The 55,514-nt window shown below is 68.8% G+C and carries 58 protein-coding genes (2 of these 58 running past the window's edge); 35 read left to right on the top strand and 23 right to left on the bottom strand.

From position 1 onward, the window contains the following. The 4 genes in view from JOD27_RS32305 to JOD27_RS32290 are tightly spaced (at most 53 nt apart) and all read right to left on the bottom strand, a layout consistent with a single transcriptional unit that may run on beyond the window. Positions 1-1,255, bottom strand: the 5' portion of a protein-coding gene (locus JOD27_RS32305; protein ID WP_204766083.1) for a hypothetical protein. 83 nt of this gene lie to the left of the window's left edge; the window shows 1,255 of its 1,338 coding nt (coding positions 1-1,255); the start codon lies at positions 1,253-1,255; the stop codon falls past the left edge of the window. Between the two features lie 3 nt (positions 1,256-1,258). Continuing rightward, a complete protein-coding gene (locus JOD27_RS32300; protein ID WP_204766082.1) occupies positions 1,259-1,672 on the bottom strand; it encodes a GNAT family N-acetyltransferase in 414 nt (137 codons plus the stop codon). Between the two features lie 53 nt (positions 1,673-1,725). Then, positions 1,726-2,589 (bottom strand): 3-hydroxybutyryl-CoA dehydrogenase, encoded by an 864-nt coding sequence (locus tag JOD27_RS32295; RefSeq protein ID WP_204766081.1) that lies wholly within the window; start codon positions 2,587-2,589, stop codon positions 1,726-1,728. A 37-nt stretch (positions 2,590-2,626) separates the two neighbouring features. Beyond that, on the bottom strand, positions 2,627-3,214 hold the full coding sequence (locus JOD27_RS32290; RefSeq protein ID WP_204766080.1) for a TetR family transcriptional regulator: 588 nt from the start codon (positions 3,212-3,214) through the stop codon (positions 2,627-2,629). Between the two features lie 97 nt (positions 3,215-3,311). Here JOD27_RS32290 and JOD27_RS32285 point away from each other — a divergent pair, with 97 nt between their 5' ends. Then, positions 3,312-4,070, top strand: a complete 759-nt coding sequence (locus JOD27_RS32285) for a dienelactone hydrolase family protein (RefSeq protein ID WP_204766079.1) — start codon at positions 3,312-3,314, stop codon at positions 4,068-4,070. A gap of 44 nt (positions 4,071-4,114) precedes the next feature. On the opposite strand, the gene JOD27_RS32280 is transcribed toward JOD27_RS32285, so the two are convergent. Beyond that, positions 4,115-5,653: an amino acid permease gene (locus JOD27_RS32280; protein WP_204766078.1), complete on the bottom strand. Its 1,539-nt coding sequence runs from the start codon at positions 5,651-5,653 to the stop codon at positions 4,115-4,117. Positions 5,654-5,777: 124 nt separating this feature from the next. Here JOD27_RS32280 and JOD27_RS32275 point away from each other — a divergent pair, with 124 nt between their 5' ends. The 6 genes from JOD27_RS32275 (at position 5,778) to JOD27_RS32250 (ending at position 12,485) form a co-directional block, all read left to right on the top strand. Continuing rightward, the gene (locus tag JOD27_RS32275) at positions 5,778-7,118 is read left to right on the top strand and encodes a glutamine synthetase family protein (protein WP_204766077.1); all 1,341 of its coding nucleotides are present in this window, start codon (positions 5,778-5,780) and stop codon (positions 7,116-7,118) included. After that, positions 7,105-7,797, top strand: coding sequence for a gamma-glutamyl-gamma-aminobutyrate hydrolase family protein (locus JOD27_RS32270; RefSeq protein ID WP_204766076.1), 693 nt, complete (start codon positions 7,105-7,107; stop codon positions 7,795-7,797). Before JOD27_RS32275 ends, JOD27_RS32270 begins: the two co-directional genes overlap by 14 nt. Beyond that, on the top strand, positions 7,794-9,146 hold the full coding sequence (locus tag JOD27_RS32265) for an aldehyde dehydrogenase family protein (protein WP_204766075.1): 1,353 nt from the start codon (positions 7,794-7,796) through the stop codon (positions 9,144-9,146). Before JOD27_RS32270 ends, JOD27_RS32265 begins: the two co-directional genes overlap by 4 nt. 35 nt (positions 9,147-9,181) lie before the next feature. Continuing rightward, positions 9,182-9,949 (top strand): 3-oxoacyl-ACP reductase, encoded by a 768-nt coding sequence (locus JOD27_RS32260; protein WP_204766074.1) that lies wholly within the window; start codon positions 9,182-9,184, stop codon positions 9,947-9,949. A 2-nt stretch (positions 9,950-9,951) separates the two neighbouring features. Beyond that, complete coding sequence (locus JOD27_RS32255) at positions 9,952-10,650, top strand: FadR/GntR family transcriptional regulator (protein WP_372441765.1); 699 nt, start codon at positions 9,952-9,954, stop codon at positions 10,648-10,650. A 185-nt stretch (positions 10,651-10,835) separates the two neighbouring features. Then, positions 10,836-12,485 (top strand): AMP-binding protein, encoded by a 1,650-nt coding sequence (locus tag JOD27_RS32250; RefSeq protein ID WP_204766073.1) that lies wholly within the window; start codon positions 10,836-10,838, stop codon positions 12,483-12,485. Between the two features lie 134 nt (positions 12,486-12,619). On the opposite strand, the gene JOD27_RS32245 is transcribed toward JOD27_RS32250, so the two are convergent. Together JOD27_RS32245 and JOD27_RS32240 are read right to left on the bottom strand one after the other, a co-directional pair. Then, entirely contained in the window at positions 12,620-13,090 is a 471-nt protein-coding gene (locus JOD27_RS32245) for a hypothetical protein (protein WP_204766164.1), read from the bottom strand. Next, positions 13,087-13,401, bottom strand: a complete 315-nt coding sequence (locus JOD27_RS32240) for a hypothetical protein (RefSeq protein ID WP_204766072.1) — start codon at positions 13,399-13,401, stop codon at positions 13,087-13,089. Before JOD27_RS32240 ends, JOD27_RS32245 begins: the two co-directional genes overlap by 4 nt. A gap of 158 nt (positions 13,402-13,559) precedes the next feature. Here JOD27_RS32240 and JOD27_RS32235 point away from each other — a divergent pair, with 158 nt between their 5' ends. The 9 genes from JOD27_RS32235 (at position 13,560) to JOD27_RS32195 (ending at position 22,182) form a co-directional block, all read left to right on the top strand. Beyond that, a complete protein-coding gene (locus JOD27_RS32235; protein WP_204766071.1) occupies positions 13,560-14,051 on the top strand; it encodes a GNAT family N-acetyltransferase in 492 nt (163 codons plus the stop codon). 92 nt (positions 14,052-14,143) lie between these two features. Beyond that, entirely contained in the window at positions 14,144-16,165 is a 2,022-nt protein-coding gene (gene thrS / locus JOD27_RS32230) for a threonine--tRNA ligase (RefSeq protein WP_204766158.1), read from the top strand. Further along, positions 16,162-16,710, top strand: coding sequence for an HIT family protein (locus tag JOD27_RS32225; RefSeq protein ID WP_204766070.1), 549 nt, complete (start codon positions 16,162-16,164; stop codon positions 16,708-16,710). Before thrS ends, JOD27_RS32225 begins: the two co-directional genes overlap by 4 nt. Before the next feature lie 305 nt (positions 16,711-17,015). Beyond that, positions 17,016-17,855, top strand: a complete 840-nt coding sequence (locus JOD27_RS32220; protein WP_204766069.1) for a helix-turn-helix domain-containing protein — start codon at positions 17,016-17,018, stop codon at positions 17,853-17,855. 174 nt (positions 17,856-18,029) lie between these two features. After that, the gene (pgsA, locus tag JOD27_RS32215; protein WP_204766068.1) at positions 18,030-18,632 is read left to right on the top strand and encodes a phosphatidylinositol phosphate synthase; all 603 of its coding nucleotides are present in this window, start codon (positions 18,030-18,032) and stop codon (positions 18,630-18,632) included. Beyond that, positions 18,629-19,531: a phosphatidylinositol mannoside acyltransferase gene (locus JOD27_RS32210; RefSeq protein WP_204766067.1), complete on the top strand. Its 903-nt coding sequence runs from the start codon at positions 18,629-18,631 to the stop codon at positions 19,529-19,531. The genes pgsA and JOD27_RS32210 overlap by 4 nt, the downstream gene beginning before the upstream one ends. Beyond that, complete coding sequence (locus tag JOD27_RS32205) at positions 19,528-20,640, top strand: glycosyltransferase family 4 protein (RefSeq protein WP_204766066.1); 1,113 nt, start codon at positions 19,528-19,530, stop codon at positions 20,638-20,640. Before JOD27_RS32210 ends, JOD27_RS32205 begins: the two co-directional genes overlap by 4 nt. A 43-nt stretch (positions 20,641-20,683) precedes the next feature. Continuing rightward, complete coding sequence (locus JOD27_RS32200; RefSeq protein ID WP_204766065.1) at positions 20,684-21,634, top strand: NUDIX hydrolase; 951 nt, start codon at positions 20,684-20,686, stop codon at positions 21,632-21,634. A 125-nt stretch (positions 21,635-21,759) separates the two neighbouring features. Beyond that, positions 21,760-22,182: a hypothetical protein gene (locus JOD27_RS32195; RefSeq protein ID WP_204766064.1), complete on the top strand. Its 423-nt coding sequence runs from the start codon at positions 21,760-21,762 to the stop codon at positions 22,180-22,182. A 52-nt stretch (positions 22,183-22,234) separates the two neighbouring features. Here the strand turns inward: JOD27_RS32195 and JOD27_RS32190 are convergent, their stop codons facing one another. The 4 genes from JOD27_RS32190 to JOD27_RS32175 are packed head-to-tail and all read right to left on the bottom strand — an operon-like array spanning position 22,235 to position 26,968. Beyond that, positions 22,235-23,227: a TIGR03842 family LLM class F420-dependent oxidoreductase gene (locus JOD27_RS32190; RefSeq protein ID WP_204766063.1), complete on the bottom strand. Its 993-nt coding sequence runs from the start codon at positions 23,225-23,227 to the stop codon at positions 22,235-22,237. Between the two features lie 11 nt (positions 23,228-23,238). Beyond that, the gene (gene hydA, locus JOD27_RS32185; RefSeq protein ID WP_204766062.1) at positions 23,239-24,624 is read right to left on the bottom strand and encodes a dihydropyrimidinase; all 1,386 of its coding nucleotides are present in this window, start codon (positions 24,622-24,624) and stop codon (positions 23,239-23,241) included. Next, a complete protein-coding gene (locus JOD27_RS32180) occupies positions 24,621-25,463 on the bottom strand; it encodes a nitrilase-related carbon-nitrogen hydrolase (protein WP_204766061.1) in 843 nt (280 codons plus the stop codon). Before JOD27_RS32180 ends, hydA begins: the two co-directional genes overlap by 4 nt. Next, positions 25,460-26,968: an NCS1 family nucleobase:cation symporter-1 gene (locus JOD27_RS32175; protein ID WP_204766060.1), complete on the bottom strand. Its 1,509-nt coding sequence runs from the start codon at positions 26,966-26,968 to the stop codon at positions 25,460-25,462. The genes JOD27_RS32180 and JOD27_RS32175 overlap by 4 nt, the downstream gene beginning before the upstream one ends. Positions 26,969-27,112: 144 nt before the next feature. Here JOD27_RS32175 and JOD27_RS32170 point away from each other — a divergent pair, with 144 nt between their 5' ends. Further along, the gene (locus JOD27_RS32170; RefSeq protein WP_204766059.1) at positions 27,113-27,814 is read left to right on the top strand and encodes an alpha/beta hydrolase; all 702 of its coding nucleotides are present in this window, start codon (positions 27,113-27,115) and stop codon (positions 27,812-27,814) included. On the opposite strand, the gene JOD27_RS32165 is transcribed toward JOD27_RS32170, so the two are convergent. The 4 genes from JOD27_RS32165 to JOD27_RS32150 are packed head-to-tail and all read right to left on the bottom strand — an operon-like array spanning position 27,760 to position 30,069. After that, on the bottom strand, positions 27,760-28,152 hold the full coding sequence (locus JOD27_RS32165) for a hypothetical protein (protein ID WP_204766058.1): 393 nt from the start codon (positions 28,150-28,152) through the stop codon (positions 27,760-27,762). The two genes, JOD27_RS32170 and JOD27_RS32165, sit on opposite strands and share 55 nt — an antisense overlap. Then, complete coding sequence (locus tag JOD27_RS32160; RefSeq protein ID WP_204766057.1) at positions 28,149-28,646, bottom strand: RDD family protein; 498 nt, start codon at positions 28,644-28,646, stop codon at positions 28,149-28,151. The genes JOD27_RS32165 and JOD27_RS32160 overlap by 4 nt, the downstream gene beginning before the upstream one ends. A 51-nt stretch (positions 28,647-28,697) precedes the next feature. Further along, positions 28,698-29,303 carry a class I SAM-dependent methyltransferase gene (locus JOD27_RS32155; RefSeq protein ID WP_204766056.1) on the bottom strand — a complete coding sequence of 202 codons (606 nt, stop codon included), beginning with the start codon at positions 29,301-29,303 and terminating at the stop codon, positions 28,698-28,700. Positions 29,304-29,361: 58 nt separating this feature from the next. Next, positions 29,362-30,069, bottom strand: coding sequence for a MerR family transcriptional regulator (locus tag JOD27_RS32150; protein ID WP_204766055.1), 708 nt, complete (start codon positions 30,067-30,069; stop codon positions 29,362-29,364). A 127-nt stretch (positions 30,070-30,196) separates the two neighbouring features. Between JOD27_RS32150 and JOD27_RS32145 the strand changes: the two genes are divergently transcribed. After that, entirely contained in the window at positions 30,197-30,637 is a 441-nt protein-coding gene (locus tag JOD27_RS32145) for a hypothetical protein (protein ID WP_204766054.1), read from the top strand. A gap of 50 nt (positions 30,638-30,687) precedes the next feature. Here JOD27_RS32145 and JOD27_RS32140 read toward each other — a convergent pair whose 3' ends face one another. Next, a complete protein-coding gene (locus JOD27_RS32140) occupies positions 30,688-32,280 on the bottom strand; it encodes a PucR family transcriptional regulator (protein ID WP_204766053.1) in 1,593 nt (530 codons plus the stop codon). A gap of 107 nt (positions 32,281-32,387) precedes the next feature. Between JOD27_RS32140 and JOD27_RS32135 the strand changes: the two genes are divergently transcribed. The 4 genes from JOD27_RS32135 (at position 32,388) to JOD27_RS32120 (ending at position 35,657) form a co-directional block, all read left to right on the top strand. After that, entirely contained in the window at positions 32,388-33,671 is a 1,284-nt protein-coding gene (locus JOD27_RS32135; protein ID WP_204766052.1) for an aspartate aminotransferase family protein, read from the top strand. A 14-nt stretch (positions 33,672-33,685) separates the two neighbouring features. Then, a complete protein-coding gene (locus JOD27_RS32130; RefSeq protein ID WP_239569832.1) occupies positions 33,686-35,167 on the top strand; it encodes a CoA-acylating methylmalonate-semialdehyde dehydrogenase in 1,482 nt (493 codons plus the stop codon). A gap of 92 nt (positions 35,168-35,259) precedes the next feature. Then, on the top strand, positions 35,260-35,490 hold the full coding sequence (locus JOD27_RS32125; protein WP_204766050.1) for a hypothetical protein: 231 nt from the start codon (positions 35,260-35,262) through the stop codon (positions 35,488-35,490). Beyond that, complete coding sequence (locus JOD27_RS32120) at positions 35,487-35,657, top strand: hypothetical protein (RefSeq protein WP_204766049.1); 171 nt, start codon at positions 35,487-35,489, stop codon at positions 35,655-35,657. The genes JOD27_RS32125 and JOD27_RS32120 overlap by 4 nt, the downstream gene beginning before the upstream one ends. A 39-nt stretch (positions 35,658-35,696) precedes the next feature. Here JOD27_RS32120 and JOD27_RS32115 read toward each other — a convergent pair whose 3' ends face one another. After that, the gene (locus tag JOD27_RS32115) at positions 35,697-37,754 is read right to left on the bottom strand and encodes an elongation factor G-like protein EF-G2 (RefSeq protein WP_204766048.1); all 2,058 of its coding nucleotides are present in this window, start codon (positions 37,752-37,754) and stop codon (positions 35,697-35,699) included. Between the two features lie 243 nt (positions 37,755-37,997). Between JOD27_RS32115 and pdxS the strand changes: the two genes are divergently transcribed. After that, a complete protein-coding gene (gene pdxS / locus JOD27_RS32110) occupies positions 37,998-38,891 on the top strand; it encodes a pyridoxal 5'-phosphate synthase lyase subunit PdxS (RefSeq protein WP_204766047.1) in 894 nt (297 codons plus the stop codon). Positions 38,892-39,013: 122 nt separating this feature from the next. Here the strand turns inward: pdxS and helR are convergent, their stop codons facing one another. Beyond that, positions 39,014-41,182: an RNA polymerase recycling motor ATPase HelR gene (gene helR, locus JOD27_RS32105; RefSeq protein WP_372441764.1), complete on the bottom strand. Its 2,169-nt coding sequence runs from the start codon at positions 41,180-41,182 to the stop codon at positions 39,014-39,016. A gap of 218 nt (positions 41,183-41,400) precedes the next feature. Between helR and JOD27_RS32100 the strand changes: the two genes are divergently transcribed. Further along, positions 41,401-42,234 (top strand): hypothetical protein, encoded by an 834-nt coding sequence (locus tag JOD27_RS32100; RefSeq protein WP_204766045.1) that lies wholly within the window; start codon positions 41,401-41,403, stop codon positions 42,232-42,234. Here the strand turns inward: JOD27_RS32100 and JOD27_RS32095 are convergent. After that, complete coding sequence (locus JOD27_RS32095) at positions 42,231-42,785, bottom strand: helix-turn-helix domain-containing protein (protein WP_233439615.1); 555 nt, start codon at positions 42,783-42,785, stop codon at positions 42,231-42,233. The genes JOD27_RS32100 and JOD27_RS32095 overlap by 4 nt on opposite strands. 57 nt (positions 42,786-42,842) lie before the next feature. Here JOD27_RS32095 and JOD27_RS32090 point away from each other — a divergent pair, with 57 nt between their 5' ends. Genes JOD27_RS32090 through JOD27_RS32080 form a run of 3 tightly spaced genes read left to right on the top strand, consistent with a single transcriptional unit; the run spans position 42,843 to position 46,272 of the window. Beyond that, positions 42,843-43,538, top strand: a complete 696-nt coding sequence (locus JOD27_RS32090) for an AzlC family ABC transporter permease (protein ID WP_204766044.1) — start codon at positions 42,843-42,845, stop codon at positions 43,536-43,538. Beyond that, positions 43,517-43,825 carry an AzlD domain-containing protein gene (locus JOD27_RS32085; protein WP_204766043.1) on the top strand — a complete coding sequence of 103 codons (309 nt, stop codon included), beginning with the start codon at positions 43,517-43,519 and terminating at the stop codon, positions 43,823-43,825. The genes JOD27_RS32090 and JOD27_RS32085 overlap by 22 nt, the downstream gene beginning before the upstream one ends. A gap of 47 nt (positions 43,826-43,872) precedes the next feature. Then, positions 43,873-46,272, top strand: coding sequence for a LuxR family transcriptional regulator (locus tag JOD27_RS32080; protein ID WP_204766042.1), 2,400 nt, complete (start codon positions 43,873-43,875; stop codon positions 46,270-46,272). Here JOD27_RS32080 and JOD27_RS32075 read toward each other — a convergent pair. Beyond that, complete coding sequence (locus JOD27_RS32075; protein ID WP_204766041.1) at positions 46,269-47,753, bottom strand: non-reducing end alpha-L-arabinofuranosidase family hydrolase; 1,485 nt, start codon at positions 47,751-47,753, stop codon at positions 46,269-46,271. The genes JOD27_RS32080 and JOD27_RS32075 overlap by 4 nt on opposite strands. 290 nt (positions 47,754-48,043) lie before the next feature. After that, the gene (locus JOD27_RS32070) at positions 48,044-48,484 is read right to left on the bottom strand and encodes an Lrp/AsnC family transcriptional regulator (protein WP_189259809.1); all 441 of its coding nucleotides are present in this window, start codon (positions 48,482-48,484) and stop codon (positions 48,044-48,046) included. A 74-nt stretch (positions 48,485-48,558) separates the two neighbouring features. Here JOD27_RS32070 and JOD27_RS32065 point away from each other — a divergent pair, with 74 nt between their 5' ends. The 3 genes from JOD27_RS32065 (at position 48,559) to JOD27_RS32055 (ending at position 51,708) form a co-directional block, all read left to right on the top strand. After that, positions 48,559-49,746, top strand: coding sequence for a trans-sulfuration enzyme family protein (locus JOD27_RS32065; RefSeq protein ID WP_204766040.1), 1,188 nt, complete (start codon positions 48,559-48,561; stop codon positions 49,744-49,746). Between the two features lie 138 nt (positions 49,747-49,884). Further along, positions 49,885-51,228 carry an amino acid permease gene (locus JOD27_RS32060; protein WP_204766156.1) on the top strand — a complete coding sequence of 448 codons (1,344 nt, stop codon included), beginning with the start codon at positions 49,885-49,887 and terminating at the stop codon, positions 51,226-51,228. Positions 51,229-51,411: 183 nt separating this feature from the next. After that, positions 51,412-51,708 (top strand): hypothetical protein, encoded by a 297-nt coding sequence (locus tag JOD27_RS32055; RefSeq protein WP_204766039.1) that lies wholly within the window; start codon positions 51,412-51,414, stop codon positions 51,706-51,708. Positions 51,709-51,764: 56 nt separating this feature from the next. Here JOD27_RS32055 and JOD27_RS32050 read toward each other — a convergent pair whose 3' ends face one another. Beyond that, complete coding sequence (locus tag JOD27_RS32050; RefSeq protein ID WP_307830455.1) at positions 51,765-52,742, bottom strand: Rieske 2Fe-2S domain-containing protein; 978 nt, start codon at positions 52,740-52,742, stop codon at positions 51,765-51,767. Positions 52,743-52,872: 130 nt separating this feature from the next. Between JOD27_RS32050 and JOD27_RS32045 the strand changes: the two genes are divergently transcribed. Genes JOD27_RS32045 through JOD27_RS32035 form a run of 3 tightly spaced genes read left to right on the top strand, consistent with a single transcriptional unit; the run spans position 52,873 to position 54,535 of the window. Further along, positions 52,873-53,139 carry a pyridoxamine 5'-phosphate oxidase family protein gene (locus tag JOD27_RS32045; RefSeq protein WP_239569830.1) on the top strand — a complete coding sequence of 89 codons (267 nt, stop codon included), beginning with the start codon at positions 52,873-52,875 and terminating at the stop codon, positions 53,137-53,139. Between the two features lie 23 nt (positions 53,140-53,162). Then, positions 53,163-53,789 carry a pyridoxal 5'-phosphate synthase glutaminase subunit PdxT gene (gene pdxT / locus JOD27_RS32040; RefSeq protein WP_204766038.1) on the top strand — a complete coding sequence of 209 codons (627 nt, stop codon included), beginning with the start codon at positions 53,163-53,165 and terminating at the stop codon, positions 53,787-53,789. After that, complete coding sequence (locus JOD27_RS32035) at positions 53,786-54,535, top strand: YebC/PmpR family DNA-binding transcriptional regulator (RefSeq protein WP_204766037.1); 750 nt, start codon at positions 53,786-53,788, stop codon at positions 54,533-54,535. The genes pdxT and JOD27_RS32035 overlap by 4 nt, the downstream gene beginning before the upstream one ends. Before the next feature lie 102 nt (positions 54,536-54,637). On the opposite strand, the gene JOD27_RS47265 is transcribed toward JOD27_RS32035, so the two are convergent. After that, positions 54,638-54,736: a DUF397 domain-containing protein gene (locus JOD27_RS47265; protein WP_372441768.1), complete on the bottom strand. Its 99-nt coding sequence runs from the start codon at positions 54,734-54,736 to the stop codon at positions 54,638-54,640. Between the two features lie 87 nt (positions 54,737-54,823). Here JOD27_RS47265 and JOD27_RS32025 point away from each other — a divergent pair, with 87 nt between their 5' ends. Both JOD27_RS32025 and JOD27_RS32020 read left to right on the top strand, forming a co-directional pair. Then, on the top strand, positions 54,824-55,324 hold the full coding sequence (locus JOD27_RS32025; RefSeq protein ID WP_307830454.1) for a DUF4262 domain-containing protein: 501 nt from the start codon (positions 54,824-54,826) through the stop codon (positions 55,322-55,324). Continuing rightward, positions 55,321-55,514 carry the start of a GNAT family N-acetyltransferase gene (locus JOD27_RS32020; protein WP_204766035.1) on the top strand. 307 nt of this gene lie beyond the right edge of the window, so the window shows 194 of its 501 coding nt (coding positions 1-194); its start codon is at positions 55,321-55,323; its stop codon lies off the right edge, out of view. The genes JOD27_RS32025 and JOD27_RS32020 overlap by 4 nt, the downstream gene beginning before the upstream one ends.

Raw genomic sequence — 55,514 nt, 5'->3', positions numbered from 1 at the left:
TCGCCACGACCACCAGCTGACCTGCCGACGTGGTCGTCGCGACCTGGCACTTCTGCACGGCATCGGTCTTCACCAGCGGCGCGGCGGCGTTCAGCGCGTAGCCGATCTGCTCCACCGTGGAGCAGCGGACCGCGCCCGACCCGAGCACCACGGCCGCCGACACCGCCAGGGTGCCGAGCAGCCACAGCAACGCGGTCGCGGGCCGGTAGCCGTAGCCGACGGTGGCGCCGGTGATCCGGTGCCACACCCGGCCCCAGCGGGTCAGTCGGCCTCGGCGCAGCAGGTCGCGGTGCTGGGCGACGCGGATGCGCCGGACGTCGCGTTCGTGGCCGGCCGCCTGGTGCGCGGCGGCGAGCTGGGCGTACGGCTGGGTCGCGTACTGCGGCGTCTTGTTCGCGAGCAGGTCGAGCCACTCGTCGAGGCCCGAGTCACGCGGTAAGCCCGCGTAGGTGAGCCCGTCCAGCTCCACTCGGCCGTCGGCGAAATCGGCGGACAGGAACAACTCCATGCCCACCCTCACCTGTTTGACGTCCAACGCCGCCCTGGGGGCGGCCACCTTGCCGTTGCGCAGGACCAACTGACCACCGATGCGCGATCCCCGGATGCGCACGGCGATGTAACGCTCCGAGGTGGCGTGGAACCCGCCTTCGAGCAGGATGTTTCCGTCGACCTGCAGGTCCATGCCCTGCAGGGCACCGTCGTCGGCGGCCAGCTCGGCACCGGTGCAGTCGAGGTTGCCCCCGATGCGGGCGCCGACGAGCTCGACCGTCGCGGACGTGCGGACGTCGTTGAGGTACAGGTCGCTGCCGGTGCGCAGCTTGCCGGCGTGCAGCGCACACCCGGTCTGGCTGAGCAGGTTCGCGCCACTCAGGTTCACGTGGCCGCCCACGGACGCTTCGGCCAGGTCGAGGGCGTAGTTCTCCTCGCCTCCGTCGAGCCTGGCTCCGACCAGGTAGAGGTAGTGGTCGAGCCGCAGCCACGGCGCGATCACCGCGGGCGCGACGAGACCGGACAGGTCGAGAGCGGAGAGGTGTGCGCGGTCGAGCAACACCGGTGCGTCCGCCGTGCAGTCCAGCAACACCAACGGCCGTTTGGCCACCACGTCGCGCAGGTCGAGCTGGCCTTCGATGCGCGCGTTGCGCACACGCAGGCCGCGCGGGTCGAGATCGTCGGCGTTCACCAGCAGGTCCCGGATCACCGCCGCCGAGATCCCGGCGCCCTCGAAGTCGACCAGCTCGCCCTTGGTCAGGTCCACCCGCTAGATCCTCTTCCGCATGGCGTCGTCCCCGACGACGTTCAGTCCCAGCGCCGTCTTGCCCTCGCGGGCGATGAGTGCCTCGACAGCCGCGAGGATGGCGGATCCGTAGCCGCGACGCCGGTGTGCGGGAAGGGCGTTGATGTCGTACCGCCAGGCGGAGCCCGACGCCTGACCCGGATCCGGGCCTACCCGGACGGTGCCCACTGCCTCGGCGGACTCCTCCTCGGCGGTCAGCAGATGATGACCGGCCGTGTCGAGGCCGTCAGGCAGAAACCTCGAGGCGCCGCTCCGATCGCGTTCCCACGCGACTTCTTCCGGCATCACCCTGCTGAGCACGCGCACCGACTCGGCCTCGCGGTGCTCGGCCGCGGACCGGTACCCGGCCGCCGTCATCCTCCGCAGCTGCATTGCCATGCCCCCAGCAACCTGAAGCGCGTCCGCACCGGGCGGGCGCGCTTCAGGTCAGTTCACTTGGCGTAGTTGTGGAAACCGCGGCCCGACTTCTTGCCGAGCAGGCCCGCGTCCACCATGCGCAGCAGCAACGGCGGCGGCGAGTACAGCGGCTCCTTGAACTCGTCGTACATCGACTCGGCGATGGCCTTCGTGGTGTCGAGGCCGATCAGGTCGGTGAGGCGCAGCGGGCCCATCGGGTGGGCGCAGCCGAGCACCATGCCGTTGTCGATGTCGTCGGCGGAGGCGAAACCGGACTCCAGCATGCGGATCGCGGAGAGCAGGTACGGGATCAGCAGCGCGTTGACCACGAAGCCCGCGCGGTCCTGCGAGCGGATGACCTCCTTGCCCAGCACACCGCGCACGAACGCCTCGGCGCGGACCTGGGTGGTGGCGCCGGTCAGCAGGGACGGCACGATCTCGACGAGCTTCAGCACGGGCACCGGGTTGAAGAAGTGCACGCCGATGACCTGCTCGGGGCGGCCGGTGGCCATGCCCAGCTTCATGATCGGGATGGACGACGTGTTGGACGCGAAGATGGCGTCCTCGTCCTTCACGACCTTGTCGAGCGTGGCGAAGACCTCGGTCTTGATCTGCTCGTTCTCGGCGACGGCCTCGACCACGAACTGCCGGTCGGCGAACTCGCCGATGTCGGTCGTGAACCGGATGCGGCCCAGAGCGGCATCCCGGTCGGCTTCACTGAGTTTGCCCGCCTTCACGCCCCTGGCGAGCGACGAGGCGATCCGCCCCTGCGCTGCCTCGGCCGCGCTCGCGTTGACCTCGGCGACGATGACGTCGAGGCCGGCACGGGCGCTCACCTCGGCGATTCCGGAGCCCATGAGCCCGGAACCGACGACTCCCACACGTTGAATGTCACTCACAACGGTCGATCCTGCCACGACCGGCTCGATCGCGGCCTCAGCGCGGTGCGAGGGCGGCGAAGGCCTCGTCGAGGAGCTCGATGAGGTCGAGGCCGCCGTCGGAGTCGACCCAGTGGTCGACACCGACGCTGAAGCAGTCCAGCGCGGCCGACGCGCGGACCCAGTGGGCGACGGACGGGGTGCCGGTGCCCGCGCGTTCGGCGAGCGCTTGGGCGAGGGCAGGACGCCAGGCGTGCATCTTCTCCAGCTGGCGGGCGCGCAGGGCCGGGGTGCCGCGGACCAGCCGGGCGACGGCGAGGGCCTCGTCCGGGGCGTCGGCGTAGGACGCGATGGCGTGGTCCATGGCGTGGCGCAGCGCGGTCCAGTCGTCCTCGTCGGCGGGGCGGGCGCGCAGGGCGGCGGCGACGCGTTCGCTCTTGCTCTCGAACGCGCTGAGGACGGCGTCCTCCTTGGTGCCGAAGTAGCGCAGGAAGGTGCTGCGTGAGACACCGGCCGCCTCGGCGACGTCGTCGATCGTCACCTTGTCGAAGCCCTTGCGGCGGAACAGGTCGAAGGCCACCAGAGCCAGCTCGGCCCGCACGGCGGCGCGGGCGATGTCCCTCGTGTTCGTTCGTCCTGGTGACACCCGCCGATCATAAACCTTGTTTGCACAAGTGCTACTCGATGGCTAACGTGACACTCGGTATCAGTTTGAGTCCCCAGTCCCTGATCAGAGGCTTTCGATGACCACTGCTGTGCACGGATCGTCCCTCGACATCCCCATGCCGGACGGAACCGCCGACGCCTACCTGACCCATCCCGCCGACTCGGGTCCGCACCCCGGCGTGCTGCTCTACATGGACGCGTTCGGCCTGCGGCCGCACCTGCGGTCCATGGCCGACCGGCTCGCGGCGGCCGGGTACGTGGTCCTGGTGCCCAACGTCCTCTACCGCGCGGGCCGCGCGCCGTTGGTCGAACTGCCCGACTTCATCGATCCGTTCGCGCGTCCGGGGATGTTCGAGGCCATCCGCCCGGCCATGCAGGCGCTGACGCCCGAGCTGGCCATGCGCGACGCCGCCGTCTACCTGGACTGGCTGGCCGCCTCGCCGCTCACCACCGACGGTCCCGCCGGCCTCACCGGGTACTGCATGGGGGCCGGACTCGCGCTGCGGACCGCCGGCACCTACCCGGACCGGGTCGCCGCGGCGGCCGGGTTCCACGGCGCGTACCTCGCGACCGACGCGCCGGACAGCCCGCACCTGCTCGCCGACCGCATCACGGCGGAGCTCTACTTCGGGCACGCGGACAACGACCCGACCAACTCGGCCGAGCAGATCGACAGGCTGGACAAGGCTCTCACCGCGGCGGGAGTGCCGCACCGGAGCGAGACGTACGAGGGTGCCATGCACGGCTTCACCCAGGCCGACACGTCGATGTACGGCGAGGAGGCCTCGGAACGCCACTGGGTGGCGCTGCTGGATCTGTTCGCCCGCAAGCTCTGAGCGCTGTGCCGGGCGCTCCACGACAGAGCGCCCGGCACGAGTCGTCAGATCGAGTCCAGCTCCCGTTCGATCGCCGCCAGTTCCTCCGCCGATCCCTGGACCTTGGGTCCCTTGAACCACTTCCGTGCGGAGACGAGCCACCAGACGCCCGCGAACCCGAGCACCACCAGCACCGCGATCGGCGTGTAGTTGAACGTCTTCGCCGTCACGGGGCTCGCCTGCGGCAGCATGAACAACACCGTGATGAAGACGACCCAGGCCACCGCCACGACGCCGATGGGCTTGCTCCACTTGCCGAGGTGCCACGGTCCGCGTTCGAACCGCTCGCCCTGCAGCAGCCGCAGCAGCGTGGGCAGCACGTAGGCGATGTAGAGGCCGATCACCGCGATCGACGTGACCGCCGCGTACGCCGTCGCGTTCCACAGGTAGGGCAGGCCGAGCACGAACGCGCCGCCCGCGGCCAGCCAGATCGCGTTCGTGGGCGTGCGGGTGCGCTTGTTGATCTTGTGCCAGAACGCCGACGCCGGCAGGGCGCCGTCGCGGGAGAAGGCGTAGATCATGCGCGAGTTCGCGGTGACCGACGACATGCCGCAGAACAGCTGGGCGCCGATCGCGATCAGCAGCAGGAGCTTGCCGCCGGTCGCGCCGAGGGCGTCGATGAAGATCTGGGCCGGTGGCACGCCGGTCGTGCTGGCGAGCGCGCCGTCGTAGTCGCGGATGGCGAACGTGATGCCCACCAGGAGCACCCAGCCCGCGATCAGTGACACGACGATCGACATCACGATGCCGCGCGGGCCGCTGCGGGCCGCGTCGTGCGTCTCCTCGGTCATGTGCGCCGAGGCGTCGTAGCCGGTGAAGGTGTACTGCGCCAGCAACAGGCCGAGCAGGCCGACGTAGAACGCCGACGACCAGCCGGTGTTGTTGACGAAGTGCGTGAAGACGAACGACGCGGACTGGTGCTCGGACGGCAGGAACACCAACGCGCCCACGATCACCAGAACGCCGACGATGTGCCACCAGACGCTGACGTCGTTGAGCAGTGCGACCAGCTTGACGCCGAACGTGTTCAGCAGGCCATGCAGCACCAGCACGATGCCGAAGATCAGGATGGTGTGCTCCGGCGTGGCCGCGTAGCCGAACTGCAGGTCGAGGAACGCGTTGATGAAGAACGCCGCACCGAAGTCGATGCCCGCCGTGACGGCGACCTGGCCGAGGAAGTTGAACCAGCCGGTGAACCACGACCAGGCGGCGCCGTTGCTCGGTGCGAGCTTCGCCGCCCAGTAGTACAACCCGCCCGCGGTCGGGAAGCTGGAGCAGACCTCCGCCATCGCGAGGCCGACGATCAGGGTCATCAGGCCGACGAACGGCCAGCCCCACACGATGAGCGCGGGACCACCGGTGTTCATGCCGAACCCGTAGAGGGTCAGGCATCCGGACAGGATCGAGATGATCGTGAAGGACACGGCGAAGTTGGAGAACCCGGACATGGTCCGGGACAGCTCCTGGGCGTAGCCGAGCTCGTGCAGCCGCTGCTCGTCGGCTGAGCGCCCTGCGGTGGGTGGACTGTCTGCTTCGTGACTCATCGGGGTCCTCCTCATTGGACTCCGTCCAGTCCTTTAGACGGTGGTTGAGGGTGGCGCCTGTCCCTCGTTGGTGTCAAGATGGTGCCGCCAATGGCTCGCAGACATACCTTTGGAGGAACGCGGGATGCTGACCGTCGAGGAGTTGCGCGAGGCCGTGGACACCGGTGAGATCGACACCGTCCTCGTCGCGATCGTGGACATGCAGGGACGGTTGCAGGGCAAGCGGTGCGCGGCGCGGTACTTCCTCGACGAGGTGCTCGGGCACGCCGCGGAGGGCTGCAACTACCTGCTCGCGGTCGACGTCGAGATGAACCCGGTCAGCGGCTACGAGATGTCGTCGTGGGACCGCGGCTACGGCGACTTCGTGATGAAGCCCGACCTCTCCACGCTGCGCCGCGTCCCGTGGCACGAGGGCACCGCGCTCGTCATGTGCGACGTCGTCTGGGAGAACGGCGACCCGGTCGTCGCGTCACCCCGTCAGGTCCTGCGCAAGCAGCTCGACCGGCTGGCCGCGCTCGGGCTGGACGCGTACGTCGGCACCGAGCTCGAGTTCATCGTCTTCGACGACACCTACGAGCAGGCGTTCAACGCCGGCTACCGCAACCTGACGCCGTCGAACCAGTACAACGTCGACTACTCGTTGCTCGGCACCGCGCGCGTGGAGCCGTTGCTGCGGGCGATCCGCAACGGCATGGCGGGCGCGGGCATGACGGTCGAGTCGGCCAAGGGGGAGTGCAACCCCGGTCAGCACGAGATCGCGTTCCGCTACACCACCGCCCTCAAGACCTGCGACAACCACGCGATCTACAAGACCGGGTCGAAGGAGATCGCGGCGCAGCAGGGCAAGTCGCTCACGTTCATGGCCAAGTACAACGAACGTGAGGGCAACTCCTGCCACATCCACCTGTCGGTGCGCTCCACCGACGGCGAGCCGGTGTTCGCCGAGGGCCGCGGCATGTCGAAGATGATGAAGCACTTCCTCGCAGGGCAGCTGGCCGCGCTGCGGGAGTTCACCTACTTCTTCGCGCCGAACATCAACTCCTACAAGCGTTTCGTGAAGGGCTCGTTCGCGCCGACCGCGGTGGCGTGGGGTCGCGACAACCGCACGTGCGCGCTGCGGGTCGTCGGCCACGGGCAGTCGCTGCGGTTCGAGAACCGGGTACCCGGTGGCGACGTCAACCCGTACCTGGCGGTCGCGGCGCTGATCGCGGCCGGTCTGCACGGGGTCGAGAAGGAGCTGGAGCTGGAGGACGAGTTCGTCGGCAACGCCTACGCGTCGGACCGGCCGACCGTGCCGACGACGTTGCGGGAGGCGGCGGACCTGCTGGCGGCCAGCGAGATCGCGCGGGAGGCGTTCGGCAAGGACGTCGTCGACCACTACCTGAACGCGGCGAAGGTCGAGCTCGACGCGTTCGAGGCGGCGATCACGGACTGGGAGAAGGTGCGCGGGTTTGAGCGCCTCTAAGCCACTCATCGGCATCAGCACGTACCTGGAGCGCACGCGTTTCGGGCTCTGGGACGTGGAAGCCGCGGTGCTCCACCGCGGTTACCTCGACTGCGTGGTGAAGGCCGGCGGCAACCCCGTCATGCTGCCGCCGGTCGGTACGTGGACGGCCGAGACCATCGGGTTCCTCGACGGCCTGGTGATCGCGGGAGGCGCGGACATCAACCCCGCCGCCTACGGTGCCGACCCGCACCCGATGACCGGTGAACCGCGCCGCGACCGGGACGACGCGGAGTTCGCTCTGGTGGAAGCCGCGCTGAAGCTCGACCTGCCGGTGCTCGGCGTGTGCCGCGGCATGCAGGTGCTCAACGTGGCGCTCGGCGGCACGCTGCACCAGCACATCGAGGGCCACAACGAGGCGCCCGGCGTCTTCGGGCACACCGACATCACGGTCACGCCCGGCACGCAGCTGCACGCGATCCTGGGCGACCACACCAACGTGCAGTGCCACCACCATCAGTCGCTGGACCGGATCGCCGACGGGCTGCGGGTCACCGCGCTGGCGCCCGACGGCACCGTCGAGGCGGTCGAGATGGAAGGCGCGCGGTTCGTCGTCGGCGTGCAGTCGCACCCCGAACAGGACATCGAAGACCTGAGGCTGTTCGAGGCTCTCGTGGACGTTTCAAGGAGAAGAGCGTGACCTTCGACGTCATCAACCCGGCCACGGAGAAGGTCGTGCGATCGGTACCGCACACCTCTCTGGAGGAGACGGACGCCGCGATCGTCAAGGCGCACAAGGCGTTCGAGACCTGGCGAACCGTCGCACCCGGTGACCGCGCCCGGCTGCTGCGCCGGTTCGCGGAGCTCGTCGACGCGCACAACGAGGAGCTGGCGCGGCTGGAGGTCGAGAACTCCGGGCACACCATCGGCAACGCGCGGTGGGAGGCCGGCAACGTCCGCGACGTGCTGCAGTACTACGCGGGTGCGCCGGAACGGTTGTTCGGCAAGCAGATCCCGGTCCCCGGCGGCCTGGACGTCACGTTCCACGAACCGCTCGGCGTCGTCGGCGTGATCGTGCCGTGGAACTTCCCGATGCCGATCGCGGGCTGGGGCTTCGCACCCGCGCTCGCGGCGGGCAACACCGTCGTGCTGAAGCCGGCCGAGCTGACCCCGCTGACCGCGATCCGGCTCGGCGAGCTTGCGCGTGAGGCGGGCATTCCCGCGGACGTCTTCCAGGTGCTGCCGGGCAAGGGCAGCGTCGTCGGCAACCGGTTCGTCACGCATCCGTTGGTGCGCAAGGTCGTCTTCACCGGTTCCACCGGCGTCGGCAAGCAGATCATGGCGGGCTGCGCGGACCAGGTGAAGCGGGTGACGCTGGAGCTCGGCGGCAAGTCCGCCAACATCGTCTTCGCGGACTCCGACCTGGAGAAGGCGGCCGCGACCGCGCCGTACGGGGTGTTCGACAACGCCGGGCAGGACTGCTGCGCTCGCTCGCGGATCCTCGTGCAGGCGAGCGTCTACGACCGGTTCATGGAGCTGCTGGAGCCCGCGGTCAAGGGCGTGAAGGTCGGCGAGCCCGGCGACGAGGCGACCGAGATGGGGCCGCTCATCTCCGCGTCGCACCTCGGCAAGGTTTCGTCTTACGTACCAGACGACGCCCCCGTCGCGTTCCGCGGTTCGGCGCCGGACGGACCGGGGTTCTGGTTCCCGCCGACCGTCCTCACACCTCCCGCGGACCACCCGACGGTCTACGAGGAGATCTTCGGACCGGTCGTCGTCGTGCTGCCGTTCACCGACGAGGCCGACGCGATCAGGATCGCGAACGACTCCGAGTACGGGCTGTCCGGTTCGATCTGGACCCAGGACGTCGGCAGGGCGATCCGGGTGTCGCGTGCGGTCGAGGCCGGGAATCTGTCTGTGAACTCACATTCTTCTGTCCGCTACTGGACACCGTTCGGTGGTGTGAAACAGTCCGGGCTCGGTCGTGAGCTCGGTCCGGACGCCCTGGACGCCTTCACTGAGGTCAAGAACGTCTTCATCGCAACCTGAGCAACCTGAGCAACGAAGCCCAAGGAGAACAAGAGATGGTGCAGCGACTCGAAGGCCGCGTGGCCGTCGTGACCGGTGGCGGCAGCGGCATCGGACTCGCGACCGTGCGCAGGTTTGCGAGCGAGGGTGCGAAGGTCGTCGTGGCCGATGTCGATCCGAACGCGGGCAAGGCGGCCGCGGACGAGGTGGGCGGATTGTTCGTCCAGGTCGACGTGACCGACGAGGAGCAGGTCAAAGCTCTCTTCCAGACCACTGTGGACACTTACGGCAAGCTGGACATCGCGTTCAACAACGCCGGTATCTCGCCGCCCGACGACGACTCGATCCTGACGACGGGCATCGAGGCATGGGAACGCGTCCAGAAGGTGAACCTGACGTCGGTCTATTTGTGTTGCAAGTACGCCATCCCGCACATGCAGACCAACGGCAAGGGTTCCATCATCAACACCGCGTCGTTCGTGGCGACGATGGGCGCGGCGACGTCGCAGATCTCCTACACGGCGTCGAAGGGCGGCGTGCTCGCGATGTCGCGTGAGCTCGGTGTGCAGTTCGCGCGCGAAGGCATCCGGGTGAATGCGCTTTCCCCCGGGCCGGTCAACACTCTGCTGCTGCGGGAGCTGTTCGCGAAGGACCCGGAGCGGGCCGCACGGCGTCTCGTCCACGTCCCGCTCGGCCGGTTCGCGGAACCCGAGGAAATCGCCGCCGCTGTCGCGTTTCTGGCGTCGGACGACTCCTCGTTCATGACGGCGTCGAACTTCCTCGTGGACGGCGGCATCGCCGGCGCGTACGTGACACCGCTCTAGCCATGATGGAGCACGCGCAGGAGGCGTTGTTCCGCCCGGTGCGGGCGGGCAACGCCTTCGAGGAGACCGTCGAACGGCTCATGCAGGCCATCCGGCTCGGCGTCGTCGCGCCGGGTGAGCGGCTGCCGTCCGAACGGGAACTGGCCACCCGGCTCGGAGTGAGCCGGGTGACCGTGCGTGAGGCCATCAGGTCGTTGCAGGAAAACAACTACGTCGAGTCCCGCAGGGGCCGTTACGGTGGCACGTTCGTCAACGACGTGATCCCGAAGTCCGCGCCCGGCAAGGAGTTCGGCGACATCCAGGACGCGCTGACGTTGCGGAAAGTCCTGGAAACAGGCGCTGCGGAAACCGCAGCGGGCCGTTCACTGGGGTCGGCCGAACGCCGCGGACTGCGCGTTCGGCTGGAGGAGGCCTCGACCGCGACGCTCGCCGAGTACCGGCGCAAGGACTCGCGGCTGCACCTCGCGATCGCCGAGGCGACGGGGTCGGCGTCACTCACCGCTGCCGTCGCGGAGTCCAGGATGCGCGTGAACGAGCTGCTGGACACGATTCCGCTGCTCGAACCGAACCTCGCGCACTCCAACGCGCAGCACGAGCGCATCATCACCTCCATTTTGGACGGAGACCCGCTCGCGGCACGTCAGGCGATGGCGGAACACCTCGACGGCACGGCGTCGTTGCTCCGCGGCTTTTTGGTCTGACCGGTCAGACTCCCGCATCGGGAGCAGTGGAGGACGATGCGGGCGGGAACCGGGTAACGTGAAAACGTTTACAGGTTCGATTGCCCCGTTGTCATGCCAATTCCGCATGGAACAAGGCTTGGCGTAGGGCTTGCGGACAGTTACCGTCCGAATACCTCGGGGACTTGCAGCGCGAGGAGCTGTTGATGCCAGGGTTGCGCAAGGTGTTTCGCGACGCCATGGGCCGGGTGCACTCACTCCGTGTCTTGTCCGAAGCGGGCATGGTGAGTCTCACGAACGTCAAGATGTCCGTGCAGGCGTTGAAGGAAGTGAAGGTCTGGGGGCCGAACGTCACCGCACTGCGCCGTTCGGTGCGGCTGAACCCGGACGGAGTCGCGGTCGTCGACGAACGCGGTTCGGTCACCTACCGGCAGCTCGACCGGCGGTCCACCGCGATCGCGCAGGGCCTGCGCGCGCTGGGGGTGCAGCACACCCACATCGTCGCGCTGATGTGCCGCAATCACCGCGGAATGGTCGAGTCGTTGCTGGCGTGCGCGAAGCTCGGCGTGCGCGTGCTGCTGGTGAACACGGGCTTCGGCGCTCCCGTCGTCCTCGACCTCCTGCAACGCGAACGCGCGTCGCTCGTGATCCACGACGAGGAGTTCACCCCGCTGTTCCACCAGCTGCCGCCGTCGATCCCGCGCTGGCTCGCGTGGTCGCGTGACGGGCTCGACCGTCGCACGCCGACACTCGACCAGCTGGTCGCCAAGGCACCGCGCGGGGAACTGGAACCGCCGCGCGAGCCCGGTGTCGTCATCCAGCTGACGTCCGGAACCACGGGCGTGCCGAAGGGAACGGCCCGCGAGATCAAGTCGGTGCTGACGGCGTCGGACTTCCTCGACCGCATTCCCATGCGGTCCGGTGAATCGACGTTCATCGCCGCGCCGATCTTCCACTCGGTCGGCTACTCGCACCTGACGCTCGCCATGTCGCTCGGCTCGCGCGCGGTGCTGCAGCGCCGGTTCGACCCGCGCAAGACGCTCTGGTCGCTGCAGGGCCAGCGCTGCACGACGATCGTGCTGGTGCCGACGATGCTGCAGCGCATCATGGAGCTCGACCGGTCGGTGATCGACTCGTACGACCTCTCGCACCTGCGGGTGGTGTTCTGCTCGGGCTCGACGCTGTCGACGGACCTCGTGCACCGCACGCAGGCCGTGCTGGGACCGAAGCTCTACAACCTCTACGGCTCAACGGAGGTCGCGGTCGCCACCGTCGCCACCCCGGAAGATCTCGCGGTCGCGCCGTCGAGCGTCGGCAGGCCACCGCACAACTGCATCGTGCGGATCTACGACAAGGACGGCAACCGGATCACCCGCTCGTTCGTGACGGGCCGGATCTTCGTGCGCGGTTCGCTGACCGTCGACCTCTACACGGACGGTTCGGCGAAGGAGAGCATCGAAGGTCTCGTCGCGACCGGCGACCTCGGCCACTTCGACCCGAGTGGACGGCTCTACTTCGACGGCCGCGAGGACGACATGATCGTGTCCGGCGGCGAGAACGTGTACCCGGTCGAGGTGGAGAACCTTCTGATGACGCACTACCGGGTGCGTGACGCGGCGGTCCTCGGCGTGCCGGATCCCGAGTACGGGCAACGGTTGCGCGCGTTCGTGGTGCCGGTGGCGGGGGCGCGGATCGACGTGACGGAGCTGCGCGAGTTCGTGCGGACCAGGTTGGCGCGGCACAAGGTTCCGCGTGAGGTCGTGGTCGTGCCGCAGCTGCCGCGCAACGCGACCGGGAAGGTGCTGCGGCGCCAGCTGCTGGCGATTCGCCTGGGGCCGCAACAGGCTTCGCAGTGAGGCCTTGGGCGGAACGCACGCCGAGGCAGAACGAGGGGGACTGATCCGGCCTCGGCGCGCGTCACTGGTTTGGGGAGCGCACGACCCGCGTCGTCGGGGACTCGGGCAGAACGCGGGTCGTGCGCTCGGTCGGATCACCGCTCGAAGCGGTCGCCGCGGTCGCTGAACGGGCCGCGCTGTTCGAAGCGGTCGCCGCGATGATCACCGCGGTCCGGCCCGCGGTCGTGGACGCGGACGTGGCCGGGTCCTCGGTGGTCGAAGCGGTTGGCCGCGATCGCGCCCACGATGCCGCCGCCGAGGATCAGTCCCAGGAGGCCTGCGGCGACCAGCTGGGTGGCTCGGTGGCCGGCGAAACGCCGGACCCTGCCGGGAGGTGCCGGGGCCGCGGGTGGAGGGACCTGCGCGGCTGCCTGGGGTGCGGCTGGGGCTTGGGGTCCGGCGGCTGCGGGCTGCTCGGCGGCTGGCTGCGGCCCAGGCGTCGCCGACGCGTCGGCGGGCAGCGGGGTCGTTGCCTGCTCAGGTGCAGGCCGGGCTGCCTGCGGTTCGTTTTGGGCCCCATCCCGGGGCGGCTCCTGCGGTGGAGGCGCCTGTCCCTGCTCGCTCATGTCCTCAACGATGCGCCGTTCGGCTGAGGTGAGCCTGACAGCCACCTGTTCGTTTCCTGAAGCCCGCCGGCGTCGCGCGCGGAGTTCAGGATCGGGCGGGAGGCGGCGAAGACGTGTCGCTGGTCCGCGTAGGTCGCGCCGAAGAGGTCGGCGTCGAGCACGCCCGACCACACGAAGTGCAACGTCGTGCGCGTGCCGTCACGAGCGTCGCGACGGGCGTAGTGGTCGCGCAGGTCGGCGTACAGCAGGCGCAGTTCGTCCCGGTTGGACTCGGTGAGGCGAACCGGGCATTCGACCACCAGGTCTGGCATGGGGTGCTCCTAACGGCGGCGGGCCGGGCACACAGACTGCTCGCCCCGCCTGCCGGGGCGCATCCGAAAAACCACTCAGAACGGGCTGCGTATGAACCGCGGGCGGGAAACCGCCTGGTCGTGTTAACCGCTTGCGCCCACCCGGTTCGATAGAAGCCATGGAACTCGTACCGCTCCGCCAGGAGTTCGCTCCGCAGATGCACGCAGGCGGGCCGAACGACGCCGAGGTCAGGAAGCTGACCGGCACGCACGCCACGTTCACGCTGGAGGACTACGAGGCGTACATCGAGCGGACGCTGAACGACCCGAACCGCTACACCCGGGCCGTCACCGAGGACGGGAAGTTCCTCGGGGAGGTCGTGCTCACGATCAACCCGCACAACCGGTCGGCCGGCATGCGGATCTTCCTGCAGGACGGCTTCGGGAAGGGCTACGGCACCGCCGCGATCAAGCACGTCCTGGACCACGCGTTCGGCGAACGCGATCTCCACCGGGTGGACCTGGAGGTGTACGAGTTCAACGAAAGGGCGATCCACGTCTACAAGAAGCTCGGCTTCCGCGAGGAGGGCCGTCTGCGCGACGCCCTGCTCTGGGAAGGCGAGTTCTACGACGCGATCGTCATGTCCATCTTGAGCACCGATAGCATCTGACCTGAAAACCCATTCTTCGAGCCCAGAACCTTCGAACAAGGAGTGCCATCGTGTCCGAGTCGCGCCCAGCAGTCGCCCAGAACCCGCCTCGCGTGGTGGTTCCGGCTGGGACGACGGCGGGCACGGCCGTGCGTGAGGCAGGGCTCCCCGGCAAGGGCTCCGACGCGATCGTCGTCGTGAAGGACGCCGAGGGCCACCTGCGCGACCTGTCGTGGGTCCCGCAGGTCGACGTCGAGGTCGAGGCCGTCGCCGCGGACACCGAGGACGGCCGCAGCGTCATCCGCCACTCCGCCGCGCACGTGCTGGCGCAGGCGGTGCAGCAGCAGTTCCCCGAGGCCAAGCTCGGCATCGGCCCGCCCGTGAAGGACGGCTTCTACTACGACTTCCAGGTCGACAAGCCGTTCACCCCGGAAGACCTGCAGGCGCTCGAGAAGCGCATGAAGCAGATCATCAAGGGGTCGCAGCGGTTCTCCCGCCGCGTGGTCGAGTCGGTCGACGCCGCCAAGCAGGAGCTGGCCAAGGAGCCGTTCAAGCTGGAGCTCGTCGACATCAAAGCGAAGGATGATGGTGACGGCGTCGACTCCTCGGAAATCATGGAGGTCGGCGGCGGCGAGCTGACGATCTACGACAACCTCGACCCGCGCACCGGCGAGCAGGTGTGGGGCGACCTGTGCCGCGGCCCGCACGTGCCGACCACCAAGCACATCCCGGCGTTCAAGCTGACCCGCGTGGCCGCCGCCTACTGGCGCGGCAACGAGAACAACCCGCAGCTGCAGCGCATCTACGGCACCGCGTGGGAGTCCCAGGAGGCGCAGGACGCGTACCTGGAGCGCCTCGCCGAGGCCGAGCGGCGTGACCACCGCAAGCTGGGTGTCGAGCTCGACCTGTTCTCGTTCCCGGACGAGATCGGCTCCGGTCTCGCGGTGTTCCACCCCAAGGGCGGCATCATCCGCAAGGCCATGGAGGACTACTCCCGGCAGCGGCACACCGAGGCGGGCTACGAGTTCGTCTACTCGCCGCACATCACCAAGGGCAACCTGTTCGAGGTCTCCGGTCACCTCGACTGGTACCGCGACGGCATGTACCCGGCGATGCACCTCGACGCCGAGCTCAACGAGGACGGCACGGTCCGCAAGCCAGGCCAGGACTACTACCTCAAGCCGATGAACTGCCCGTTCCACGACCTGATCTTCAAGTCGAGGGGACGTTCGTACCGCGAGCTGCCGCTGCGCATGTTCGAGTTCGGCTCGGTGTACCGCTACGAGAAGTCCGGCGTGGTGCACGGCCTCACCCGAGTGCGCGGCATGACGCAGGACGACGCGCACATCTTCTGCACCCGCGACCAGATCCGCGACGAGCTGAAGTCGCTGCTGACGTTCGTGCTGGACCTGCTGCGCGACTACGGCCTGGACGACTTCTACCTGGAGCTCTCGACCAAGAACCCGGAGAAGTACGTGGGTGCGGACGAGATCTGGGACGAGGCGACCGAGACGCTCGCGTCGGTGGCCGCCGAGTCCGGGCTGGAGCTCGTGCCGGATCCGGGTGGCGCCGCGTTCTACGGCCCGAAGATCTCCGTGCAGTGCCGTGACGCGCTGGGCCGCACCTGGCAGATGTCGACCATCCAGCTCGACTTCAACCTGCCGGAGCGGTTCGAGCTCGAGTACACCGGCCCGGACGGTTCCCGTCAGCGCCCTGTCATGATCCACCGCGCGCTGTTCGGGTCGGTGGAGCGGTTCTTCGGCGTGCTGACCGAGCACTACGCGGGCGCGTTCCCGGCGTGGCTCGCGCCGGTGCAGGTCATGGGCATCCCGGTGACCTCGGAGAACGCCGACCACCTGTTCGCGGTGAAGGACGTGCTCAAGCGCAAGGGCATCCGGGTCGAGGTCGACGCGTCCGACGACCGCATGCAGAAGAAGATCCGCAACCACACCATGCAGAAGGTGCCGTTCATGCTCCTGGCTGGCGCCAAGGACGTGGAGGCCAATGCGGTGTCGTTCCGGTTCCGCGACGGAACGCAGATCAACGGCGTTCCGGTGGAACGGGCCGTCGAGCAGATCGTCGAGTGGGTGCAGCGCCGGGAGAACGCCTCGCCCACGGCGGAACTTCTCTCGTGACGCCTGAGTTTTCCGAACAGGACGGTGTCGGGGTCCACGACGCATTGCAGCGTTTGTGGACCCCGCACCGCTTGTCTTATGTGAAGGGTGAGGGCAAGGCTCTCGGCGACCAGCCGGAAGGCTGCCCGTTCTGCCGCGTTGTCGAGTTGGACGACTCGGCGGGCCTGATCATCGCGCGCGGCGCGGAAGTCTTCGCTGTTTTGAACCTCTACCCGTACAACCCCGGTCATCTGATGGTGTTGCCGTATCGGCACGTACCGGACTACACGGATCTGACGCTGTCGGAGACCGCGGAGTTCGCCGCGTTCACGCAGAAGGCGATGCGGGTCGTACGGCACGTGGCGGCACCGCACGGGTTCAACATCGGCATGAACCAGGGCGACGTGGCAGGGGCCGGAATCGCCGCTCACCTGCATCAGCACGTCGTGCCGCGGTGGGGCGGCGACGCGAACTTCATGCCGGTCATCGGGCACACCAAGGTGTTGCCGCAGTTGCTGGGCGAAACCCGCCAGCTGCTGGCGGAGGGCTGGAAGGCCGTCGACTGAGAACGTCCCCGCTAAACGTCGCGTTTAGCGGGGTTCTCGCGTGCTTGAAACCAGGACCAATTCCTGGACAAAAGAGTGACAAAAACCACCCACGTTGTCCGCACCGGACAATCGGCATGGTTTCCAGGTCGCACGGAATAGCATCGTTGCAACTTTCGGGTGTTTCTTCTCGACCGATCGAGACGTAATGCCAGCACAAAGCGATTCCAGGTAGGTGAGATCACCCACCTGGAGGTGTCAAGGGTGAGTCAAGTCCCCGCCGATGGCCGATCGTCTGATCGTGCACAGATGGTTACGGTGCGAACATGACCGCACCTGAGCGTTCGCGATTAGCGAGAGAACGGCTTTCGCGTGAACTACGCCGGTTGCGCACCGAGGCGAAGATGACCGGCACGGCCACCGCCCGTGCCACCGGGATGAGCCAGTCAAAGCTGTCGAAGATCGAGAACGGCATGCTGCTCCCGTCCGTCACGGACGTGGAGCGTCTCGTCGCCGAACTGGCCGCGTCGAGGGAGACGCGCATCGAACTGGTCGAACTCGCCAGGTCGCTGCACGCGGAGGCGGAAACCCGCCGCGTCGTGCTGCACCGAGGGGCGCACCGCCACCAGCAGACGATCAGCCGCGTGGAGGCCCGCGCTGCGACATCGAGGTTCTTCCAGGTCAACCTGGTCCCCTCGCTGCTGCAGTCCGAGTCCTACCTGCGGATCGTGCTGGGGACGATGCCGCAGTCCGAACAGGAGGCCGCCGTCGCGGCGCTGCGGATCCGGCGCTCGCGCATGGACGACCTCGCGAAGCAGTTCGTGTTCGTGCTGACCGAAAGCGCGCTGCGCTGGCGGATGGGCTCGGCGGAGCTGATGGCGGAACAGGTCGAGCACCTGGCCGCGATCCAGCGCCGCCCGAACGTCCGTCTCGGCGTGGTGCCGTGGTCGGCCGACGCGAACATGGTCGCCCTGCACGGTTTCCACATCTACGACGAGCGCGTTGTCACGGTCAGCGTGCTGACCGGCAACGCCACCATCACCGATCCGCTGGACGTGCGGGAGTACCTCGCGTTGTTCGGCCGGCTGGAGCGGCTGGCGGTGCGGGGGGAGGAGCTTCAGGCGTTGCTGAAACGGATCGCCGAGGACCACCGCAGACTCGGCTAGAGGGGGGCAGGCGGTGTCTGGGGACACTCGTCCGCGATAGTCGCGGCCGAGGAGGCCTCCGAACCGCTCACCCGTGACTCTCCTCGAACGGCGTCTACCAGACACCGCCGTCGTGGGTGCCCGCCTCACCCGCGAGCAGCGCGTTTCGGCAGTCCAGCTAGGCTGCGACACGCCATGCTGAACATCTTCGCTCGCGCGTCCGTCTCGCGCGTCACCGATCCGATCGGGGCGTGGCTGCTGGCGCGTGGCCTCACTCCCAACGTCGTCACCGTGGTCGGCACGGCCGGCGCCGTCGCGAGCGCGCTGTGGTTCATCCCCCGCGGGCAGCTGTTCCTCGGCTGTGCGCTGGTGACGTTCTTCGTGCTGCTCGACCTGATCGACGGCGCGATGGCGCGTGCCCAGGGGCCCACGAAGTTCGGTGCGGTGCTCGACGCGACCTGCGACCGCATCGCGGACGGGGCCCTGTTCGCCGCCCTCACCTGGTACGCGTTCGCCGGCGGCAACCGGTGGACGGCCGCGGCGGGGTTCATCTGCCTGGTGGCCTCGCAGGTCATCTCGTACGTGAAGGCGCGTGCCGAGGCGTCGGGGCTCAGCGCCGACGGCGGGCTCGCCGAGCGGGCCGAGCGGTTCATCGTCGCCCTCGTCGGCGCCGGTGTGCAGGGGCTCGGTGTGCCGCACCTCATGGATGTCTCGTTGTGGCTGCTCGCGGTCATGACGGTGGCGACGGTGATCCAGCGCGTCCTGGCCGTGGCCAAGTCGGCGCGGGAGGCCGCGTGAACCTCGCGACGCTCGGATACACCGCCGGGTGGCGGCTCATCCGCCTGTTGCCGCAGTCGTGGGCCCGCGCGGTGTTCCGGCTCGGCGCCGACTTCGCGGCGAAGCGCGGCGGTGAGAGTGTCGACCAGCTGCGCAGGAACCTGCGCAGGGTCGTGCCGCAGGCGGGCGAGGACGAGCTGGACGAGCTCGTGCGGGACTCGTTGCGGTCGTACGCGCGGTACTGGTGCGAGGCGTTCCGGCTGCCGTCGATGGACCTCCGCGCCGTCTACGAGAAGTGCGACTCGCAGGTGTCGGGCATGGAGAACCTCGACGCGGCGCTGAAGGAAGGCTCCGGCGCGGTCGTCGCTCTGCCGCACAGCGGTAACTGGGATATCGCGGGCGTCTGGCTCGTCGGCCACTCCGGCACGTTCACGACGGTCGCGGAGCGGTTGAAGCCCGAGTCGCTGTACCGGAAGTTCGTGGAGTTCCGCGAGACTCTGGGGTTCGAGGTGCTTCCGCTCAACGGCGGCGACCGTCCACCTGCGACGGTGCTCGCCGAGCGCCTGCGGGCCAACAAGGTCGTGTGCCTGCTCGCCGACCGCGACCTGACCTCGTCCGGCGTTGCCGTGACGTTCTTCGGCGAGCAGACGCTGATGCCGGCGGGCCCGGCGCATCTGGCCATGACCACGGGGGCCGCGCTCCTGCCGGTCGGCTGCTGGTTCACCGAGGACGGCTGGCACTTCCGCATCCATCCGCCGATCAAGGTCAGCACCGTCCAGGCCGCCACGCAGGCGATCGCGGACGTGTTCGCCGCCGACATCGCCGCCCACCCCGCCGACTGGCACATGCTGCAGAAGCTCTGGCTCGCCGACCTGCCGGAGAGCCGCCGCGCCGCCCTCGCCAGGAGGCTCTCGCGGTGAAGGTGGGGATCGTCTGCCCGTACTCCTTCGACGTGCCAGGGGGAGTGCAGGCCCATGTCGTCGACCTCGCACGCGCCCTGATCTCGCTCGGGCACACCGTGAACGTGCTCGCGCCCGCCGACGACGACCAGTCGCTGCCGGAGTTCGTGACGTCGGCCGGCCGCGCGGTCGGTATCCCGTACAACGGTTCGGTCGCCCGCCTGTCCTTCGGTCCCGTCTCGTACGCGCGGGTCCGCCGCTGGATCGACGAGCACTCCTTCGACGTCCTGCACCTGCACGAGCCCACCGCGCCCTCGTTGTCGATGCTGGCGCTGATGGTCGCCGACGGCCCGATCGTCGCCACCTTCCACACCTCGACGCCGCGCTCCAAGATGCTCTCGGCGTTCCAGGGAGTGCTGCAGCCGTTCCTGGAGAAGGTCACCGCCCGCATCGCCGTCTCCGCGCTGGCCCGCCGGGTGCAGGTCGAGCACCTCGGCGGCGACGCGGTGGAGATCCCCAACGGCGTCGACGTCGAGTTCTTCGCTTCTGCGTCCACTTTGGACGGCTATCCGCGCTCCGGCGGCACCATCGGTTTCGTGGGCCGCTACGACGAGCCGCGCAAGGGGATGCCGATCCTGTGGGAGGCCTTCGGTCTCATCGCCGAGGAGTTCCCCGACCTGCGGCTGCTGGTCGTGGGCCGCGGGGAGTCGTCGTTCGACGGGCCGTTCAGCGATCGCGTCGACCTGCTCGGACAGGTCGACGACGTGGAGAAGGCCAGGATGCTGCGTTCGGTGGACGTCTACGTCGCCCCGAACACCGGCGGCGAGTCCTTCGGCATCATCCTGACCGAGGCCATGTCCGCCGGCACCGCGGTGGTGGCTTCGGATCTGGACGCCTTCCGCCGCGTGCTGGACGACGGCAAGGCCGGTGTCCTCTTCCCGGTCGGCGACGCACACGGCCTGGCCGACGCACTGCGGTCCGTGCTGCGGGATTCCGCTCTGCGCGCCGAGTACGTCGACGCGGCGTCGCAACGCGTGCAGGCCTTCGACTGGTCCGTGGTCGCGAGCCAGGTGCTGCGCGTCTACGAGACTGCCATCGCCGCCGACCCGCGCCGGGTGAGCGAGGCATGACCGCTGTGCGCCGCACCGCTGACCCGCGCGAGGTGAGCCGGTCGTGACGACAGCGCTCGTCGTCGTCCTCGTCGCGTTGCTGCTGGCCGCCTGGATCCTGGCGATCGCCAACCGCCTCGACCGCCTGCACGTCCGCACCGACGCCGCCTGGGCCGCCCTGGACGCCGCCCTGGCCCGCCGCGCCGTCGTGACGCGCGCCCTGCTCGACCCGGCGCTGTCGGCTGCCGCGTCCCGCGCCGAGTCGGCCTCCCGCGCCGAACGCGAGCTCGCCGAGAACGAACTCTCCGGCCTCCTGGCGGCCGTGGACAGGTCTTCGCTGGCCCCGGCACTGGCTTTCGAACTGGCCGACGCCGAGGAACGCGTCGTGCTGGCCCGCCGCGTCCACAACGACGCCGTCCGCGACACCCTCCTGCAACGCCGCCGCCGCATCGTCCGCTGGCTGCGCCTGTCCGGCACCGCACCGCAGCCGTCGTACTTCGAGATCGCCGAGCCCGCCTCGCCCTCCGACGCCGTGATGCTCACGCCCCGCCCGTCCGCACGGGTGGTGCTCACGGACTCCGCGGGCCGCGTGCTGCTGTTCCAGGGCTTCGACCCGGCACGCCCACAGGAGCTCTTCTGGTTCACCGTCGGCGGCGGCGTCGAGGCCGGTGAGGAGCTGCGCGACGCGGCCGTCCGCGAGGCCTTCGAGGAGACCGGCGTGAAGCTCGCGCCGGACGCGCTGGTCGGCCCGATCTGGCGCCGCCGCGCCGTGTTCAGCTTCGACGGCGAGACGTTCGACGCGGAGGAGTGGTTCTTCTACGCGCGCCTCGACGGTGATCTCGCGATCGACACCTCGGGGTTCGACGACGTCGAGGAGACCACCATCTCGGCGCACCGGTGGTGGACCGCGGAGGAGCTGGAGTCCACTGAGGACACCGTGTACCCGGTGCAGCTGGCCGAGCTCATGGCCACGCTCACGTCGGACTGGGACGGTCAGACCCGCACCGTCCGTTGACTCGTCCGTCGAGTGTGGACGACGAAGTTGATCACGATTCGGTCCTGCGTGTTGGATCTTCGTCAACCGCCGTGCATGATCCCTCCGCGTCACCCGAATGGGTGGCACTCGGAAGGAGTAACGGGGTGCGTTTGTTCACCAAGGCGCTGGCCATGCTGGCGACCGTCGTCGCGGTTGTCGGTATCGGCACCTCGCCCGCGCTGGCGGCTACCGACTACAGCGTGTACGAGACCAACGACGTCGGCACGAAGCACGCGCACGCCTGGGGCGCGATCAGCTGGACCGGTGCGCGCAGCTTCAACATCGGCACGGCGTATCTGCGCGACCTGGCCTGCGACAACCAGCCGGTGTACTGGTACATCGACGTCGACAACCGCTGGACCGGGACCGAGCGCTTCTGGCACGGCGGCTGCAACACGCAGACGTCCTGGTCGGACGTCCACGCCAGCGACCAGTACAACATCCGGCGGATCGTGATCTGGGTCTGCCGCGACACGTTCATCCCGGAGTGCGACTACAAGGCGTACTCCAACCCGAACGTGTCCTGATGAGGTCGTGAGTGGTTTCCGGTGCCAGGGCGACGGAAACCACTCACGGCGTCTAGACAGCGGGGATGATCGCGGAGCCGTAGGCGTCGCGCGTCTTCTCCTTCTCGTCGTGCATCAGGTACAGCGCGAAGTTGTCGACGCCGATCTCCTTCAGCTCCTGCAGGCGCTCGACGTGCGCGGACTCGGGACCGACCAGGCAGAAGCGGTCCACGATCGCGTCCGGCACGAAGTCGGTCGAGCGGTTGCCCGCCTTGCCGTGGTGGGAGTAGTCGTAGCCCTCCCGGTCCTTGATGTAGTCGGTCAACGCCTTGGGCACGACGCCCGAGTCGCCGTACCGCGACACGAGGTCCGCCACGTGGTTGCCGACCATGCCGCCGAACCAGCGCAACTGATCCCGCTGATGGGGGAGATCAGTTCCGACGTAGGCCGGTGCGGCCACGCACATCGTGATGGACGACGGGTCCCGGCCGGCGGCGGTGGCAGCGTCCCGGACAGAGCCGATGGTCCAGCGGGCGATGTCCGGGTCCGCGGTCTGCAGGATGAAGCCGTCGGCCTGTTCGCCGACCATCTTCAGCGCCTTGGGACCGTAGGCGGCCATCCAGATCTCGAGCTTTCCGTTGCGCACCCACGGGATTCGCACCGGTGTGCCGTGGTGCTCCACCTCGCGGCCCTCGGCCAGTTCCTTGATCACGTGCATCGCGGTGCCCAGCGTCGCGAGCGACGCGGGTTTCTGGCCGATCACGCGGCGGGCCGAGTCGCCCCTGCCGATGCCGCAGACCGTGCGGTTGCCGAACATGTCGTTCAGCGTGGCGAAGAGCGACGCCGTCACCGACCAGTCCCTTGTGGACGGATTGGTGACCATGGGGCCGATGATCAGGTCCCTGGTGGCGGCGAGGACCTGGGAGTAGATGACGAACGGTTCCTGCCACAGCACGCAGGAGTCGAACGTCCAGCCGTAGCGGAAGCCGCAGTCCTCGGCGGCGCGGAGGCCTTCCACCACGTCCCGCGCTGGCGGGTCGGTCTGCAGCACAATGCCGAAGTCCACGATGTTCCTTCCTAGACCAGGTACTGGTTGAGGTCGCGGGACACGAAGCGGCCGTGGCCCGTCGAGCCGTGGTAGGCGCCGTCGGCGATCACCTTGCGGCCGCGGGAGAACACCGTGTCGACCTTGCCCGTCACCTCGAAGCCCTCGTAGGCCGAGTAGTCCACGGCCATGTGGTGGGTCTCCGCGGAGATGGTCTGCGTCGCCGCCGGGTCGTAGATCACGACGTCGGCGTCGGCGCCCGGTGCGATCACGCCCTTGCGCGGGTACATGCCGAACATGCGGGCCGGGGTGGTCGAGGCGATCTCCACCCAGCGCTCGCGGGTGATCTCGCCCTTCACGACGCCCTGGTGCAGCAGGTCGACGCGGTGCTCGACGCCGGGCATGCCGTTGGGGATCTTGGAGAAGTCGCCGAGGCCCAGCTGCTTCTGGTCCTTGAAGCAGAACGGGCAGTGGTCGGTGCTCACGACGGACAGGTCGTTCGTCCTGAGCCCGCGCCACAACGACGACTGGTGCTCCTTGGGCCGCAACGGAGGCGACGCCACGTACTTCGCGCCCTCGAAGCCCGGCTTGGCCAGGTCCTCCAGCGACAAGTACAGGTACTGCGGGCACGTCTCGGCGAACACGTTCTGGCCCGTGTCGCGTGCGGCCGTCACCGCGTCAAGTGCTTGCGCGGCGGACAAATGCACTATGTACAACGGAGAACCGGTGACGCGAGCCAGCTGGATCGCGCGGGACGTGGCCTCGCCCTCCAGCTCCGGCGGGCGGGTCAGGCCGTGCTGGACCGGGTCACCCAGACCGTTGGCCAGCGCCTGCGCGACGAGCTGGTCGATCGCGATGCCGTTCTCGGCGTGCATCATGATCGTGGCGCCGGTCTCGCGGGCCTTCTGCATGGCGCGCAGGATCTCGCCGTCGGTGGCGTAGAAGACGCCGGGATAGGCCATGAACATCTTGAAGCTGTTCACGCCGGCCGCGATGCAGGACTCCATCTCCTTCAGCGACTCGTCGGTGACGTCGGAGATGATCATGTGGAAGCCGTAGTCGATGGCGCAGTTGCCGTCGGCCTTGGTGTGCCACTTGTCCAGAGTGGACAGCAGTGAGCTGCCCTTGGGCTGCACCGCGAAGTCGACGATCGTGGTGGTGCCGCCCCACGCCGCCGCGGTCGTGCCCGTCTCGAACGTGTCGGCGGACTGGGTACCGCCGAACGGCATCTCCATGTGCGTGTGCACGTCGATGCCGCCGGGGATGACGTACTTCCCCGCCGCGTCGACGACTTCGTCGGCCTGGACTTCGAACCCCGGCGTGACGAGCGCGGCGATGTGCTCGCCGTCGATCAGCACGTCGGCGGCGTGCGAACCGGTCGCGTTGATGACTAGGCCGTTGCGGATGAGAGTGCTCACGGCGTCACCAGGCCCTCGTAGGTGTCGGGGCGACGGTCGCGGTAGAACGCCCACGTGTCGCGGACCTGGGTCAGCAGGTCCAGGTCGAGGTCGCGCACCACGAGCTCTTCCTCGGTGTCGGATGCGGCCTCGCCGACGAGCTGGCCGCGCGGCGACACGAAGTACGTCTGACCGTAGAACTCGTTGTCTCCCAGTGGTTCCACGCCCACGCGGTTGATCGCGCCGACGAAGTACTCGTTCGCGACGGCCGCGGCGGGCTGCTCGAGCCGCCACAGGTACTCCGACAACGAACGCGACGTCGCCGACGGGTTGAACACGATCTTCGCCCCGGCGAGGCCGAGCGCGCGCCAGCCCTCGGGGAAGTGGCGCTCGTAGCAGATGTAGACGCCGATGCGGCCGACCGCCGTGTCGAACACCGGGTAACCGAGGTTGCCCGGCTTGAAGTAGAACTTCTCCCAGAAGCCCTTGACCTGCGGGATGTGGTTCTTGCGGTACTTGCCGAGGTACGTGCCGTCCGCGTCGATGACCGCGGCGGTGTTGTAGTAGACGCCCGGCTGTTCCACCTCGTACATCGGCACGATCAGCACGATGTTGTTCTGCGCGGCGACTTCCTTCATCAGCTCCGTCGTGGGGCCGTCAGGGATCCCCTCGGTGTAGGAGTAGAAGTCGGCGTCCTGAACCTGGCAGAAGTACGGTCCGTAGAAGAGCTCCTGGAGACACAACACCTGCGCGCCCTGGGAAGCGGCGCTGCGGATGTGCTCGACCGCGTTCGCGATCATCGACTCCTTGTCGCCCGTCCACTTCTGCTGGACGAGCGCCGCCCGGATGATGTTGCTCACCTGGTCGTCTCCTTTGCCGTGTTGTCCTTGAGAGCAAGGAAAACCAGGAAGCCGGCGACGAAACCGACCACCCAGTTGTAGTCGTAGAGCGGCTTGAGGAACGGGATCAGCCCGTCCGCCGGGAACGGCCCGCCGTAGGCGCCGCCGACCGCGAGCAGCCCGCCCACGAACGTCGCCAGCACGGCACGCCAGTTCCAGCCGCCGTTGAACCAGTACGCACCCCGTCCGTCGAGGTAGAGGTCCCCGAGCACGAGCCGGGTCTTGCTGATCACCCAGTACCCGGCGACGAACACACCGGCCACGCTCGCGAGCAGGCCGCCGTAGAACCCGAGCCACGCGAAGATGTAGATGCCTGGGTCGGAGATCAGCCGCCACGGCTGGATCAGGATGCCGACGACACCGGTGATCAGGCCGCCCAGCGCGAACGTGATGCGCTTCGGGAACGCGTTCGAGAAGTCGTAGGACGGGCTCACGACGTTCGCCGCGAGGTTCGCCGAGATCGTCGCGAGCACCAGCGACATCAACGCGATGAGCACCAGCAGCGTGCTGTCGAACCGGGACGCGAGATCCGCCGGGTCCCAGATCGCCTCGCCGTACAGCGCCTGCGCGCCGGACGTCGTCAGGATCGCCACGATCGCGATGAACGACATCGTGGTCGGCAGGCCGAGGACCTGCCCGGTGACCTGCTTGCGTTGCGACCCGCCGAACCTCGTGAAGTCCGGCATGTTGAGCGACAGCGTCGACCAGAACGCGATCATGCCCATCAGCGAGGGGAAGAAGACCTTCCAGAAGTCAGGTCCCCACCCGAGCTTGCTGCCGGTGTGCAGGATCGGCCCGAACCCGCCTGCCTTGACCAGCACGTAGCCCAGCAGGATCAGGAACCCGACGCTGACGAGCGGCGCCGTCCAGTTCTCGAACCGCCGGATCGCGTCCATGCCGCGCCAGATGATCAGCATCTGCACGACCCAGAAACCGAAGAAGCACAACCACAACGTCCACGGCTGACCGCCTACTTCGGACGCTTTGACCCACCCGTCACCGGCGAGCCTGCCGATGATCACGTGCAGCGCCTTGCCACCCACCCACGTCTGGATGCCGAACCAGGCGCACGCGATGAAGGCGCGCAGCAGGGCGACGAGGTTGGCCCCGCGCACGCCGTAGAACGCGCGGGCGAACACGGGGAACGGGATGCCGTACTTCGTGCCGGCGTGGCTGTTGAGCAGCATGGGGATCAGCACGATCAGGTTGCCCAGCGTGATCGTGACGAACGCCTGCACCCAGTCCATGCCCAGCGCGATCAGTGATGCGGCGAGCGTGTAACTGGGGATGTTGTGCGCCATGCCCATCCACAGCGCGAAGAAGTTGTATGTCGTCCAGGTCCGCTGCTCGATCGGCACCGGGGCGAGCTCGGGGTTGAAGAACCTGCTGTCCTCGATGGGACCTGTGTCGCTCAGCTCGACGCGGCCATCAGGTGTGACCTGGGGCGGTGAGGACTCGACTGCCATCGTTCAACCCCCTGTTACGCTGCTGAAACAAGGCCAACGCGGTCGGTTTCCATCCCGGAATCCTGGGTGCGCTGCCGCAGGTCTGGCAGTGTCAGAGTGTCCACGCTTGTCATGTTCGGCGCACATTGTGTTCCACTGATCAGCATGGGGATCTCTCGGCGAACTGTGTTGCTGGGCGGCGCGGGCCTGGTCGGGGCAGTGGGGACGTACGGCGCGCTGACTCCGCGCGGCCGCCGCCTGCTCGGGTGGACGGGCCCGGACGGCGAGGTGCCGGACGTGCCACCCGTCCCCGTTCAGCCGACGCCCTGGGGCGCGTGGATGGGGTCCGACGGCCCGACAGTGCTCGTGCTGCACGGCCGCGGCGGCAGCGTGTCGTGGTGGCAGGACCTCGGCCTGCCGCGGTACCTCAACGGCGCGAAGTTCCGGTGCGCGGTGGTCGACGGCGGTGAGGACTACTGGGTGAACCTCACTCCGCCGGTGCCGTTCGACGCTGCTCTGGGCGTGTCGATGGGCGGGTTCGGCGTGCTGGACATCGCGTCGCAACGCTCGTTGAAGGCGGTGGCGGCGATCAGTCCGGCGCTGTTCCCGACGTGGGCAGACGCGGAGCGGATCGACGGCTTCGCGTCCCGGCAGGTCTGGGAGGCACACGAGCCGTTACGGCATCTGGCGACCATCAAGTCACCGGTCGGCGTCTGGTGCGGGCAGGAGGATCCGTTCCACGACCCGGCCCAGGAGCTGGCTCGGGCGGTGGGGGCTCAGGGGTCGTTCGACCACGGCGCGCACGACGGCGGCTACTGGCGACGCGTGCTGCCGGAGACGTTGCGGTTCATCGGGTCCCTGCTGTGAGCGCGCGGTCGAACACGGCCCGGTGCAGCTGGGGTGAACGCGCCAGGAAGCGCGTCCAGAACCGCGGTCGTGTCGCGCATCTCCCGCAACAGCCGGGCCGCTGCCGAGACCTGGGCGTCCGACCACGGGCGAAACCGCGCGGGAACGTGTCCTGGAACGTACGAGAGCACGTCCATCCCGTCGACCCGACCCAGAAGCCGGGGTGCTCCCGCGAAGCCTCTGCTCTCCAGCAGGGTCAGCACGGAGGCCGCGAAATCGGACCCAGGCCGGTGCACGGTGTCCCCGCGCCGGACGATGCCCGGCGTCAGGCGTCCACCGGTGAGCGGAACGCCGGTCACCGCTGGGGTGTCCGGATGACGGCGGTGCCCGCCTTCCGGTCGTGCCACGTCCGCGTCCCCCGCAGATCGAGGGCCTCCACCGCCGTCAGCACGAGCAGCACCACCCCGCCCACCAGTAGAAGCGAGGCGAGCCACCCCACAGACCCCGTGCCGACGTGTTCGCCGACGACGACCCACGGCTGTTGCCAGCCGAGGCCCGCCATCAGCGCCGGCTCCCGCCAGCCCAGACCGGCCAGCACGAGCACCACGCCCGTGCCCGGCAGGGCGGTCGTGATGAGCGTGCGGGCCAGCACCCGTCTGAGGCTGAGGCCGGACGCGGGGCCCACCACCCTCAGGCCTGTCAGGGCCTTGCCGAGGGTGTTCCAGCGCAGCAGCAGAGCGTCGTACACGGCTGCGCTGAGCACCACCAGCACGGGTTCGTGGACCAACGGCCACGCCACGACCAGCACCAGCAGCCAGTCGAGCAGACGGGCGATCAGCCGACGAACGAGCATGATTCACGCTATTCGGCAGAAGTCCGTCATAAGTGGTCAGTTCATGGCCAGTTAACGTCCGAACTCGGCCAGCCAGCGGGACTCGTCGCGGAACACTCGGCGGGCGGACAGACCGTCGGTCTCGAACGCCAGGATCTCGGACGGCGTCAGCGGCCACGGCGGGCCGTCCGGCTCGGGGCCCTCGTCGCGTGCGACGGCCAGCACGAGCAGTGTCGAGCCGACCAGGGACGCCACCTTCTCGATGGCTTCCGCGTGCAGGGACACCGGGAGGGCCTGCACCGTCATGTTCTCGACGACCAGGTCGAACGCGCGGTGCCACTCGGCGGGAGGGTTCAGCAGATCGGCGACGACGTACTCCACCTTCGACTCCGGGTGGCGCTTGCGGACGGCGGCGACCGCGGTGGGGGAGATGTCGAACGCCGTCACGTCGTAGCCGAGGGAGGCGAGGAACTCCGAGTCGCGGCCGTAGCCACAGCCCACGACGAGCGCACTGCGGCCCAGTCCGTCCGGGGCGTCGCGGGCCCACTCGACGAGGTGCTGCTGCGGATGGGGAACGTCCCAGGGGACGGAGGCCGTGCCGGCTTCGGCCTCCGCGTAGAGATCTTCGAACCATCCGGTCGGGTTGGCGGCCTGCAGGCGGCGGTCATCAGAGGGCATGCCCCACTTCTACCGAGCCTGAGCCGGCCTCACCCGCGGATTTGCCGATTCGGCAACGTCACCGAGCTGCGCGCGCCTGGTTCACGTAGTCGACCAGACCGTCGTCGGACGGCCACCCGATCTGCGTGCTGATCGCGGACTTGTTCTCCTCCCACGACCGCTGCGCCGCCGCCTGGATCGCAGGGTCGCCGCCGGTGAACTTCGCGCCGAGCTCGTCCCACTGCCGTGACAGCTCGACGACGCGTGGGTCCGTGGCGGGCGTGCCGTCGGCCATGTGCTGACGCAGTTGCTTGACCAGCTCCAGCCACGACGTCTTCAGCCCTTCGACGGCCTCCTGGCCCAGTGCGGCCGCGCGGGACCGCAGGTCGTCCAGCTGGTCGGCGGTGAAGTAGCTCTCGTACACGGACATCATCTCCAAAGTGGACAGAAGGGATTCGGTGGTGTGCCCATCGAGCAGGGCGGCGAGCCGGGACCGCAGTGCCTCCACCTGCTGGGCCTGCTTGGTCAGCGCGGCGAGCTGGGCCTCGAAGATCGGGCGCAGCGAGTCCGAACGGGACAGTGCCGTGCGGACCTCGTCGAGCGACAGGCCTAGCTGGCGCAGCGATCTCACCTGATAGAGGCGGCGAACGTCCTCCGGGGTGTACCGACGGTGACCGGATGTCGTGCGCTCCGACGCGACGACCAGTCCGATCTCGTCGTAGTGGTAGAGCGTGCGGACGGTCAGTCCGCTCGCTTTGGCCAGGTCACCGATGCTCCAGCGGGTCACAAGACGACCGTAGGACCTCCCGTTGCGGGAGGTTCAAGTCCTCACCACCCGATCGAGCGGATAAATCGGCGAACCGAATCAGCCGATGAAATCGAAGATCGGTCCCCAAACCAGATTGAGGAATACTGTGTCTCGTTCCGGACTGCTCCGCGCCGCCGCCCTGCTCGCCGCCGGTGCCGCCCCGCTGCTCGTCGGCTCGGCCAACGCCGTCGAGGCGCCGCAGCTGGGCGGTGGCGTTCCCGAGGTCGGCGCGGACAAGGTGCTCGACGCCACGCAGCACGCCAACCCGCTCGACTCGGCGGGCGCGCTCAAGCTCGGCCACGTGCAGGCGCCGGTCGCCGGTGACGTGCAGGCTCCCAGGGAGGCCCCGGCCGTGCAGCAGCGCTCCGTGCCCGCCCCCCTCGCGTCCGACCGCGGTGGCGTCCCGGCGCTGCCGAAGACCGGAGACCTGGCCGACACCGCGCACGTCGGCGACCTCAAGGCCCCGAGGCTGTCGAACCTGCCGGCCAACGGCGTCGTGCCGAACCCGAACGTCATCTCCGGCACGCTGCCGGCGGTCAAAGGCTGAGTTGCTGTCGATGAAGGGAACCTTCCTCCAGTGTAGGAAGGTTCCCTTCGTCACGGGCCCATTTCGTGGACCAGGAGGGCCACGTAGAGGGAGAGCACGGATTCCGGGTCCTCCAGGGAGACGCCGAGGACCTGCTCGATCCGGGCCAGCTGCTGGTAGTAGGCGGTGCGGGAGAGGTGTGCGGCCGTGGCGGCCGCCGACTTGTTGCCGCCGTTCTCGCACAGGCACCGCAGCAGCTCGACCAGCCGTGAGCCCTGGGCGGAGTCGCGCGCCAGCAGCGGTCCGAGCTCGCGGTCCGCGAACGCCCGCATCCGTTCGTCCTCGCGCAGCAGGTGCAGCAGCCCGCGCAGCCGCACGTCGTCCAACCGGTGGTAGAGCTGGGTTCCCGGTGCCCGCAACGCCGCACCGGCCACGTGCGCGGCCTCGCCCAGCGACCGGCGAACGTCCGTTGTGGACGACACGGTCGTGCCCACGGCGATCACGACGGTCGACGCCGCTGTCCGGTGGATCTCGCGCGCGACCTTGCGCAGAACCCCTTCCACCCCAACGGTCACCGGCACCGACAGCAGTGCCCGCACCGACGTGTCGTCCACGACGCCGACCAGCGCCGCGACCGTGACCCGGCGCCCGGCCAGCGCCGTCGCCTCGGCGAGGTCGCGCAGAACCTCTTGCGTGGCCAGCGTTTGCCCCTGCAGCACGGACACCGGCCGGATCGCCATCCCGATCAGCTGACGGCGTTCCAGTGGCACGCCCAGCGCCGCCGCGCGAGCTCCCAGGTCGGGCGACTGCGGCGACTGCCCCAGCAGCTGGGCGAGCAGGGTCCGGTGCGTCTGCCGTTCCAGCGACTCCCGGTCACGCGCGACGAGCCGGTGCACGGCCAGCGCGGACGCGGCCCGCTCGGCGACCACCACGTGGCGGTGCGGCGGCGGCTCCGGCGACACGAGCACGAGCCGGCCCCAGTCCGCGCCGCGCGCCCCGACGATCGTGATCAACCAGCCGGACCCGGCGTGGTAGGCGGTCCGCTCGGTCACCGTGACCGCCCGCGAGCGCGCCGCCCAGTCGTCGAGCAACGTCACCGGGTCGTGGCCCGCCGCGTCGTAGGCCAGCACGTCGTGGCCCAGCGTCTCCAGCACGACGGGCAGCCCGGACGTCCGCGCCACCTCGCGCAGCACCTCGGCGGGCTCGGCCCCGGCCACCGTCAGCGCCGTGAACGTCTCGTGCACCTGCTCGGCGGCCCGCAGCTCGGCCAGCTGGGCGTCCACGATCAGGCCGACGACCGCCTCCGTGACGGCGACGTACTTCGTCTCCTCGGACAGTGTGACCAGCGGTAACCCGTGCCGTTCCGCCTCGGTGACCAGCGCGGCCGGCACGTCGTCGCGCCACCGCCGCCCCAGCTCGACGATCAACCCGGCGCAGCCGACGGCGGCCAGTTCCTCGACGTACCGGGCAAGCCCGGAGTCGGGCAGCATCACGCCGGTCGTGAGCACCAGCTCGCCACCGCGCAGCAACGGCGCGATGTCTGCGATCTCCGCCACATGCACCCAGCGGACCCGTCGCGACAGCCCGGCCGACCCGGCCACCAGACGTGGCTTTCCCTGCCTGATCACTGGCAGAGCGACGACATCGGCGACGGTCGGGTACATGGACACAACGTAATGCCAACCAGCCGATCCGGGTACACGTTGTGCATGGCGGCGACTCGGGCACCACAGCAGACTCCGAGGACAGGAGTTAACCCCTGGAGGACGTGATGGCCCACAAGGAGCTGCTGGCACGACACCGCGCGGTGATGCCCAAGTGGCTGGCCCTCTACTACGACGAGCCCATCGAGATCGCGAGCGCCAGCGGGCGCCGGGTGACCGACCGCGAGGGCACGACCTACCTGGACTTCTTCGCGGGCATCCTGACCAACGCCATCGGCTACGACGTGGCGGAGATCAGCGACGCGATCCGCTCCCAGCTCGACACCGGCGTCCTGCACAGCTCCACGCTCTACCTGATCCGCTCACAGGTCGAGCTGGCCGAGAAGATCGCGGAGCTGAGCGGCATCCCGGACGCCAAGGTCTTCTTCACCAACTCCGGCACCGAGGCCAACGAGACCGCCCTGATGCTCGCGACCCAGGCGCGGCGCAGCGAGCAGGTGCTGGCCCTGCGCAACAGCTACCACGGCCGCGCGTTCGCCACGGTCGCCATCACGGGGAACCGCGGCTGGTCCGCGTCCGCGCTGTCGCCGATCAAGGTCAGCTGGGTGCACGGCGGCTACCGCTACCGCAGCCCGTTCAAGGCACTGGACGACAAGGACTACATCTCCGCCTGCGTCGACGACCTGCGCGAGATCATCGAGACCACGACGTCCGGCGACGTCGCCTGCATGATCGCCGAGCCGATCCAGGGCGTCGGCGGCTTCACCTCGCCGCCGGACGGCCTGTTCCGCGCGTTCAAGGACGTGCTGGACGAGTACGGCATCCTCTTCGTCTCCGACGAGGTGCAGACCGGCTGGGGCCGCACCGGCGAGCACTTCTGGGGCATCCAGGCGCACGACGTGGTGCCGGACGCGATAACGTTCGCCAAGGGCCTCGGCAACGGTCTCGCGATCGGCGGCGTCGTCGCGCGCGGCGACCTGATGGACGCGATCAACGCCAACTCGATCTCCACGTTCGGCGGTAACCCGGTCTCCACCGCGGGCGCGCTGGCCACCGTGAACTACCTGCTGGAGCACGACCTGCAGGCCAACGCGGCCAAGCTCGGCTCGCGGCTGCTCGGCGGCCTGCGTGAGCTCGCGGAGAAGCGCCCGGTCATCGGCGACGTGCGCGGCAAGGGCCTGATGATCGGCATCGAGTTCGTCGGACCGGAGGGCGAGCCGAACCCCGGTGCCGCGACGACCGTTCTCAACGAGTCGAAGGCACGCGGCCTGCTCGTCGGCAAGGGCGGCCTGTACGGCAACGTGATCCGGCTGGCGCCGCCGATGACGCTGACCGAGGACGAAGTCGAAGAGGCATTGGGAATTCTCGCTCAGGCGGTGGAAAAGGCGTGATCAACACCCAGAAGTTGATTAAGCACTGGATCAACGGCAAGCACTGGGAAGACGCTCCCGGACGCACCGGCGACGTCTACGACCCGACGACCGGCAAGGTGGCGAACCAGGTCGCGTTCGCGTCGGTGTCCGAAGTGGACGCTGCGGTCGACGCGGCCGCGGGAGCGTTTGCGGCGTGGCGCAACGCCTCGCTGGCACAGCGCTCGACGGTGATGTTCAAGTTCCGCGAGCTGCTCAATGCCCGCAAGGGTGATCTCGCGGCGATCGTCTCGGCCGAGCACGGCAAGGTCGTCTCGGACGCGGCCGGCGAGATCCAGCGGGCGCTGGAGTCGGTCGAGTACGCGTGCGGCATCCCGCAGCTGCTCAAGGGCGGCTTCAGCGAGAACGCCTCGACCCGCGTCGACGTCTACTCGATCCAGCAACCGGTCGGTGTGGTCGGCGTGATCTCGCCGTTCAACTTCCCGGCGATGGTGCCGCTGTGGTTCGTCCCGACCGCGATCGCCTGCGGCAACACGGTTGTGCTGAAGCCGTCGGAGAAGGACCCGTCGGCGTCGATCTTCATCGCCGAGCTGTTCGCCGAGGCCGGGCTGCCGGACGGGGTGCTGAACGTCGTGCACGGCGACAAGGTGGCCGTGGACCGGCTGCTGGAGCACCCGACGGTCAAGGCGATCTCGTTCGTCGGCTCCACGCCGATCGCCCGGTACGTCTATGAAACCGGTACGTCGCACGGCAAGCGCGTGCAGGCCCTGGGTGGCGCCAAGAACCACATGGTCGTGCTGCCCGACGCCGACCTCGACCTGGCCGCGGACGCCGCGGTGTCCGCGGGGTTCGGCTCGGCGGGGGAGCGGTGCATGGCCATCTCCGTGGTCGTGGCCGTCGGCCCGGTCGGTGACGAGCTGGTCGAGAAGATCAAGTCGAGGATCGCCGACGTGCAGGTGGGTTCCGGGCCGTCGTGCGAGATGGGACCGCTCGTCACGGGCGTGCACCGGGACAAGGTCACGTCCTATTTGGACGCCGGGGTGCAGGCGGGCGCGTCGCTGGTCGTGGACGGCCGTGACCACCCGATCGACGGTGACGCGAGCGGGTTCTGGCTCGGGCCGACGCTGTTCGACCACGTCGGCACCGACATGGCGATCTACACCGACGAGATCTTCGGTCCCGTGCTGTCGGTCGTCCGCTGCGACTCGTACGAGGAAGCCGTGGAGATGGTGAACAGCAACCGGTACGGCAACGGCACCGCGATCTTCACCAACGACGGCGGAGCGGCCCGCCGGTTCCAGAACGAGATCGAGGTCGGCATGGTCGGCGTGAACGTGCCGATTCCCGTGCCGGTGGCCTACTACTCGTTCGGTGGCTGGAAGGAATCGCTGTTCGGCGACGCCCACGCGTACGGGCCGCACGGCGTGCATTTCTTCACCCGCTCGAAGGTCATCACGTCCCGCTGGCTCGACCCGTCGCACGGTGGAGTCAACCTGGGTTTCCCGCAGAACACCTGACCACGCGGACGGTGTAACGCCTGTGGCTCCATCGCGACTACCGCGGTGGAGTCACAGGGGGTGCTGTGCCGCAACCGCAACGTCGCCGTTTGATGCAGGACGCGATCGACCAGAGCCAGAGCGAGTCGTTCGTGGGCAGGGGCAGCGAGGTGGCCGTGTTCCGGGGGCACGTCGGACTTCCTCGACGGGACTGGCGGCACGGCATGAGGGCCGCGGTGCTGCGCGGGCTGGGACGTGGTGAGGAAGCGGTCGTGGTGACTCGGAAAGCGCTTTCCTCGCTGTGCGGCGCTTCAGTGAGCCGGCGGAGGGGCGCGACGCGTTGAACCGCCTGTCGTACCGGCTGCTGGCGCGTGAGGAACCGGGCGAGCTGCCGGACGCGACGCGGGACGAGTACGGGATCGCGCTGGACGAGGTGCGAGTCCTGGCCTCGATCCTGCCGGTGCGGGAAGTACTGGTGGAGCTCGAGAACCGGGCGGCGCGCGCGGAGTAGCAGGGGCCGGTCACCCGGCCCCTGTCGTGCTGCTCGCCGTTACTTGCCCGCGCGGGCGGCCAGCGCCTCCGGCAACGGGTCGTAGCGCGCGAAGCGGCGCGTGAACGTGCCGGTGCCCGACGTCATCGCACGCAGCTCGATCGCGTACCGGAGCAGCTCGGACGACGGCACCTCCGCGCGGATCACCGTTCGCCCACCCTCGTCGGCCTCGGTTCCGAGCACCCGTCCGCGTCGTCCGGACAGATCGCCCAGCACCGTGCCCATGTGCTCGTCCGGCAACCGGATCGCGACCTCGTCCATCGGTTCGAGCAGCGTCGTGCGCCCGGCGGCCGCGGCCTCCTTCAACGCCAGCGCGCCCGCCGTCTGGAACGCGGCGTCCGACGAGTCGACCGAGTGCGCCTTGCCGTCGACGAGCGTCACGCGGACGTCGACCACCGGCGTGCCGTCGTGCAGGCCCTTCTCCAGCTGGGCGCGCACGCCCTTCTCCACGGACGGGATGAACTGGTTGGGGATCGCGCCGCCGACGATCTTGTCGACGAACTCGAACCCGGAGCCGCGCGGCAGCGGCTCGACGACGATGTCGCACACGGCGTACTGGCCGTGACCTCCAGATTGCTTCACATGTCGGCCGTGGCCTTTCGCCGGTCCCGCAAAGGTTTCGCGCAACGGCACGCGCACCGGTTCGGTGTCGATCTCCGCGCCGCCCGCCCGCAGCCGCGCCAGCACCACGTCCGCGTGCGCCTCGCCCATGCACCACAGCACCATCTGGTGCGTCTCGGCGTTGCGGTCCAGGCGCAGCGTCGGGTCGCTCGCGACGAGGCGGTTGAGGTTGCGGGCCAGGTTGTCCTCGTCGCTGCGGGTGCGCGGGACGACCGCGACGGGCAGCAACGGTTCCGGCATGTCCCACGGTGCCATGAGGAGCGGCTTCTCGGGCGCCGACACGGTGTCGCCGGTCTCGGCGGTGGCGAGCTTCGTCAACGCGCACAGGTCGCCCGCCACGCAGTAGGGCACCTCGCGCAGGTTGGCGCCCATGGGCGAGTAGATGTGCGCGATGCGTTCGTCGGCGTCGTGGTCCTCGTGGCCGCGGTCGGCCATGCCGTGGCCGGAGATGTGCACGGGACGTTCCGGGCGCAGGGTCCCGGAGAAGACGCGGACCAGCGACACGCGTCCGACGTAGGAGTCCACGGCGGTGCGGACGACCTCGGCGACGAGTGGCCCTTCCGGGTCGGCGGCCATGCGGGGCTCGGGGATGCCGTCCACCGACGTCACGGTGGGGACCTCGTGTTCCAGCGGGGACGGGAACGCGCGCGCGATGCCGTCGAGCAGCTCCGTCAGGCCCATGCCCGTCGCGGCGCAGACCGGCATCACCGGGTGGAAGGAACCGCGTGCGACGGCGGTCTCCAGGTCGGTGATGAGGGTGTCCTGGTCGATCTCCTCGCCCGCCAGGTAGCGGTCCATGAGGGTCTCGTCCTCGCTCTCGGCGATGATGCCCTCGATCAGCGCCGCGCGTTCGTCGGGATAGTTGTCGCCCTCGGTGAGCAGACCGACGAGCCGGTCGCCCTCCTGCATGTACAGCGGCACGACGCCCTGGCCGAACGCGGCCTGGCAGGCGACGACCTCCGTCATCACGTCGGCGCGGTGGTGGTCGGTGCGGGTGATCACCACGGCCCGCGGCATGCTGACCTGGGCGCATTCCTGCCACAACGCGACGGTGGCCGCGTCGACGCCCTCGAAAGCGTTGACAACAAAAAGGGCCGCATCCGCGGCCCGTAGTCCTGCCCTCAGCTCACCCACGAAGTCAACGTATCCAGGGGTGTCGATGAGGTTGATTTTGATGTCGCCGTGCTGGATCGGGGCCACCGCCAGACCCACGGATCGTTGTTGTCGGACCGCCGCGGGGTCGTGGTCGCAGACGGTCGTGCCCTCGGTGACCGATCCCGCTCGGGTCAGGACGCCGGTGGCGGCTAGCAGGGCTTCGGTGAGCGTCGTCTTGCCCGCGCCGGACGGGCCCACGAGCACGACGTTGCGGACCTTGGCCGGGTCGTCCACAGCGACCGCGCCTGCCGGGGTCCCGCTGTCGGAGTGCTTGCTTCCCATGGCTACCTCCGTCAAGTCGTAGTGTTCGATCTCACACCCGTTCACCCTCGGGTACAAGTGCACAGACCTGACCGGATGCCTCCGTGCCCTTGAGCGCGTTTCACATCTGTGAGCGTGACACGTGTCACGACCTGCGGTTGATTGAAAAGTGGCCTTCTGGTTCCGGGCGTCAGTGGCTTGGGTGAGGTGGCCACGTTCGACGTAACATGGCGTTACAAACTTCCCCTCGTGAAAGGTTGACCCGTGAGCACTGATCAGGTCACTGGCACCGCCCGCGTGAAGCGCGGCATGGCCGAGATGCTCAAGGGTGGCGTGATCATGGACGTGGTCGACGCCACCCAGGCGAAGATCGCGGAGGACGCCGGCGCCGTCGCCGTCATGGCGCTCGAGCGCGTCCCCGCCGACATCCGCGCGCAGGGCGGCGTCGCCCGCATGAGCGACCCCGACCTGATCGACGGGATCATCAACGCCGTCTCGATCCCCGTGATGGCCAAGGCCCGCATCGGCCACTTCGTCGAGGCCCAGGTCCTCGCCGCGCTGGGCGTCGACTACATCGACGAGTCCGAGGTGCTGACCCCGGCCGACTACGCCAACCACATCGACAAGTGGGCGTTCACCGTCCCCTTCGTGTGCGGTGCGACGAACCTCGGCGAGGCCCTGCGCCGCATCACCGAGGGCGCGGCCATGATCCGCTCCAAGGGCGAGGCCGGCACCGGTGACGTCTCCAACGCCACCACGCACATGCGCAAGATCCGCGCCGAGATCCGCCGCCTGCAGAACCTCCCCGAGGACGAGCTGTACGTGGCCGCCAAGGAGCTCCAGGCGCCGTACGAGCTCGTGAAGGAGGTCGCGCAGAACGGCAAGCTCCCCGTGGTGCTCTTCACCGCGGGCGGCATCGCGACCCCGGCCGACGCCGCGATGATGATGCAGCTCGGCGCCGAGGGCGTGTTCGTCGGTTCCGGCATCTTCAAGTCCGGCAACCCGGCCCAGCGCGCCGAGGCCATCGTGAAGGCCACGACCTTCTACGACGACCCGGACGTCATCGCCAAGGTCTCGCGTGGCCTGGGCGAGGCCATGGTCGGCATCAACGTCGACGACATCCCGGAGCCGCACCGCCTGGCCGAGCGCGGCTGGTAAGTCCCCTCCGAAATCCCCCTGTCCATTCGCGGCAGGGGGATTTCGCGTGTCAACCGGAGATACGCTTCCCAGGCGCGCGGGTTGTGGTGCTGCCATGATCGGCTCATGCCGCCGGGCGTGTCTCAAACCTTCGGCTTGAGACCGGTGAGCGCGTCCGGCAACGGCTCGTGGTGCAGCACGCCGAGCCGTTGCGTGGCACGGGTCAGCGCCACGTACAGCTCGGCCGCACCGCGCGGCCCGTCCGCCAGGATCCGTTCCGGCGCGACGACGAGCACCGAGTCGTACTCCAGGCCCTTGGTCTCCGAAGCGGGCACCGTGCCGGGCACGCCGGGCGGCCCGATCACGACGCTGGTGCCCTCCTCCGACGCCTCCGCGAGCACGAACTCCTCGATCGCGGCGGGCAGCTCCGCGGCCGTGAGCTGCCGCGCCCACGGCTGAACACCGTTGGCACGAACGGATTCCGGCGCCCGCACGTCCGGCGCGAACTCGGCGAGCACCTGGGCGGCGATCGCCATGATCTCGGCAGGCGTGCGGTAGTTGACCGTCAGCGAGCGGTACTCCCAGCGGCCCGGCACGTAAGGGTCGAGCATCTCGCCCCACGACGAGGCGCCCGCCGGTGAGCGGCGCTGGGCCAGGTCGCCCACCACCGTGAAGGAACGGCCGGGGCAGCGGCGCATCAGCACGCGCCAGTCCATTTCGGACAGTTCCTGGGCCTCGTCGACCACCACGTGCCGGTAGGTCCAGCCGCGGTCGGCGGAGGCGCGTTCGACGAGGCTGCGGGTGTCGTACTCCTCGAAGCGCTCCGCCAGGTCCTCCGCGAACAGCAGGTCCGTGGCGAACAGGTGGTCCTCGTCGTCCATGTGGTCCTGACGGCTGACGAGGCTGTCCAGCACCTCGGAGGCGTACCGGGCCTCGGCCCTGCGGGCTTCCGCCTCCGCCTTGGCGGCGGCCTCCTCCGCGCGCTTGTCGCGGCCCACCAGCTCGTGCAGCTCGTCGAGCAACGGCACGTCCGACACCGTCCACGCCTCGCCGTCGGCGCGATACAGCGACGGGTCGCCGCCGGCCGCCGCCAGGCGTTCGGGAGACGAGTACAGCGAGCCGAGGAGCCACTCGGGCGTCAGCACGGGCCACAGCTCGTCGAGCGCCAGCGTGAACGCCTCGTCGTCGGCCAGGTCCTTGATCAGACCCGACCGCATGTCCTCCCAGCTCTCGCGGTCGGAGCGGGACATCCAGCCCTTGCCGATCCTGCCGATCGCGCGCTCGGTCAGTACGTACGTGACGATCTCGGTGAACACCTTGCGGGCCTCGTTGTGCGGCAGGCCGCTGTCGCGTGCCTCCTGCCGCGCCCATTCGGCGACGTCGGTGCTGATCTCGACCACGACGTCCTTCATCGTGATCGGGATCGGCGAGGACGGCAGCCGTTGCCGGTCGGCGACCGCCGCCTTCAGCACCTCCACCATCTTCAGCGAACCCTTGAGCCGCGCGACGTCCGGCGCGTCCTCCGCCGTCGCGGACAGGCCCGGCAGCAGACCGCCGGTCGTCGTGAAGACCACATCGGACTCACCGAGCGACGGCAGCACCCGGCCGATGTGGTTGAGGAACGCCGGGTTCGGGCCGACGACGAGGACGCCGTGCCGTTCCATGCGTTCGCGTTGCGTGTACATCAGATAGGCGACGCGATGCAGTGCCACCACGGTCTTGCCGGTGCCGGGACCGCCCTCGATCACCACGACACCGGGGTGGTCGAGCCGGATGATCGCGTCCTGTTCGGACTGGATGGTCGCGACGATGTCGCGCATGCCCTCGCCGCGCGGCGCGTTCAGCGCCGCCAGCAGGGCCGCGTCGCCGTGCTCCTCGCCGAGCTTGCCGAAGACCTCGTCGGTGAAGTCCACGATCGCGCGGCGGCGGGTGTGGAACTGGCGCCGCCTGCTCATGCCCTCCGGCTGGGCGCCGGTGGCGGTGTAGAACGGCCGTGCCGCCGGTGCGCGCCAGTCGAGCAGCACCGGTTCGAACTCGTCGTCCTCGTCGAACAGGCCGATCCTGCCGATGTAGGAGGTGCCGCCGTCGGCGCTGTCCAACCGGCCGAAGCACAGCCCGTAGTCGGCCACGTTCAGCCGCTTCATCTCGCGGTGCCGGGCCCGCACCTCGTTGTCCCGCTCCATGACGGTCTCGCCGGTGCCACCCAGCGCGGCCTGGTACGCGGCCTTCACGCGCGCGCGTTCGGAATCGAGCCGTGCGTAGAGACCGGCGACGTACTCGCGTTCGGACTGCAGTTCTTCTTCGTACCCCACGTGCTCCCCACAGCGCCTGTTAACTGGCATAGGGCGATGAGTTTGAAGCACACCTGGGGCCTTGTGGCAAGGCCCCCTCTCTGCTATACGTTTGAGTGGGAAGGAGCGGAGATCCGCTCCTTTTCTCATTTCCCCGCCGCTGTGTATGTGGGGCCTGTTGCTGCTGCGGCACCGAAAATCAGGAGCGGCGTGGTCAGGCGGGCGTTCATCATGGCCGCGTGAACACGCCGTACCGCTGGGATCTCGTCGCGCCCGACCAGCTGGGGTCGTTGCTCGACGGCATCGCCATGCCCGAACCGTGGTACCTCGACGACTTGGCCGAGTGCGCGGGAAAGGTGTTGGCACGCAGCGGAAACGGCGATCTGGTCTTCGTTGGACGGTCGCTCGACTCGATGTTCGACCTCCTGAGCGGTGCGCTGCCCGACCGCTCCCTCGCGCGGTTGCCGGTGTCGTTCCAGCGCGGACGAGCGATCGCCCACGCCGACGTCCCGCGCGCCCGCGAACTGGCCGCGGAGATCGGCATCACGCCGGCCTCGCTCGCCCGGCGCGACCGCCCGGTGACCTTCGTCGACGTGGTCTACCACGGCTCGACGTTCACGAAGCTCTTCGCGCTGCTGGACGACTGGATCGCCGAGGAACGCGAGACGTGGCCGGTGATCCGCCGCAAGCTGAGGTTCGTCGGCATCACGCAGCGGACGAAGACGAGCCCGAACACGTGGCGCTGGCACCAGCACACCGAGTGGACGCGGCGCCTGCCCGCATCTGCGGTGGTGAACGTGTCGCTCCACGAGGTCGTCTGGTCCTACTTCGGCGACTACCAGACCAAGCTGACGTGGCCGTACCAGCTGCACCGGTGGCGGGAGTACCTGCGCGAGGCCAAACACGACGAAGGCACGCGGAAAGCGTTGGCGGAGGCCGTGCACCTGGTGTCGCTCGGCCGCACCAGGGAGGTCCGGCGGATGATCGCGCGCGGGATCGACGGCGAGCCCGCGCTTTCAGAACCGTGGCTGCGGACGCTGTTCCGGGAGCTTTCCGCCCAGTACCGCGGCTAGACCGTGTGCTCCATGACCATCATCGCGGTGGTCCCCGGCTCCAGCGCCTTGCAGATGTGCGGCAGGTCGCCGGGATAGACGATGTAGTCGCCGGGCCCGAGCTCGATCGGGTCCTCGGCGAGCCCGGCCAGGCACCGGCCGGACGCGACGATCATGTGCTCGACGCTGCCCGGCACGTGCGGCTCGGACTCGCGGGCGCCGCCGGGTTCCAGCGCCAGCCAGTAGATGTCGTGCTTGGTGCCCGGACGGCAGGCGGCCAGGAGCGTGGCGGAGTAGTGCGCGCGCTCGGAGTGGATGACCGGGCCTTCGCCGGCGCGGATCACCTGGACGCGCGGCACCGCGGGTTCGACGAGGCGGCTGAACGGGACGCCCAGCGCCACGCCCAGGGCCCACAGGGTCTCCACGCTGGGGTTGCCGGCGCCGGACTCCAGCTGCGAGAGCGTCGACTTCGCGATGCCGGCCTTCTTGGCGACCTCGCTCAACGACATGCCGGTGCGGTCGCGCTCACGCCGGAGGTTGGCCGCGATCAGGTCGAGTGGTGCGTTCGACACAGAAGTCCATCCGTTCGTCTTGACGAACACCCGTTCAAGTGTTCATCGTAATGGGTGATGCGTTCGATATGGCGAACTCTTGATGCTGTGCTTCTGCGTGACGTGGCCGCAGTCGCACTGGGTGCCGCGGTCACCGGCGCCTCCTTCGGCGCGATCTCGGTCGGCTCCGGCCTGCCGTGGTGGCTGCCGGTGCTGATGTCTGTGGCGATCTTCGCGGGCGGCTCGCAGTTCATGGCTGTGGGCATCGTCGCCGCTGGTGGCAGCCCTGCCGCCGCGGTGCTGGCCGGGCTCGTGCTCAACGCGCGGCACCTGCCGTTCGGGCTCGCGATCGGGGACGTGCTGGGCAGGAGTCCACTGGCCAGAATCGTCGGCAGCCACCTGCTGATCGACGAGTCGACGGCCTTCGCGATGGTCCAGAAGGACCCGGCCAGGGCTCGCGCGGCCTACTGGGCGTGCGGCGTGGCGCTGTTCTTCAGCTGGAACGCCGGTGTGCTCGTCGGCGCGCTCGCGGGGCAGGCGATCGGCGATCCGTCGACCTTCGGGCTGGACGCGGCGTTCCCCGCCGCGATGCTCGCGCTCACGCTCCCGGCGCTGAAGGACGCGGCGACGCGCAACGCGGCGCTCGTCGGCGCGGTGATAGCGCTCGCGACCACGCCGTTCCTGCCCGCGGGTGTGCCAGTGCTGCTCGCGCTCGCTGGTCTGCTCGTGTTCAAGACGAAGAAGGAGGAACCGTGCCCGTCGCCGCAGTCCTGATCCTCGCCGCCGGGACGTTCGCGATCCGGTTCGCGGGCCCCTTGCTGCGTGATCGCGTCACGCTCCCGAAGAAGGTCAACGAGCTGATGACGGCCTCCGCGACCGTTCTGCTGCTCGCGCTGGTGGCGGTGTCGGCGCTGACGAACGGCAAGCAGTTCGGCGGCTGGGCGTTGGCGATCGGTGTGCTCGTGGGTGGGCTCGCCGCGTGGCGGAAGCTGCCGTTCGTCGCGGTGATCGTGCTGGCCGCGGCCACCACGGCGGGGCTGAGGCTCGTCGGGGTGGCGTGATGCCTCCGCAATAGGCGGCCGATGGGCGTCCGGCCTCAGATGGACCCATGGCTGCGAAACCTGGACTGGTCGGGCGGGACCGGGAGACGACCCAGCTGGCGAACGCGCTGACCGCTGCGGCGGATGGCGACGGGCACCTCGTGGTGGCCACCGGGGGACTGGGTGCCGGCAAGACCGCGTTGCTCACCACCGCGCGGGACCTGGCGGCGCAGAAGGGCTTCACGGTGCTGGCCGCGCGGGGCAGCTATCTCGAACGCGAACTGCCGTTCGGCCTGGTGAGCCGGCTGTTCGTGTGCGTGCGGCCCGGCGAGGAGGTGCAGCACCTGCCGCGCATCGCCGCCGCGCTGGGACAGTCCGACTCGCTCGCCGAACCGGGGCCGGTGACGCTGCCTGAACTCCACTTCCTGCACCGCGCCCTCGCGCGCATGGCCGCCGAACGGCCCGTCGCCATCGTCGTCGACGACGCGCAGTGGGCCGACCAGCCGTCGCTGCAGTGGCTGAGCACCCTCCCGCACCGCATCGAGCACCTGCCGGTGTTCGCGCTGGCGGGCATCGGCACGGGTGAGGGCTGCACCGGGCCGCAGACGCTGGAGGAGCTGCTCGCCGCGAGCACCAGCGAGATCCGCCTCGACGAGCTGTCGTTCGACGGCGTGCGCGCGTTGGTCGAGCAGGAACTGGGCGAACGCGTCAACAACGAGTTCATCGCCCTGTGTCGTGCTGAGGCAGGCGGGAACCCGCTGCTGCTGTTGCATCTCGTGCGCGCGTACGCCGGTCATGTCGAAGGACTCACCGCACCGGCGTTGCTGCCGACCGTCAACGTCCGGCTGCGCCGCCTCGCCCCGCACGCTCCCGACGCGCTGCACGCACTGGCCGTGCTGGGCGGCGAGGTGACGCTGGCGCGCGTCGCCGAGCTGATCGGCACCGAACCGTGCGAGCTCGCCGGAACCATCGCCTCGTTGCACCGCATGGGCCTGCTGTCGGCGGACGGCGCGTTGGTGCATCCGTTGGTGCGCAACACTTTGCGTGACGAACTGACCATCACCGAACGGCAGGACCTGCACGCTGCCGCTGCCCGGCTGCTGACCGAGACGGGCGCGTCGGCGGAGGCGGTCGCCGAGCACCTGGTCGAGACCCGGCCGCTGGGCGAGGAGTGGGCGACCGGCGTGCTGGTGGCCGCCGCCGGACGGGCCCGCGCGCGCAACCGGGTCGTCGACGCCGTCCGGTACCTGCGCCGGGCGATGGACGAACCAGAATCCGATGAGCTGCTGGCGCAACTCGGCGAGGTGGAGTCCTATGTGGACGTCCCGGCGGCCGTGGACCACTTGGGCGAGGCCGATCCGGCACACCCCGCGCTGCAGGGTTTGCTGGCGTTGCTGGGGGAGGAGCCGGAGTTCGAGCCGGACCTGATCGGCGACCCGGACGTCGTGCCCGCCACGCCCGCGGAGTTCGACCCCTACCTGCGGGCGCTCGCGTTCTTGAGGCAGCGCGGTGAATTGGCTGCCGCGTACGCCCGTGCGGACCGTGCGCTGACCATCGCACGGAGGTGGCAGCACCGGCCGTGCATCGCGGCGGCCCTTACGGCACGATCGGGGTGCCTGCGGGATCTCGGACGGCTGGCGGGTGCGGAGTCCGATGCCAGCGAGGCGTTGGCCGTCCTGGAGAGCTGTGGCGCGGCGCGGACGTCGACGGCGATCTTCGCGGCGCTGACCGAACTCTCGCTGGCACTGCTGGACATGGGCGAGGTGGACGTCGCCGCGCAGGTCTTCGACGTGGTGCCGGCCGAGGTGCCCGACCTGTTCGGCGCGCCCGCGTTGCTGGCGGCGCGCGGACGGGTGCGCATCGCGGCCGAGCGGCGCAAGGACGGCGTGCGGGACCTGCTGGACTGCGGTGAACGGCTCCGTGCGCGCGGCCGCGACACCACGTCGTGGCGGCTGCCCCTCGGAGGAGACCACCTTGTCGCGGAGGAGCTCTTGGCGCGTTCGACGGGCGCGGTGCTGCCGTTGGCGGCGGTGTTGCGGGAACAGGGCGTGCTCAGAGGCGTGGAAGGTATTGCGCTGCTTGAGGAATCGGTCGAGCTGCTGGCTCCGACGGGCGCGGTGCTGGAACGGGCGCGCAGCCACTTCGCGCTCGGCAGGGCACTGCACCTGGCCGGTCGCGTCAAGCCGGCTCGCGCCGAGCTCAGGGTCGCCGTGGACCTCGCGGACGACTGCGGGGTCGAGGATCTCGCCGACCAGATCCGGCAGGAGCTGGCAGCCGGACCCGCCGGACTGACCGAGTCAGAACGGCGGGTCGCGGCGCTGGCCGCTCAGGGCAAGATGAACAGGGAGATCGCGGCCGCGTTGTTCGTGCAGCTGCGGACCGTGGAGATCCACCTGACCAAGGTCTATCGCAAGCTCGGCATCGACGGCCGCGATCAGCTCGCCCCGGCGTTGCGACTTGCCAGTTAGCGCTGGAGCGTCAGCACGCCCGGCTTGTACGGCAGGAGGCCGTAGTCGATGCCGTCCGAGCTGGGGTCACGCCCCTGGTAGAGGAACTGCAGGTTGCAGGGGTCGATGGTCTTGGTCTGGTCGGGGTTGGTGCGCACGATGTCGCCGTGGCTGATGTCGTTGGTCCAGGTGGCACCGCTGTTGGCCTTGCCGGCGAACGGGTTGCTCTCGGTGTCGGCCTGCGGGGTCCACGTGCCGTTCAGGCTGGTGGCGGTGAACGAGCGGAAGAACCGTCCGTTCGACCCGCGTGCCTCGACGATCATGAGGTACTGGTTCTGGTCCTTGACCTTGTAGACCTCGACCGCCTCGAACAGGTTGGCCTCGGTGTCGCTCATGATCTTCGTGTACGACGAGCCGAAGCTGCCGGGGAAGTTCCCGATCGGCATGCTCGCGCGGTAGATGTTGCCCTTGTCGTCGGCGAAGAACAGGTACATGTTCGTGCCGTCGCCGATGATGGTCTGGTCGATCGGGGCCCCGATGGGGAGGGTGCCCGTGAACAGCGTCTGCTGCGCGGACCAGCTGTTGGGGTCGGCGGGGTTGGACGAGGTGCGGTAGGAGAAGGAGTCCGGCCAGCCCCACTGGTAGGCCATCACCCAGATGTTCTTCGGCGCGAAGTAGAACAGCGTCGGCGCGACGGCGTTGAACGGCATCGAGTTCTGGGTGGCGGTGGCCATGTCGGACCAGTTCGTGAACGGGCTGAAGCTCATCGACTTCCAGGCGTCACCGGTGTCGTGCGTCGTGGCGTAGACGAGGTGCTGGCCGTTGTAGACGACGTTCGTGAAGTCCTTGAGCGAGACCCAGCCCGCCTTCGGGTTCGCCAGCGGGCCGGTCGACGTCCAGCGGTACGTCGACGGCAGCGAGCAGGTGCCGGTGGTTCCGTCGACCCGGACGAGCTGCCACTGCTGGTTGCTGCCGTTCCAGTCGCTCCACTGCACCACGGAGGCGCCGTCGGCGGTCGAGCCGCCCTGCACCTCGACGGCCTTGCCGCTGTTGCGGTTGAGCAGCCGGACGTACCCGCTGTCGGAGTCGGCGAGCCTGAACTGCTGGTTGGTGCCGCCGTTGTCCGTCCACTGCACGATGGCGGCGCCGTCGGCGGTCGAGGCGCCCAGCACGTCGGCGAGCTTGCCGGAGTGTCGCGCGCGCAGCTTGTAGTAGCCGCTGCCCGCGTCGACGAACTGGAACTGCTGGTTGTTCGCGTTGGAGCGGCTCCACTGGACGAGCTTGGCGCCGTCGGCGGTGGACGCGCCGTTGACGTCGAGCGCCTTACCGCTGTTGCGGTTCACCAGGACGTACCAGGCGCTGGTGTCGACCGTGGCGGCCGACGCCGTGGTGGGGACCACCGTGAGCAGCCCGCCCACGATCGCCGTGGCTGCCGCGGCGGCCAGCCCGGACCGCCATCGGTGACGACTCCTGCTCGTGATCCGCGCAAACCCAACCGACATCGCGTGTTTCCTTTCGCCACGGGGGACACGCTGAAGGCAGGCCGCATCGGCGCGCGGACCGACAGCGTCCGCGCACGCTCAACGGCCCGGGCTGCAGCGTGTTAGCGCTAACAATTTTGGGAACGAACCGGGCAGCAATATTGGGGGATGTGAGGTGTAGGAGACTGTGAGCGATAACATCGATCGCGTCAAGATGTAACGCGCAGGTTTCCGGTGGATGGCCCAAGTGAGACGCCGAGTGGCGGCGCGGGGACCCGAACGGCCGTCGCGCCGGCCTCCGGGGGCCTGGCTCAGTACTTGCGAACGTGCGAAAAAAGCAGATTCGTGTGCACCTCGGTCACCTCTCGGCGACTGGTGAATTTGTCGAGCACCAGTCGTTGCAGGTGGCCGACATCCGAAACTGCGACGTGCACCAAAAAGTCCTCCGGACCGGTCACGTGGGAGAGCGCGAGAGTTTCCGGCAGGCTCAGCACGTAAGCCATGAACGGGTCGACGATCTCTTTTGTGTGCGGGCGGATCTTCAACGCGAGCATCGCCTGCACCGGCCGTCCGATCGCGCCGAGATCGATCTCCGCGTGATAGCCGGTGATCACTCCGCGCTCCCGCAGCGCGCGGTGCCGCACCACGGCGGTGGACTGCGCGATGTTCACGCGTTCGGCCAGGTCCTTGTTCTGCAGCCGCGCGTCCTTCCGCAGCTCCCGCACGATGGCCTCGTCGATCGAATCCAGCACGCCTTCTCTCCATTCTGCCGAATCTGCTGCGGTCTGTCGCCCGTTCTGACGAGGAAGTCTCCACCATTCCGGCCATGACGCGCATCGAGACCATCGCAGTGCACGGCGGCCGCGACGACCTCGCGGAGCTCGGCGTGCACGCGCCTCCCATCGACCTGTCCACCACCTACCCCGTGCCCGACCAGGAACTCGGCGGGGAAGCACTGGGTGAGTGGGCCACGGGCGCGGCACAGGCCGCGTCGCCGGTGTACGCGCGGCTGCACAACCCGACGGTCGCCCGGTTCGAGCAGGCGCTCGCCTCGCTGGAGCACACCGAGGCCGCCGTCGCGTTCGGCAGCGGCATGGCCGCGGTCACCGCGGTGATCCAGGCAGCGTGTGTGATGGCCGGAAAGCCGCACGTCGTGGCCGTGCGGCCGCTCTACGGCGGCACCGACCACCTGCTGTCGTCCGGTCTCCTGGGCGTCTCCACCACCTATGTCGAAGCAGGCCTGGTCTCCTCCGCGATCCGGCCGGACACCGGGCTGATCGTCGTCGAGACGCCGGCGAACCCGAACCTGGACCTGGTCGACATCGAGCACGTCGTGCGCCAGGCCGGTTCGGTGCCGGTGCTGGTCGACAACACGTTCGCCACCCCGATCCTGCAGAACCCGGCGCTGCACGGCGCCTCGTACGTGCTGCACTCCGGCACCAAGTACCTCGGCGGGCACGGTGACGTGCTCGGCGGCGTCGTGGCCTGCTCAGAGGCGCTGGCGGCGGCGTTGCGGCAGGTCCGGATCATCACCGGCGCCGTGCTGCACCCGCTGGGCGGCTACCTGCTGCACCGCGGCCTCGCGACGCTGCCGTTGCGCGTCGAGGCGGCATCTCGTTCGGCCGCCGTGCTGGCCTCCCGGCTGGCCGAGCACGACGCCGTGGAGTTCGTGCGCTACCCGACCGCGTCACTGCAGATGCGGGGGACCGGCGCGATGATCGCGTTCGGCGTGCACGGCGACCCGACGGCGATCGTGCGGCGGCTGAAGCTGGTCACCCCGGCGGTGTCGCTGGGCTCGGTCGACACCCTGATCGAGCACCCGTGGGCGCTCACCCATCGGCTGGTGCCCGGTGAGGATCTGCGTGCTTCGGGCGTTCCGGAGAATTTGCTTCGCATTTCCGTCGGATTGGAGCACGTCGAGGACATTTGGGACGATCTCAACAACGCGCTGTGTGACGTCGATTACGTTAAGCCTTCCCCAACTGATTACTTGGTGATGACCGCCGCTCACTAAGGTCCCCCGCAACAGCGCGTCGGGGCGCGGGAGGTTCCGACGCGAGCATTTTTCCGTTTCGGAAGGAATCTCTTCGTGAGTTCTCAGGAAACTGATGCGGACGGCTACACCAAGGCGCTGAGCAAGCGTCAGGTGCAGATGATCGCCATCGGCGGCGCGATCGGTGTCGGCCTCTTCCTCGGCGCCGGCGGCCGCCTCGCCAAGGCGGGGCCGTCGCTGATCCTGGCCTACGCGGTGTGCGGTCTTGCGGCGTTCTTCGTCATGCGCGCGCTGGGCGAGCTCGTCCTGCACCGCCCGGTGGCCGGCAGCTTCGTGGAGTACGCCCGCGAGTTCATCGGCCCGTGGGCGGGCTTCACGTCCGGCTGGATGTATTGGGTGAACTGGGCGATGACCGGCATCGCCGAAATCACCGCCGTCGCGATCTACATGCACAAGTGGTTCCCGGACCTGCCCCAGTGGGTCACCGCACTGGTCGCACTGTTCGTGCTCATCGCGATCAACATGCTCTCGGTCAAGCTGTTCGGTGAACTGGAGTTCTGGTTCTCCGTCATCAAGGTGACCGCGATCGTGGTCTTCCTCGTCACCGGCATCGGCCTGGTGATCGGTGCCGCCGACATCGGCGGCACCACCGCGTCGGTGTCGAACACCCTGGGCCACGGCGGCATGTTCCCCGCCGGTTTCGGCGTCGCCCTGATGACCCTGCAGGCCGTCGTCTTCGCCTACTCGGCCATCGAGCTCGTCGGCATCGCCGCCGGTGAGACCAAGAACCCCGAGAAGATCATGCCGCGCGCCATCAACGGCGTGGTCTACCGGATCGCGATCTTCTACGTCGGTTCCGTGCTGCTGCTGACGATGCTCCTGCCGTGGGACCACTTCACCGGCGCCGAGTCGCCGTTCGTGACGGTGTTCTCCGCGCTGGGCATCCCGGCGGTCGGCGACATCATGAACGCCGTCGTGCTGACGGCCGCGCTGTCGTCGTGCAACTCGGGCCTGTACTCCACCGGCCGCATCCTGCGGTCGCTGGCGCAGAAGGGCGAGGCGCCCGCCTTCACCGGCAAGATGAACTCCCGGCACGTGCCGTACGGCGGCATCCTGTTCACCGGTGTCGCGTACCTCTTCGGTGTTGTTTTGAACTACACGGTGCCCAAGGAGGCCTTCGACATCGCGATCGCCATCGCGTCGCTGGGTGTCGTGTCGACGTGGGCCACGCTGATCATCTGCCAGATGCGGTTGCGGCAGAAGGCTTTGCACGGCGAGATCGAACGGCCGTCCTACCGGATGCCAGGCGCCCCTTACACCTCGTGGCTGACGCTCGGGTTCCTCGCGCTGGTGATCGGGCAGATGGCGTTCTCCGACGGTGAGGCCGAACGGATCGCGTTCTGGTCGATCCCGGTGCTCGCGCTGCTGCTGTTCCTGGGCTGGCGCTTCGTGAAGTCGCGTCAGGCCTCCGCCGCGCAGCAGGAGCTCGTGTCCGTCGACTGACTCCGGTGCTCTTCGGGACCTCCTCGACCACCGTCTCCCGAGGTGGCCGAGGAGGTCCTTTCGTGGCTGCTGGATCCCTGTCCGTACGGCTGGTTCGAGCTGGAACCGGTGTTGCGCGGGTGAGTGTCACCCGGTCGGGCGGCTGGAAACGCGGCGAGCGGCGTCGCGGAGCAGCCTGATCCCATGACTACGAGCCACCTGGAACACGCCGACCACTCCCACACCCACGGCGAGGGATGCGGCCACGTCGGAGTGCCGCACAGCGACCACGTCGACTACGTGCACGACGGACACCTGCACCGCGAGCACGACGGCCACTTCGACGAGTGTGAACCGGAAGGCCACAACGAGCACGGCACGCACACTCACGCGCACGGCGACGGGTGCGGCCACGTGGCTGTCCCACACGCCGACCACGTCGACTACGTGCACGACGGGCATCGGCACGCGGCCCACAACGGCCACTACGACGAGCACTGAGCAGTACGCGGGGAGCTTTCGTACGCTCCGAGAGTACGAAAGCTCCCCGCGTACTGTCATGAGTAGAACTGGGCGTACCAGCGCCGCAGCGCTTTGATGCCGCGCTCGTGCGGCAACAGCACCGGACGGGCCTGGTGGACCTTGTGGTCCCAGATGCGGACCTCCTCACGCACCTCGCCGAGAGCCTGCGTGCGGAAGACGAGCTTGAGCAGCGGCGCGAGGAACGGCAGCCCGGCGGGCTTGCGCACGTGGTAGAGCATTCGCAGCTCGCTCGTGCGGTCGTCGATCGGCGTGGTGAGCGCGATGGCGGTCAGTGAAAGCATGCGGCCGAACACGCGCACCACCATGACGCCGGGCCCGTACATGAACACGTCGAAGGTGTTGTCGACGTCCCAGGCCAGCACCCGCCGCGCGAAGCGGCCGCGAACCTCGGCGAACGGCCCGTCCACGACCAGGTCCTGCACCGGCGGCTCGCTCTGTCCGTGAATGAAGTGGAAATGCGATTCGTCGACGATGTTCTCGCGCATTTCCTGGATGTGGATGCGCGCGGTCTGCACGTCGTCGATCGGCTGTGCGAACTCCCTGGCCGTTCCCTCCGGGATCTCCGGCACCTCCCACGCCGGCGTGTCCGGCCCGGTGTAGGCGAAGATCAGTCCGCTGTGTTCGCGGACCTCGAACCCGCCGATCGAGACCTTCGGAGGCCGGGCCGCGAACGGTGCGTACGTGCACCGGCCGTCCGCCGCGAACCGCCAGCCGTGGAACGGGCACTCGACCGTCCCGTCCACCACCTTCCCGCCGACGCCGAGGTGCGCGCCGTAGTGCGGGCAGTGGGCGTCTCGCACCGCCGGTCGCCCGTCGGGACCGCGGAAGGCGATGAGAGCCCGGCCGAAGTAGTGCAGGGGCACGACCTTCCCGCGAGGTAGCTGAACGCTGCGCAGGAGCGCGTACCAGCCATGTGGCACGAACGGCATCGGGTACTCGTCGGCGCGTGGGTCGCGGGGCAGGGTGGTCATGTGGTCGTCGATGCTGGACACGCTGTTGAGTTAACGTTGTTAACCCCGCTCCGGGCGACATCCGTCGGGACGAACAAAGATCACCGCCGGCTACGCTGAAACGCCCAGGGCCAACCACGGCCGACAGGCCCTCGGCGCCTCGAACATGCTGGTGGCAGGGGTTGTCACGCTGAGCCGGGGCCGGGCAGCACGTGCTCGCGACCTGCGGCGGGATCCTCGTGTCGCGTTGTCGCTGACCCGTACGGACAACCCGTTCCAGCCGGTCATCGTGCGCGGGCGGGTGGTGGAGTGGCTGGAGGGCGACGCGGCTTGGGAGGTCGTGGACCGGATCGCCACCAAGTACATCGGCAAGCCCTGCTCGCGGGACGAGCAACGGGTCGTGCCGCTCATCGAACCGGACCGGCGACAAGCGGGCTGACCAGGCTCAAATATGCTGGTGGCATGGTTGTCACCGCCCCACCCGTCATCGGCGTGCTCGCCCTGCAGGGCGACGTCCAGGAGCACCTGATCTCGCTCGCCAAGTGCGACGTCACCGCACGCCCCATCCGCCGCCCGGACGAGCTCGACGAGCTGGACGGCATCGTCATCCCCGGCGGAGAGTCGACGACCATCAGCAAGCTGCTCGACAACTTCGAGCTGCTGGAGCCGCTGCGCGCCAAGATCAAGGCGGGCTTCCCCGCGTACGGGTCGTGCGCGGGCATGATCCTGCTGGCCAACGACGTGCTCGACGGTCGCGATGACCAGCACCAGCTCGGTGGCCTGGACGTCACCGTGCGCCGCAACGCGTTCGGGCGGCAGATCGACTCGTTCGAGACCGATCTTGATCTGGCGGGCGAGACCGTTCACGCCGTGTTCATCCGCGCACCGTGGGTGGAGGCGGTGAGCGGTGAGGTCGAGGTGCTCGCTACGGTGCCTGTTACGGCTGAGGCGGGGGATGCCGCCGGTAGGATCGTCGCGGTCAGGCAGGGCAACGTGCTGGCGACGGCGTTCCACCCGGAGCTCACGGGCGACGAGCGCGTTCACCGCCTGTTCGTTGACATGGTCCGAGGTTCGACGGAGGAGAAATGAGCGGCCACTCAAAGTGGGCGACCACCAAGCACAAGAAGGCCGCTATTGACGCCAAGCGCGGCAAGCTCTTCGCGCGGCTGATCAAGAACATCGAGGTCGCTGCCCGCACCGGCGGCGGCGACCCGGACGGCAACCCCACGCTCTACGACGCGATCCAGAAGGCCCGCAAGAACTCGGTGCCGCTCGACAACATCGAGCGCGCCCGCAAGCGCGGCGGCGGCGAGGAAGCCGGCGGCGCCGACTGGCAGACGATCATGTACGAGGGTTACGGCCCCAACGGTGTCGCGGTGCTCATCGAGTGCCTCACGGACAACCGCAACCGCGCCGCCACCGAGGTCCGCACGGCGATGACGCGCAACGGCGGCTCGATGGCCGACCCCGGCTCCGTGTCGTACATGTTCAGCCGCAAGGGCGTCGTGATCGTGCCGAAGGCGGGCACGACCGAGGACGACGTGATGCTGGCGGTGCTGGAGGCCGGTGCCGAGGAGGTCAACGACCTGGGCGAGGCCTTCGAGGTCGTGTCCGAGGCGGGCGACCTTATCCCGGTCCGCAAGGCGCTGCAGGACGCGGGCATCGACTACGAGTCGGCGGAGTCGAGCTTCCTGCCGTCGGTCTCGGTGCAACTCGAGGCCGAGGGCGCCAAGAAGATCTTCAAGCTGATCGACGCATTGGAGGACTGCGACGACGTGCAGAACGTCTTCGCGAACTTCGACGTGTCGGACGAGGTCATGGCCGAGGTCGGCTGACACCTGGTCGTTCGAGAACGCCGGTCACGCCTTCGGGGTGGCCGGCGTTTCACGTTCTGGACGATGCCGCCGGTCGATTGCCATTCGGTGCGGTCGACGCGATCAAGCCGCGCGGTGATCCCGGCGAACGACATTGAGGAACGCCGACCACGCATCGGCCGAGACGGGCAGGTGGGTGGTCGGTGCCTTGCTGTCCCGGATGCCAAGCCAAATCCGCCTGAAGGTGGGAGCCTTGGAGCGGCTCTAAGCCTTGCAATGGCACAGAAAAGGTGCCGTAGGGTGGATGTCGTGCTTTCCGACGAAGACATCGAACTGCGTGCCCGGCTGCTCTCCGCCGCCGACCGGCACGGCCACACCAACATCGTCGTGAACCCGGACGCCGAGGGCCCCGGGTACGTGTTCTCGGTGGGGGCGTGGCGGCGGTTCGGGGTCGCGGAGGCCGTCGTGATCGGGCTGCCGCAGGGCATGGGCGAGAACCTGATCAACCTCTACGTGAAGCGTGCGAGCGGTGGCGAGCGGTTTGTGCCCGGTCAGCTCTACTACGGCTTTTTCGAGGGTGTGCCGGTCACGTTCGAGCGCGTGTACAAGGGTTTCTATCCGGAGTTCTTCGGGAGTGCGTACCTCCTTTACGACGGCTCGGACTTCGCGGCCGTGCAGATCATCGTGCCGACGCCGCAGGGGCAGTGGCCCTGGCAGCCCGACGCGCCGGAAGGCTTCCACGACCACCAGCTGATCCTCACCGAGAGCGGGTTGCCGGAGAGCTGGACGCCCGGAGTCACCGGGCCGTGAACATCAGACCGCTCACCGCGGAGCACGCCGGTGAGGTCATGACGATCCAGCGCGCCGCCTACCTGCAGGAGGCCCGCCGGTACGGGGCTTGGGACCTGCCGCCGCTCGTCGAGACGCTCGACGAGATCATCAACCACCTGAAGGACGGCACGCCCGCGCTCGGAGCGTTCGACGGGCCCCGGCTCGTGGG

Source organism: Lentzea nigeriaca (assembly GCF_016907955.1).
GTDB classification, from domain to species: Bacteria; Actinomycetota; Actinomycetes; order Mycobacteriales; family Pseudonocardiaceae; genus Lentzea; species Lentzea nigeriaca.
Note: the sequence above shows the minus strand (reverse complement) of the source record. Positions and strands in the feature narration are given on the sequence as shown.

Excerpts from the sequence above, each read along its gene's own strand:
- JOD27_RS32300 (WP_204766082.1), bottom strand. The coding sequence starts at position 1,672 with ATGGCAATGCAGCTGCGGAGGATGACGGCGGCCGGGTACCGGTCCGCG.
- JOD27_RS32285 (WP_204766079.1), top strand. The coding sequence starts at position 3,312 with ATGACCACTGCTGTGCACGGATCGTCCCTCGACATCCCCATGCCGGAC.
- JOD27_RS32280 (WP_204766078.1), bottom strand. The coding sequence starts at position 5,653 with ATGAGTCACGAAGCAGACAGTCCACCCACCGCAGGGCGCTCAGCCGAC.
- JOD27_RS32275 (WP_204766077.1), top strand. The coding sequence starts at position 5,778 with ATGCTGACCGTCGAGGAGTTGCGCGAGGCCGTGGACACCGGTGAGATC.
- JOD27_RS32260 (WP_204766074.1), top strand. The coding sequence starts at position 9,182 with ATGGTGCAGCGACTCGAAGGCCGCGTGGCCGTCGTGACCGGTGGCGGC.
- JOD27_RS32255 (WP_372441765.1), top strand. The coding sequence starts at position 9,952 with ATGATGGAGCACGCGCAGGAGGCGTTGTTCCGCCCGGTGCGGGCGGGC.
- JOD27_RS32250 (WP_204766073.1), top strand. The coding sequence starts at position 10,836 with ATGCCAGGGTTGCGCAAGGTGTTTCGCGACGCCATGGGCCGGGTGCAC.
- JOD27_RS32245 (WP_204766164.1), bottom strand. The coding sequence starts at position 13,090 with ATGAGCGAGCAGGGACAGGCGCCTCCACCGCAGGAGCCGCCCCGGGAT.
- JOD27_RS32240 (WP_204766072.1), bottom strand. The coding sequence starts at position 13,401 with ATGCCAGACCTGGTGGTCGAATGCCCGGTTCGCCTCACCGAGTCCAAC.
- JOD27_RS32235 (WP_204766071.1), top strand. The coding sequence starts at position 13,560 with ATGGAACTCGTACCGCTCCGCCAGGAGTTCGCTCCGCAGATGCACGCA.
- JOD27_RS32220 (WP_204766069.1), top strand. The coding sequence starts at position 17,016 with ATGACCGCACCTGAGCGTTCGCGATTAGCGAGAGAACGGCTTTCGCGT.
- pgsA (WP_204766068.1), top strand. The coding sequence starts at position 18,030 with ATGCTGAACATCTTCGCTCGCGCGTCCGTCTCGCGCGTCACCGATCCG.
- JOD27_RS32175 (WP_204766060.1), bottom strand. The coding sequence starts at position 26,968 with ATGGCAGTCGAGTCCTCACCGCCCCAGGTCACACCTGATGGCCGCGTC.
- JOD27_RS32170 (WP_204766059.1), top strand. The coding sequence starts at position 27,113 with ATGGGGATCTCTCGGCGAACTGTGTTGCTGGGCGGCGCGGGCCTGGTC.
- JOD27_RS32160 (WP_204766057.1), bottom strand. The coding sequence starts at position 28,646 with ATGCTCGTTCGTCGGCTGATCGCCCGTCTGCTCGACTGGCTGCTGGTG.
- JOD27_RS32155 (WP_204766056.1), bottom strand. The coding sequence starts at position 29,303 with ATGCCCTCTGATGACCGCCGCCTGCAGGCCGCCAACCCGACCGGATGG.
- JOD27_RS32140 (WP_204766053.1), bottom strand. The coding sequence starts at position 32,280 with ATGTACCCGACCGTCGCCGATGTCGTCGCTCTGCCAGTGATCAGGCAG.
- JOD27_RS32135 (WP_204766052.1), top strand. The coding sequence starts at position 32,388 with ATGGCCCACAAGGAGCTGCTGGCACGACACCGCGCGGTGATGCCCAAG.
- JOD27_RS32125 (WP_204766050.1), top strand. The coding sequence starts at position 35,260 with ATGCAGGACGCGATCGACCAGAGCCAGAGCGAGTCGTTCGTGGGCAGG.
- JOD27_RS32115 (WP_204766048.1), bottom strand. The coding sequence starts at position 37,754 with ATGGGAAGCAAGCACTCCGACAGCGGGACCCCGGCAGGCGCGGTCGCT.
- JOD27_RS32090 (WP_204766044.1), top strand. The coding sequence starts at position 42,843 with ATGCGTTCGATATGGCGAACTCTTGATGCTGTGCTTCTGCGTGACGTG.
- JOD27_RS32080 (WP_204766042.1), top strand. The coding sequence starts at position 43,873 with ATGGCTGCGAAACCTGGACTGGTCGGGCGGGACCGGGAGACGACCCAG.
- JOD27_RS32075 (WP_204766041.1), bottom strand. The coding sequence starts at position 47,753 with ATGTCGGTTGGGTTTGCGCGGATCACGAGCAGGAGTCGTCACCGATGG.
- JOD27_RS32065 (WP_204766040.1), top strand. The coding sequence starts at position 48,559 with ATGACGCGCATCGAGACCATCGCAGTGCACGGCGGCCGCGACGACCTC.
- JOD27_RS32060 (WP_204766156.1), top strand. The coding sequence starts at position 49,885 with ATGATCGCCATCGGCGGCGCGATCGGTGTCGGCCTCTTCCTCGGCGCC.
- JOD27_RS32055 (WP_204766039.1), top strand. The coding sequence starts at position 51,412 with ATGACTACGAGCCACCTGGAACACGCCGACCACTCCCACACCCACGGC.
- pdxT (WP_204766038.1), top strand. The coding sequence starts at position 53,163 with ATGGTTGTCACCGCCCCACCCGTCATCGGCGTGCTCGCCCTGCAGGGC.
- JOD27_RS32035 (WP_204766037.1), top strand. The coding sequence starts at position 53,786 with ATGAGCGGCCACTCAAAGTGGGCGACCACCAAGCACAAGAAGGCCGCT.